The following is a 57671-nucleotide window of genomic DNA, read 5'->3' on the forward strand; positions in this document are numbered from 1 at the left end:
GTGAAGATCCTATTTTACTGGTGCTGGCAGCAGACCATCTGATTAAAGATACGCCGGCTTTCCATCTCGCCATAGAAAAGGCAGAGATCCTGGCACGCACAGGTAAGCTGGTAACCTTCGGGATTGTGCCGGACCAGCCGCATACCGGTTACGGTTATATCAAAGCCGGAGACGGAATTGATAACGGATTTGTGGTTGATGAATTTGTAGAAAAGCCGGATCTTGCTACTGCGGAAAGTTATGTGTCTTCCGGTAAGTATTTCTGGAACAGCGGCATGTTCATGTTTAAAGCAAGCCGTTATCTGGAAGAGTTAGAAAAATTCAATCCTGACATTCTGTCAGTTTGCCGTGATGCCATTGATACTGAGTCTGCTGATCTGGACTTTATCCGTGTTGACGCAGATGTATTTGCATCCTGCCCGGACGATTCGATCGATTATGCGGTGATGGAAAAAACCGACAGTGCGGCAATGGTACCACTCGACGCTGGCTGGTCTGATGTTGGCAGCTGGTCATCCTTGTGGGAAACCGCTGAGAAAGACACCCGTGGCAATGTTATTGTCGGAGATGCCATTCTTGAAGGCGTTAACAACAGTTATATTAATGCCGAGCAGCGTTTGATTTCTGTTATCGGACTGGATGATGTTGTTGTTGTTGAAACAAAAGACGCCATCATGGTTGCGCATAAAGATAAAGTGCAAAACATCAAAAATGTGGTAAACCGTCTGAAAGCAGAAAAACGCCCTGAATTCGAATTCCACCGGGAAGTATTCAGACCCTGGGGCAGCTATGATTCCATTGATAACGGTGCACGTTTCCAGGTGAAGCGTATTACGGTTAAGCCGGGTGAAAAATTATCAGTACAAATGCACCATCACAGAGCTGAGCACTGGATTGTAGTAAGCGGCACAGCCAATGTTACCATCGGAGAAAAAACGCAGCTGGTGACAGAGAATGAGTCGACCTATATTCCAATCGGTGAAGTTCATGCGCTGGAAAACCCGGGCAAGATCCCGCTGGAGCTGATTGAAGTGCAATCCGGTGGTTACCTGGGTGAAGACGATATCATCCGTTTCTCTGACCGATATGGCAGAACAGAAAAAAAGGATGGTAAAGCGTGAGTCAGCCAATTACCTGTTTTAAAGCCTATGACATCCGCGGAGAGCTGAACAAGCAGCTCTCCGAGGAAGTGGCTTATCGTATAGGCCGCGCTTTTGCTGAAGAACTGAAAGCGAAAACTGTGGTTGTCGGTGGTGATGTGCGCCTTACTTCTACACCATTAAAACTGGCTTTGTCAGCAGGCCTGATTGATGGCGGTGCAAAGGTTTATGACTTAGGTGATACCGGCACTGAAGAGATATATTTTGCCACTAAGCACCTGGGTGTTGACGGTGGTATTGAAGTAACTGCCAGCCACAACCCGATTAACTACAACGGTATGAAGCTGGTTAAAGCCGGCTCTGTTCCTATCAGTGGTGATACCGGGTTAAATGCGATTAAAGCGCTTGCTGAGACATACGGTGACGAAGCGGTTGCAAGCCGTCTGGCATTTTATTGCAATGATGCCAGCATTGATGCTGAAGCGTTCTTCAACGGCCACAGTCATATTGATATTGCGAAGCTTAAGGCTTCCGGAGCCTACGAAGAAAAAGACTGCCTCACAGATTATGCACGCCACGTTGTCTCGTATATTGATACTGCTAACCTGACGCCTCTGAAAATTGTCGCGAATGCGGGTAATGGTGCAGCCGGTAAGGCGCTGGATGCCATTGAAGCGGTATTTTCTGAAACTGGCGTGCCGGTGGAGTTCATCAAAGTTCACCATCAGCCTGACGGTACATTCCCTAACGGGATCCCCAATCCGCTGCTGCCTGAAAACCGTGCGGATACTGCAAAAGCGGTTATTGCCCATAACGCTGATTTCGGCATCGCCTGGGACGGTGATTTTGACCGCTGTTTCCTGTTTGATGCGAAAGGGGAGTTTATTGAAGGCTATTACATTGTAGGTTTGCTTGCTCAGGCGTTCATCGACAAGGAAGATAATGCCAAAATTATCTACGATCCCCGCGTATTTTGGAACACCGAAGACATTGTGAAAACATCCGGTGGGACGCCGGTTAAATCCAAAACCGGTCATGCGTTCATCAAAGAGCGTATGCGTAAAGAAGACGCTGTGTATGGCGGCGAAATGAGTGCTCATCACTATTTTCGCGACTTTGCTTATTGCGATTCAGGTATGATCCCCTGGTTGCTGGTGGCAGAGCTGCTCTGCACAAAGCAAACATCGCTGGCTGATATGGTGGCAGCACGGATTGAAGCATTTCCGTCCTCAGGGGAAATTAACAGCGTGCTGAAAGATGCTGATGCCGCGCTGGCGCGGGTTAAAGCAAAATATGAAGCAGACGCTGAAGTTATCGACGATACTGACGGCATCGGTTATGAATTTGCTGAGTGGCGCTTTAATTTGCGTAAATCGAATACGGAGCCGGTAATCCGCCTGAACGTTGAGTCCCGCGGTAACATTCCGTTGATGGAAGAAAAAACACAAGAATTAATTACGCTTATTCGATCTGAATAATAGTCATTCCTTAAATGTCTAAAGCCTCGTTTTAACGAGGCTTTTTCGTTTGTATAACATGATTCAGAACAGGAAAATCAACCAGGCATGTGACAACACAACCACTGTTGTTAAAGCCATCCGCAAGGTGATATAGCTGACAATCGCTGATTTATCTAATGCGAGTACCTGCTTGTCATAAAATAATACTGCCAGATAAGCCACCGACAGCACACCCAGCGTAGACAGGTTGCCTGCAAATACAAGACATAACCAGCCAGTAATCGTGGGCAGCATGGCAATCACAAGTTGCGGACCATACGCTTTTTTATTCAGGGCATCCCACCAGTAAATACCACCAAAAAATGAAAGCAGGACGGCAGAATACTGGGTGAAATAACGGGCACTTTCATGCAACGGCAGCAGGTTAAGGACCACTGCAAGAGGCAAAAATAAAAAAGGGATCAGTCCGGCAACCCCTAATAGCACAACCTGATAGGGCATATTCACTCCTTAAAACAAAAATAGCGCCATAAGGCGCTATTTTAACTCATCGGGAAAAAATTACTTTTCCAGCGGTGAGAATTTACGTTGGTTGTAACCGGTATACATCTGACGTGGACGACCGATTTTTTGCTTCGGATCGCTCATCATTTCATGCCAGTGTGAAATCCAGCCAACTGTACGGGACAGAGCAAAGATACACGTGAACATGTTGGTAGGAATACCAATCGCTTTTAAGATAATACCTGAGTAGAAGTCAACGTTCGGGAACAGTTTCTTCTCAGCGAAGTACGGGTCGTTAAGGGCGATTTTTTCCAGTTCCATTGCTACATCGAGTAATGGATCCTGTACATTCAGCTCTTTCAGTACTTCGTGACAGCTTTCACGCATTACTGTGGCGCGCGGGTCGTGGTTTTTGTAAACACGGTGACCGAAGCCCATCAGACGGAAAGGATCGCTCTTATCTTTCGCGCGTGCGATAAACTCAGGAATACGGTCCACGCTGCCGATTTCTTCCAGCATTGTCAGACATGCTTCGTTTGCACCACCGTGCGCAGGGCCCCACAGAGATGCAACACCGGCAGCGATACACGCATAAGGGTTAGCACCTGAAGAACCTGCCAGACGGACAGTAGACGTAGAAGCGTTTTGTTCGTGGTCAGCGTGAAGCGTGAAGATACGGTCCATAGCCAGTTCAACGGCAGGACTGATTTTGTATTCTTCAGCAGGGACTGAGAACATCATATTCAGGAAGTTTGCAGCGTAGCTTAAGTCGTTACGCGGGTAAACAAACGGCTGACCGATGTTGTACTTGTAACACATAGCTACCAGCGTAGGCATTTTCGCGATTAAGCGGTGTGCACTGCGCATACGCTCTTCAGGGTTAGAAACGTCCAGGTCACTGTGGTAGAAAGAAGACATCGCACCTACAGTGCCGCAAAGCATGGCCATCGGGTGGGCATCATTGCGGAAACCGTGGAAGAACATGTTGATTTGTTCATGAACCATTGTGTGACGGGTAATTGTCGCACGGAAATCATCATATTCTTCTTTAGTTGGTGCTTCGCCGTTTAACAGCATGTAGCACACTTCGAGGTAGGACGCATCACGTGCCAGCTCTTCGATAGGGTAACCACGGTGCAATAATACACCAGCCGCGCCATCGATATACGTAATTGCAGACTCGCAAGAGCCTGTCGCCATGAAACCGGGGTCAAACGTGAAATATCCGTGTGCACCCAGTGAACGTACATCAATTACATCTTGACCCTCGGTGCCGGACAAAATCGGTAGTTCGATCTCTTTATCACCGGCTTTCAGAATGGCCTTCTGATCTGCCATAAATGCTCTCCTCAGAATGGTTCTTTGGCAACGTTCTCGCTTAAAAACTAAACGAGTTAGTTGGAAAAAGTGGCGTAGTTTTACTTTATTATGCAGCTAAAAGTCAATTTAATTGCAAAATTGTATAATAAATATTCCAAGTTATTAAAAGTTATATCGAAACTGTATTACAACTTATGTTTATTTTATTTACGCACTAAAAAATAAGTTGTAATTGAAGTGAAAAGAAATGGTTTCTTCATGACAGATTAACAATCATGTGAAATTTCCATGGATTACATCTGTTTCATCTAAATGCATAGAATTTCAGGTGTGTTATATTAATACGCGACGCCATAGGTGTTGAGTGTAGATTGCCTGCTGCACTTGCGCTTGCTTCGATAAGCAAAAGTAACGCTCTCATCATACACCCCGCCATCCGGTGTTCAGAAGTTATACGACTAAAGTCCTAATAGGGTACAAAAAATTGTAATTGTACAATGCGCTGGATATACTCAGGCGTGCTTGAAACGAGGCACTACTGCCTTGTTAATAAAGCAATAAATACTTCACAAATTGTTAACAACTCATTGGACGAGACTATTAACAGGTAAACAACCGAATTACTCTGTCAGGACATAAAAACAGCGGGTAATTCATATCCCTACGGATTAAACAGGCATAAATTGTGAAAAAGCAAAGACCAGTAAATTTAGACCTCAAGACAATTAAATTTCCTCCCTCTGCTGTTTCTTCAATTCTCCACCGCGTCACCGGCGTAGCCATGTTTTTCGCACTTTTATTTGTTATCTGGGCATGGGCAGTTTCTGTTTCATCACCAGACGGCTTTGCTAACGTGCAAACAATCATGGACGGAGTAATTGGAAAACTGATTGCTATCGGTACAGCTTCCGCACTTACGTATCACATTCTTGGCGGTATCCGTCACGTTATTATGGATATGGGTCACTGGGAAGAATTAGAGTCAGGTAATAACAGCGCCCGTGCAATCATCGCACTGTGGGTTGTTCTTACTGTCGTTTTGGGAGTCGCACTATGGTAACTAACCAGGCAAGCATTAAGCGCGACGGTGTACAAGATTACGTTACACTGCGCACAACCGCCGCAATCATCACCGCATTTTCATTTTTCATGGTGTGGTTCTTCATCACCACCGATGAACTCAGCTATGAAATCTGGCGTGGTCTGTTTACTGGCTTAGGCATGAAGGTCTTCACATTTGCAACACTGGTTGCTGTTATGTTTCACGTTCGTGTTGGTCTGTGGCAAGTTCTTACCGATTACGTTAAAGCGCCCGGCCTGCGTGCTGTTATCCAGTTCGTATTGAACCTGATTGCGTTTGTATACGTTCTTGTTGGCCTGTTTGTTTTGTGGAGTATCTGATATGAATCTACCAGTACATGAATTTGACGCCGTTGTAATCGGCGCAGGCGGTGCGGGTATGCGTGCCGCATTGCAAATTTCTCAGTCAGGTAAATCCTGCGCCTTATTATCTAAGGTTTTTCCTACCCGTTCTCACACCGTATCTGCGCAGGGTGGTATCACCGTAGCGCTGGGTAACTCCCATGAAGATAACTGGGAATGGCACATGTATGACACGGTAAAAGGTTCCGATTATATCGGTGACCAGGACGCCATTGAATATATGTGTAAAACCGGTCCTGAAGCCATTATTGAAATGGAAAACATGGGTCTGCCTTTCTCACGTTTCGAGAATGGTAAAATTTATCAGCGTCCTTTCGGTGGTCAGTCGAAAAACTTCGGTGGCGAGCAGGGCGCACGTACAGCGGCTGCTGCCGACCGTACTGGTCACGCGCTGCTTCACCTTCTGTATCAACAGAACGTGAAAAACAAAACGAAAGTATTTTCTGAGTGGTACGCACTGGATCTGGTTAAGAACCAGGACGGCGATGTAGTAGGTTGTACTGCTATCGACATTGAAACCGGTGAAGTGGTTTACTTTAAGTCACGTGCTGTTGTACTGGCTACCGGTGGTGCTGGTCGTATTTACGCTTCTACTACTAATGCTCACATCAATACCGGTGACGGTGTTGGTATGGCACTGCGTGCCGGTGTTTCCGTACAGGATATGGAAATGTGGCAGTTCCACCCGACAGGTATTGCCGGTGCCGGTACGCTGGTAACCGAAGGTTGTCGTGGTGAAGGTGGTTACCTGCTTAATAAAGACGGCGAACGTTTCATGGAACGTTATGCTCCTAACGCGAAGGACCTTGCCGGTCGTGACGTTGTTGCCCGTTCAATGATGACGGAAATCCGTGAAGGTCGTGGTTGCGAAGGCCCCTGGGGTACTCACATTAAATTGAAGCTGGACCACCTGGGTAAAGACGTACTTGAGTCACGTCTGCCTGGTATCCTTGAGCTGTCACGTACATTTGCTCACGTTGACCCGGTTAAAGAACCTATTCCGGTAATCCCGACTTGTCACTATATGATGGGTGGTATTCCAACCAACGTTCATGGTCAGTGTCTGACTGTTGATGAAAACGGTAACGACTCCGTAGTAAATGGTTTATTCGCCTGTGGTGAGATTGCTTGTGTATCTGTACACGGTGCAAACCGCCTCGGTGGTAACTCACTGCTTGATCTCGTGGTGTTCGGTCGTGCGACCGGTCTGCACCTGGGTGAAAAATTGTCTGAAATCGCGCCTGCCCGCGATGCTTCTCAATCTGACCTTGATGCGGCTATGGCCCGCTTCAATCGATGGGAGTCCTCTGAAAAAGGCAAGGGTGAAGATCCGGTTCAAATTAAAAAGGACCTGCAGCAATGTATGCAACTTAACTTCTCGGTATTCCGTGAAGGTGATGCAATGGCTGAAGGTTTACAACAACTTAAAGAAATCAGAGAACGCCTGCAACACGCCCGTCTTGATGATAAGAGTTCAGACTTTAATACCCAGCGTATTGAGTGTCTTGAGCTTGATAACCTCATGGAGACAGCATACAGCACTGCAGTGGCTGCGAACTTCCGTACGGAAAGTCGTGGTGCACACAGCCGTTTCGACTTCCCGGACCGTGACGATGAGAACTGGTTATGCCACAGCATCTATCGCCCGCAAACCGAGTCTATGTTGAAACGTGACGTCAATATGGCGCCAAAGTTACGGGAAGCATTCCCGCCTAAAGTGCGTTCATATTAAGAGAGGCAAGTACCATGCAATTACATTTTTCAGTTTATCGCTACAACCCTGACGTAGACGACGCACCTAAGATGCAAGACTACAAAATGGAAGTGGAAGAAGGCCAGGATATGATGGTGCTTGATGCACTGCTGCTTCTTAAAGAACAGGATCCAACGCTGTCTTTCCGTCGCTCATGCCGTGAAGGTGTATGTGGTTCAGATGGTATGAACATGAATGGCAAGAATGGCCTGGCATGTATCACACCATTATCTGCTCTGGGTAAAGGTAAAATTGTTATCCGCCCACTGCCAGGTTTGCCGGTAGTGCGTGACCTGGTTGTTGACATGACGCAGTTCTACAACCAGTACGAGAAAATTAAACCGTTCCTGATTAACGACAGTAAGCAGCCGCCTGCACGTGAACATCTGCAGTCGCCTGAAGACCGCGCAAAACTGGATGGCCTGTACGAGTGTATTCTATGTGCTTGTTGTTCAACGTCTTGTCCGTCGTTCTGGTGGAACCCTGACAAGTTCATCGGCCCTGCTGGTCTGCTTCATGCTTATCGTTTCTTAATCGATAGCCGTGACACCGCTACCGAAGAGCGACTCAACGACCTGGATGATGCATTCAGCGTCTTCCGCTGCCACGGTATCATGAACTGTGTCAGTGTATGTCCGAAAGGATTGAACCCGACAAAAGCTATCGGTCAGATTAAGTCGATGCTTTTACAACGGGCTGTTTAGTACAAATTTCTGTCACTTTTTTAGTTTCAGATTGTAATTAGCTAAATGGCCATCCATCGAGGATGGCTATTTTTTTATATATACGGCATAAACGGTTGGTTTTTATTCACAATATGATCATAACTATTGGTTCTTATGAAAATAACCGTCATAATATAACACCGTGTTAAAGAATATTTCCTAAACGTAGCAAGGCACAATAATGCAAGAAAGCGTGATGAAAGCGTGGTGGGATTCCTCGCATATGGCGGGCGCCAATGCTGCCTATGTGGAAGAGCTGTACGAAATGTACATCGACAATCCACAAAGCGTTTCAGATACATGGCGTCAAGTGTTCGATACCCTACCGAAAGTTGACGGCGTAGAACTGGAAAGCAACCATACGTCAATTCGTAATCAATTCAGGCAGCTCGCTGCCCTTGGACCAACAGCCAGGATGTCTTCATCTGCCAGTCAGGAAGGCTCCGCTCCTTCAGATGACCGTCAGGTTAAAGTTCTTCAGCTGATTAACGCGTATCGTTTTCGTGGTCACCAGAATGCAAATCTCGACCCGCTTGGACTTTGGAAACAAACTAAAGCCCGCGATTTGGATCTCTCTCATCACTCTCTGACAGATGCAGACCTCGACGTTAACTTTAATGTCGGTTCGTATGCTATCGGTCAGGACAGCATGTCGCTACGTGACCTGTTTAAATCTCTTAACCGCACTTACTGCGAATCTATCGGTGCAGAATACATGCACATTACCGATACTGAGCAGAAGCGCTGGTTACAACAACGCATTGAATCTGTAGAAGCCAGCCCGCAAATCTCTAAAGAAGAGAAGCTTGCTATCCTTAAAGGGCTGACAGCTGCTGATGGTATGGAAAAATACCTGGGTGCAAAATTCCCGGGTGCCAAGCGCTTCTCACTGGAAGGTGGTGATGCACTGGTTCCTATGCTTAAAGGCCTTATTACTGAAGCCGGAACCGTTGGCACTAAAGAAGTGGTAATCGGTATGGCTCACCGTGGCCGTCTGAACGTACTTATTAATGTGCTGGGTAAAAACCCGTCTGTATTGTTCGACGAGTTCTCCGGAAAACATGACAACACGTTGGGTTCCGGTGACGTTAAGTATCACGCAGGTTTCTCTTCAGACTTCGCAACGCCCGGCGGTAATGTTCACCTGGCGCTGGCGTTTAACCCGTCTCACCTTGAAATTGTTAACCCGGTAGTGATGGGCTCTGTACGTGCACGTATTGACCGCCGCAATGACGATTTCAATAAAGTGCTGCCAATTACCATTCACGGTGACTCTGCGATTGCCGGTCAGGGTGTTGTGCAGGAAACCTTTAACATGTCTCAGACACGTGGTTTCGCCGTTGGCGGTACAGTGCGTATCGTAATCAACAACCAGGTTGGTTTCACAACGTCCAAGACTGAAGATACCCGTTCGACTCAGTATTGTACTGACATTGCGAAGATGGTTCAGGCGCCTATTTTCCACGTGAATTCTGACGATCCTGAAGCGGTGATGTTTGTGACTAAACTGGCCCTTGAGTATCGTAATAAATTCAAAAAAGACGTGGTTATCGATCTGGTTTGTTACCGTCGTCATGGTCACAATGAGTCTGATGAGCCGAACGCGACTCAGCCATTGATGTATCAAAAAATTAAAAAGCATCCTGTTCCCCGTCAGATCTATGCTGACCAATTAATTGCTGAGGGTACAATTGAAAGTCGTGATGCTGAACGTTTCATTGAAGAATACCGTGCAGCATTAGATCATGGTGCCTGTGTGGTAGAAGAATGGCGTCCGATGACAGAGCATTCTGTAGACTGGACTCCGTATATTGGTCACGATTGGGATGCACCTTACGATGGCAGTTTGTCTATCGAAAAACTGAAGTCTCTTGCTGAAAGCATCAGTAGTTATCCGGAAGACTTCAAACTGCATTCACGTGTAAATAAGGTCTATCAGGACCGTAAGGCCATGGCATCCGGTGAGAAACCTCTTGACTGGGGTATGGCTGAAAACCTGGCGTACGCATCGATTGTTGACGATGGAAGCAGCATCCGTATGACCGGTCAGGACTCAGGTCGTGGTACCTTCTTCCACCGTCATGCCGTACTGCACAACCAAACTGACGCTTCAACCTTTATGCCTTTACAGAATATCCGTGAAGGTCAGGGTGAAATCGAAATCTTCGATTCTGTATTATCAGAAGAAGCTGTTATGGCGTTCGAATACGGCTTTGCTACCGCGGAGCCCGGTACGTTGACTATCTGGGAAGCGCAGTTCGGTGACTTTGCTAACGGCGCTCAGGTTGTCTTTGACCAGTTCTTAAGTTCAGGTGAAGCGAAGTGGGGCCGTCTGTGTGGTCTGACTGTGTTACTTCCACACGGTTACGAAGGGCAGGGCCCGGAACACAGTTCTGCACGTCTCGAACGTTTCCTGCAATTATGTGCTGACCACAACTGGCAGGTATGTATCCCTTCTACGCCGGCTCAGGTGTTCAATATGATTCGTCGTCAGGTTGTACGTCCAATGCGTAAGCCTCTGATTGTCATGTCACCTAAGTCATTACTGCGTCACCCGCTGGCTATCTCTTCTTTAGAAGAATTGTCTGAAGGCGTGTTCAAGAACGTTATCGGTGAGATTGATGATATCGATCCGGCTGGCGTGAAACGCGTGGTGATGTGTTCAGGTAAAGTGTACTACGATCTGCTTGACCAGCGTCGTAAGAATGAACAGACCGATGTGGCTATCATCCGTCTCGAACAGTTGTATCCGTTCCCTCAGGAAGAAGCAGCAAAAATTGTTGCCGAATACAGCCATGTTAAAGATTGGGTATGGTGTCAGGAAGAGCCTCAAAATCAGGGCGCCTGGTACAGCAGCCAGCATCACTTCTGGCAAGCCATCCCTGATGGTGCAAAATTATCATATGCGGGACGTGAAGCATCGGCTTCTCCTGCCGTAGGCTATCTATCCGTTCACAACCAGCAACAGAAAGCCCTGGTTGAAGACGCACTCACGATTAAATAAAGGAACAGTGATGACAATTGAGATAAAAGTTCCGGTTCTGCCTGAATCAGTTGCCGATGCGACCATTGCAACTTGGCATGTTAAAGCCGGTGATGCAGTTAAGCGCGATCAAAACCTGGTTGATATTGAGACCGATAAAGTGGTTCTGGAAGTAGTAGCACCTGCTGACGGTGTTATCGGAGAAATCCTGAACGAAGAAGGCGCGACTGTATTAGGTGAGCAAGTGATTGCGAAGCTGAGCGAAGGCGGTGAAGCACCGGCTAAATCAGAAAGCAAATCTTCTGAAGCTAAAGCTGAATCTAAAGAAGCAGCACCGGCAGCTTCCGGCAAAACCAGCGATGTAAAAGTACCAGTACTGCCTGAGTCAGTTGCTGATGCAACCATTGCTACATGGCATGTTGCTGTGGGTGAGGCAGTAAGTCGCGACCAGAACCTGGTTGATATTGAAACAGATAAAGTGGTTCTGGAAGTGGTTGCGCCGGCAGATGGTTCTCTGGCAGAAATTCTGGCAGAAGAAGGTGCTACAGTAACGGCTGAAGAAGTGATTGCTAAGTTTGTTGAAGGTGCGGCTTCCGGTAAAGCGGCTCCTGCAGCGGCTGAAGAAGCTGACGACAGCGATGATGGCGATGCGTTAAGCCCGTCTGTACGTCGTTTACTTGCTGAAAAAGGCGTTGATGCGTCTAAAGTAAAAGGTACCGGCAAAAACGGTCGTATCACCAAAGAAGACGTTGAACAGTATCTGAAAGGCGGTAGTGCAGCACCTAAAGCTGCAGCTACAGCGGCTGAACCGGCAGCTAACCTGCCTGTTGGTGACCGCAGCGAAAAACGTGTTCCTATGACACGTCTTCGTAAAACAATCGCTACCCGTCTGCTGGAAGCGAAAAACTCGACTGCGATGCTGACAACCTTCAATGAAGTGAATATGAAGCCAATCATGGATCTGCGTAAGCAGTATCAGGATAGCTTCGAGAAGCGTCACGGCATTCGTCTTGGTTTCATGTCTTTCTACGTGAAAGCAGTCACTGAAGCGTTGAAACGTTTCCCTGAAGTAAATGCATCTCTTGACGGTGATGACATTTGCTACCACAACTATTTTGATATCTCTATCGCGGTTTCTACCCCGCGTGGTCTGGTAACGCCAGTGCTGAAAGACACTGACAATCTGGGCATGGCAGGTATTGAAAAAGGCATCAAAGATCTGGCTCTGAAAGGTCGTGACGGTAAACTGTCAATGGCTGATCTGCAGGGCGGTAACTTCACCATTACTAACGGTGGTGTGTTCGGTTCTCTGTTGTCTACGCCAATCATTAACCCGCCACAAAGCGCGATTCTGGGTATGCACAAGATCCAGGAACGTCCAATGGCAGTGAATGGCAAAGTAGAAATTCTTCCTATGATGTACCTGGCCCTGTCTTATGACCACCGTATTATCGATGGCAAAGAGTCAGTTGGCTTCCTGGTTACTGTGAAGGAAATGCTTGAAGATCCAACACGTCTGTTACTGGACGTATAAGTTTTCAGGTAGTCATTGTGTGCAGGCAGCAACCCGTTGCTGCCTGTCACAGCGCTGGTTTCGAAGAATGAGGCCGGTCATACTAATCAAGTCGCATAAGCGACTTTTGTCTTACTAAAAATCGGATAGAAACACCATGAATTTGCATGAATACCAAGGTAAGCAGCTATTCAAAGAATACGGTTTACCTGTTTCTGAAGGATACGCATCAGACACACCAGAAGGTGCTGTAGAAGCGGCCGACCGCATCGGCGGTGACGAGTGGGTTGTGAAATGTCAGGTACATGCCGGTGGTCGCGGTAAAGCGGGCGGCGTTAAACTTGTAAAAGATAAAGAAGACATTCGCGCATTTGCAGAGAAGTGGCTTGGCAAGAACCTGGTAACTTTCCAAACTGATGAGAAAGGTCAGCCAGTAAGCAAAATCTTAGTTGAATCTTGCACTGATATCGCAAACGAATTGTACTTAGGTGCGGTTGTTGACCGTGGTACACGTCGCGTTGTTTTCATGGCATCTACTGAAGGCGGTGTTGAAATCGAGACCGTTGCAGAAGAAACGCCTGAAAAAATCCTGAAAGCTGAAATCGACCCAATCGTTGGTCCTCAGCCTTATCAGGCACGTGAAATGGCATTCAAACTGGGTCTGGAAGGCGTACAGGTAAAACAATTTACGCAAATCTTCCTGGGTCTGGCGAAAATGTTCGAAGACCTTGACCTGGCGCTGATCGAAATCAACCCGCTGGTAATCAAGACTGACGGTAACCTGCACTGCCTTGACGCCAAATTGGGTGTAGACGGTAACGCACTGTATCGTCAGAAGAAAGTGAAAGAAATGCACGATCCTTCACAGGAAGATGCCCGTGAAGCACATGCTGCCTCTTTCGAGCTGAACTACGTTGCACTTGACGGTAACGTTGGCTGTATGGTTAACGGTGCAGGTCTGGCCATGGGTACCATGGACATCGTAAACCTGCATGGCGGTAAGCCTGCAAACTTCCTGGATGTTGGTGGCGGCGCGACTAAAGAGCGTGTAGCTGAAGCATTCAAAATCATTCTGTCTGACAGCAATGTTAAAGCAGTACTGGTAAACATCTTCGGTGGTATCGTGCGTTGTGACATGATCGCTGAAGGTATCATCGGCGCAGTAAAAGAAGTAGGCGTTGAAGTACCGGTTGTTGTACGTCTTGAAGGTACAAATGCTGATCTTGGCCGTGAAGTTCTTGCTAACTCAGGTCTGGATATCATCGCTGCTGAATCGCTGACTGATGCAGCAGAAAAAGTTGTTGCTGCAGCGGAGGGCAAATAATGTCAGTTTTAATTAATAAAGACACCAAAGTAATCTGTCAGGGTTTCACTGGTGGTCAGGGTACTTTCCACTCTGAACAGGCTATTGCTTACGGTACGCAAATGGTTGGCGGTGTAACGCCGGGCAAAGGCGGTACTGAGCACTTAGGTCTGCCAGTATTCAACACTGTACGTGACGCAGTAGAAGCGACGGGTGCGACTGCATCTGTTATCTACGTACCGGCTCCTTTCTGTAAAGATTCAATCGTTGAAGCGGCTGATGCTGGCATCGAGCTGATCGTTTGTATCACTGAAGGTATTCCTACGCTGGACATGCTTTACGTTAAAGAATACGTAAATGCGAAAGGCGTTCGCATGATCGGTCCTAACTGTCCGGGTGTTATCACTCCGGGTGAGTGTAAGATTGGTATCATGCCTGGTCACATCCACAAGCCTGGTAAAGTAGGTATTGTTTCCCGCTCTGGTACGCTGACGTACGAAGCGGTTAAACAAACTACTGACGAAGGTTTCGGCCAGTCTACCTGTGTTGGTATCGGTGGTGACCCAATCCCGGGTTCTAACTTCATCGACATTTTGAAAATGTTCCAGGATGATCCACAGACTGAAGCGATTGTTATGATCGGTGAAATCGGTGGTACTGCTGAAGAAGAAGCGGCTGCGTTTATCAAAGAAAACGTAACTAAGCCGGTTGTTTCTTACATCGCAGGTGTTACTGCTCCTCCGGGTAAGCGCATGGGCCACGCCGGTGCAATTATCGCAGGTGGTAAAGGTACTGCAGACGACAAATTCGCAGCCCTTGAAGCAGCAGGCGTTAAGACTGTTCGCTCACTGGCTGACATCGGTAAAGCACTGCGTGAGCAGACCGGCTGGTAAGCCCCGCTTTTTGATGATTATAAAGCCCGCTGATAGCGGGCTTTTTTAATATAAATCAATGGTTACTCTTTCTGATCCTGTATCGTGAACTATAGTTATTGCTATATCCAGCCTGTTCATGATGAATTGAAGGATGCCTATGTTTTTTGGAAAAAAGAAAACCACTACTACTCAGGTTACATCGTCAGTAGTGACACGTTCTAAAAGTCTGCAAAGTAATCAAATTTCTGAATCATTTCTCAGAGAGCTGGTATTCGATGAAGGCACGGCGCTGATCATTGCTTTTGTCTCTCCTCACCTTGATTTTGCATCTGTAAGCAGACAGATAACCCAATCTGCCAACTTCTGTAAACATGTCATCACAATCATGACTTCAGGTGAGTTAGGTGGTGGCACGACACTTTATCATCCGGCTCCGGAGCGATGGGACAACATTGTTATACATAGTTTTTCTTCTGCGCTGATTAGCCAAATCAGTATTCACGGCGTGCCTCTATACAGTGATGATATTAAAAAGGGTAAGCCGGTAATGCCTCCTGCTGAGCGGGTTAAACGCATCGCTTCAGAGTTAGCCAAAGTAAATGTACCTTTTGATATAGGTAGCAGGGACACCTTTGCCTTGACCTATTTTGACGGCATAACAGCCAGTGAGGATTTTTTCACTCAGGCATTGTACAAAGTGAAACGGTTCCCCTGCTTCTTCATAGGTGGCAGTGCAGGGGGAAAGCTTGATTTTAAACAGGCTGACATTGCCCTTAACGGAGAAATAAAATCAAATCAGGTTTTACTCGCATTCTGTAAGTTATCCCGAAACTACCGTTACGGGATCATGAAAAGCCATAACTTTGTAACCACGGGTACGGGTTTTACTGTAGCTAAATTTGACCCGCTAACCCGAACCCTGCATTCAGTACTTGATAAAGATATGTCGCTGCGCACACCAGTTGATGCATTAGCACGGCATTTTAAATGTACTGCCGGAGAACTGGACAGCAAACTGACCAGTCACTCATTCGGTATTGATATCGACAAGAGTATTTATATTCGCTCAGTAGCTTCAATCAACGATGATGGCAGCATCCGTTTCTTCAGCGACATGGGGTTTGGCGAATACTTACAACTGGTTAAGGCCACAGATTTTAAACAATCTTTGCAGCGGGACTTTGATAATTTTCTGAGAGGAAAAAACGGAAAACCTGTGGCGCTGATTGCCAATGACTGTATTTTAAGGCGGTTAAACAATCCGGATAATTTAAGCGGGATTGGTACTTTTGATCAGGTGGTTGTGTCAGGTTTTTCCACATTTGGTGAATATCTGGGCTTACACCAGAATCAGACTGTAACCGCCATCGGTTTCTTCAAACATGATGAGCAACAGTCCTATTTTGATGAATATGTTACCAATTTCCCGTTTCACCTGGCCGCATTTTCAAATTATCACATGCAGGCAAAACTTATCAGTATGAGCAATATCAATATGTTGCAGAGCAAGTTAATTGAGCAGACTGAGAAATTTCATCCCTTACTCAAAGAATCAACCGGACAGTTAAAGTTTGTTGCATCTCAGGCCAGTGATTCAGCTAACCGTCAGTTAGATCTTGGAAAACAATTTGATTTCTTCATGCAACAAATTGCCCGTCAGGAGCATGAACGAACTGAATTATCTGGTGGTATGGACAGGCTTCGTGAAAGTGCAGAGAAGATTGTAAACATTATTCAGTCTATCAGCGGTATTGCTGAACAAACTAACTTGCTGGCGTTAAATGCTGCGATTGAGGCTGCACGTGCAGGTGAAGCAGGGCGTGGTTTTGCCGTTGTGGCTGACGAAGTCAGAGCGCTTAGTCAGCGTACCCAGTCGAGTCTCAAAGAAACCGGCGATACGATCAACGAAGTCTCTGCGTCTATAGACGGGATATCCTCTGCTATCGACAGTATTAACGGATTGCTTCAGGAAATTGAGTCTGGATCGGTAAGTTTAAGCAGCGAATTAGCGGCCTTATCGGAGTCTTCTTCCGGTGCAAGTCAACGTGCTGAAGAAGGTATTAAGCGGGCAGATGCGGCATACAGTCAGATGCAGGAAATTGAAGCCGAAACTCAATTGATAGATAAACTAAATCAGCTTGCTAAATCCCAATAGAATAAATGGCCGGTAAATCGATTTTGCCGGCTGTTCCTCTTACAGGCATACCGTTTTTACATCTGTTAAAACAAGTCCTCTCAGATATCACATTCGCGTCAATAAACTTAATCGATACAGTCCATGCATTTAAAAGGTTTAAAGAGACAGCCGGTCATCCGGTTGCCTCTCCAACGGCATTACTACAATGTTAAGTTATTGTTTTAATTGTTTTATGAATACGTATGCAGATGATTGAGCAATTTTTATCTACCCGATAGGATGCACGCGACACAGAGAATTGTCATTTAACGGTAATAAAAATAACTAATGGCGTTCTCAGGAACTGTTTCGCGGCGGGCCCCAACCAGCGTACCGGCAGCCCATTCTGGCGGTATGTTACCGCCGCGATTACAGATTGCCCGCATAACCTTAGGGAAAGATTGATGACACAATTTAAACCAAATTTAATTCAAATGGCGATGATCGCCACCGGATTATCCCTTACCTCTGTACCCGTATTCGCACAATCTGACGACACACAGGCGGAAGATAATGTAGAAGTTATCCAGGTTTCAGGGATCCGCGGAAGCCTTCAGCGTGCTCAGGCTATCAAGATGGACAGCACCTCTATCGTTGAAGCGTTGTCAGCAGAAGATATCGGTAAACTGCCTGACACCAGTATTGCAGAATCATTGTCCCGTTTGCCCGGTCTTGCGGGTGAACGTCGTAACGGACGTACCAGCGGTATTTCAGTCCGGGGTTTTAACGAGAACTATGTAGGTACATCTCTTAACGGTCGTGAACTGTTAGGTATGGGTGACAACCGTGGTGTTGAATTCGACCTTTATCCTACCGAAATCATTTCTAACATTCTGGTGTATAAAACACCTGAAGCCGGCATGACTACGCAAAACATTGGCGGTTCTATTGATTTGCAAACCGTTAAGCCGCTATCTGCAGAAAGTACTGTTACCCTCAACGGTACATTAGAAAAGAACAAAGAAGATGCTGCGAACCCTGATTTTGATAATCAGGGACACCGTTTGTCCTTTAACTTCGTTGATCAATTTCTTGATAATACGTTAGGTGTGGCGCTTACGGTTGCGACCATGGAGTCACCACGTCAGGAACAACAGTTCCGTGGCTGGGGTTATGCTGATGCGAATCCGGATAAAGCGGCCAGCGGTGTTGATGTGCCGGAAGGAACACTGGTTCTGGGCGGTCATGACTCCTTTGCCCGATCTGCCATGATGAACCGTGATTCTGTCGCTGCAGTTATCCAATGGGCCCCGCAGGATCAATTAAATATTCAGTTCGACGCCCTGTATATCGATTTCCTCGAAGATGATGCCCGTCGCGGTGTTGAAGAAGGTGGTGCAGAGTGGGGAACCGGTGACTACACGATTACCGGCGTTGAAGATGGCCTGGTCACTTCGGGCTATTACGATGGCTTCTACAGTGTGGTACGCAATGACGTACGCCGGCAGGAAGCTGAGCTGAAAACCTTTGGTTTGAATGTTGAGTACATGCTCAATAATGACTGGAGTATCAAAGCAGATATTTCAACCGGCAGCGTCGATAAAACTATTACTGACGTAGAAAGTTACTCCGGTGTGGGCCGTACCGGTACTGACGGACGTCCCATGACAGCACGTTCGTGGGAAATGACATCCACCGGCGTGATGTATTCAGATCATCCTGAAATTGCGCCGGTTGATTTAACCGACGCCAGCCTGATCACACTGGCAGGACCGCAAACATGGGGTGCTCCCATTGTTGGTGGTGACGCCCAGGATGGCTTTGTTAACCAGCCTGTATTTGAAGAGAGCCTGGATTCCTTCCGTCTTTCTACGGAAGGTTTTGTGGAATGGGGAATTTTCTCCGGTCTGGAAGTCGGCATGGTGTATTCTGACCGTGAAAAATCTAAGGTAAATAACGGCGCTTATCTGACTGCTCCGTCTTATCCTGGTGACGCAGCTATTCCTGAAGTACTTGGTGTTGTCTCCCTTGATTTCATAGGCATCAATGGTGTGCTGGCGTACGATTCTATTGGCTTGTATGACAGCGGATATTATATTGCTACAGACGCAAAACTGGTTGATGCCGGTCGTCTGGGTGATACATACACCGTGAATGAAAAACTCACCACATTGTACGGTAAACTGGATATTGATACCTCTGTAGACGATATCTACATCCGCGGTAATGTGGGTGTTCAGGTTGTGCGTGCCGATCAAAGTTCTCAGGGCTTCAGTACTTCTGTTAATCAGGATGGTCTGGTGGAAGCTGTGCCTGTTACGGGCGGAACCGATTACACAGATGTATTGCCGACTCTGAACCTCAGCGCAGAATTTGCCGAAGGCCAGTTTCTGAGAATGGGATTAAGTAAAGTACTGACCCGTCCGCGTATGGATGATATGCGTCCGAATACTCAGGTGACTTTCTCTTATAACAACACCAATATTCTTTCCAATAATGTTGAGAACGGTCCATGGGGTGGCAGCTCCGGAAACCCTGAGTTGCGTCCTTACGAAGCAAATCAGTTCGACTTGTCCTACGAGAATTATTTTGCTGATACTGGTTACGTAGCCTTGTCTTATTTCTTTAAAGACATTAAGAACTGGCATCGCGAGAACGGATTATTGTCTGACTTTACTCAGGACTACATTCCGGAAATTCACCATACCCAGGATGAAGCCGCATTAGCTCCGGTGTTGTTCGAAGGTTATAAAACCAAGCCTCAGGACGGCTTTGAAGGTCTGGTCCGCGGTTATGAGATCCAGATGAGTCTGCCGGGCGATCTTATTGCTGATGCACTGTCCGGATTTGGTGTGTTTGCCAGTGTCACATTCATGGACGGTCATGCTGACGCCGCCGGTGAGGGTGGTGAAACACGGATCCCGGGATTATCCGATGAAAACTACAGCCTGACTGTTTTCTATGAAAACAGCGGTTTCGAAGTGCGGGTAGCCGGTACCAAACGTTCTGATTATCTTACAGAAGCCCGTGGTCTGAGTCTGGCCTTGTCTGATACCACCAACCAGGGTGGTACTTTCATCGACGCACAGATTGGCTATGACTTCAGTGAGTCTGGTATTGAATCACTGGAAGGCCTGCGTGTCACTTTACAGGCTCAAAACCTGACCGACGAAGACGATATTCAGACATCGGGAACTGACAGCCGTCAGGTCCTGCTGTATCAGGCTTATGGCGCTAACTACCTGTTAGGTTTCAACTACACCTTCTGATCGCTTTTTAGCCGATAACCGGTGAATAAGCCGTCTGTACGTCAGTGCAGACGGTTTTTTTAATTACAGCCATCGATTTTTCCCGTCTGCAAAATTTACCCTGCCCGGATAATATTTCCCTGTTGTCGGGGAGACATCACATACTGGTGCACATCCTGCCAGCGTTTTAATCTGCAGTTTTCCTGTTAAGCTTCTGTTTTAGTTATTCATTTCATTAGTCATGGATCAGCTGCACGATTGGTACAATATATGCTGGTCTTACCAGATAGAGAGTGAAAGACAGGAAGACTAAAATGAGCGGGATTAAATCAGCACTGGTAGTTGAAGGCGGGGCAATGCGGGGGATCTTTGCCGCGGGTGTGCTCGACAAATTCATGGAAGAAAAACACTACGGATTTGATTTCGCCATCGGTGTTTCTGCAGGTGCAACAAATCTTTCTACCTATGTGTCCGGTGCACAGGGTCTGAGTAAGACAATCATCACTGAGTTTGCAACGAAAGCCGAATTTTTCAGTCCCCTTCGTTTTATAAAGGGGGGGCACATGACAGATGTCCACTGGTTATGGCATCACGCGAAAACGGTTTTAGGTATACCTGTACCGGGTGAACAAAGTGCAATTCCTCTCTACGTAGGTGTCACAAATACACAAACCGGCAAATGTGAATATCATCTGGCCACACCGGATACTGTTGACGATTTGATGGTAGCTTCTTGTGCAATACCTACAGCATTCAGGGAACAGCCGGTGATCAATGGCGTACCTTATGTAGACGGCGGAGTAGGGGATTCAATACCGGTTAAACATGCCTACGGGATGGGAGCCAGAGACATTACCGTGGTGCTGTCACAGCCTGCGGGATTTTCCAAGCCTGAAGTGAAAAACGCCTGGCTACTGACTAAGCTGTACGGTCATCAGCCTGCTTTGCTCGAAACCATGCTTCAAAGGGCGCGCATGTATAATGAAACGCTGGCCTTTCTGAATAATCCTCCTGCCGATTGTAAAATCACCGTAATCGCACCGGATGCCGGATTTTGTGTAAAACGACTCACGATGGATAAGCGTAAACTATTACTTGGCTATGCGCAGGGAAGAAGGATGGCCAGACGGCTGTTATCCTCCCGTAAAAGGCTCGCAGCATAACAGTAAATATTTTTCTTTGCCTGCTGGTTAAGCGGATTGCTTTTTGCGATACTGCCGCGGTTTTTCCAGCGGGGTACTTAATGTCATCGTCAAAACTTTCATATATCGGTCTGGTTAACCCGAAAAGTCCGGTGAATGTGGCCTCAGTGCTCCGTGGCGCGGGTTGTTTTAATGCCAGCGCTGTGTATTACACCGGTGAACGGTATACCCGGGCCAGAGAGTTCTATGCGGACACCAAAGACATACATAAACAAATACCCGTTGAGGCTGTTTCTGATTTGCAACAGGTCATCCCCGAAGGCACAAAAGTTGTTGTAATTGAACTGGTTGAAGGAGCAATTCCGCTACCTGAATATCAGCATCCGGCTAACGCATTTTATATATTCGGGCCCGAGGACGGTTCCGTGCCTGCCAGTCTGGTTGCACGGGCCGATGATGTTGTTTATGTGCCAACGACAGGTTGTATGAATCTGGCTGCGACAGCGAATGTCGTGCTTTATGACCGGCTTGCAAAAAGCCAGTATCAGCATGGTGACGAGCTTATAAGAGCTTCGCGGGACCGTAATAATCAGTTACGGACTGAGAAATCCTGAGGTCTTGTAAAATGGTGTTTCCATATGGCAACACCCTGGTAACCATATCTTTGAAAGTGTCAGAGTTTTTTACGATCTCACGCTTAGATCCGGATGTTGTGACACGGGATCTAAAATTATCTCACCCTCAATTAAATTAATTTACGCTTATGAATTTGCCTGGGCTGAACGAAATTTCGGCAGGTTTTTCATAGGTTTAGATTTGCCGGTTACAATTAATAACAAATTAAATCATACAGTTATGAAATTAGTTTTCATTTTGCATAAAAAAACTGAGGTTTAAGTCTTACTTAAAAATATTATTAATACTCTTTGATAGTATTGCGGGTTCATAACTATTTTCGATGATCCTGATAAAGTGGTCTGAAACTTGTTTAAGAAAGTACGCAATGGGTTTATACAAAAAATACAAAAACCTATAAAAGTTGACGCTGTTAGTATGCATTTGAGTTGTGGCATTAATAATTATAATCCGTTATTCAACTGATCTCACAGGGTGACTCTCACACCTCACGGGTGTGGTTTGTTTGGTTAGTCACGGAAGCACCAAGTAAGACTCATTAATAGAATAAAAAATCCTCTTTCGAATCGTTGGGAGTCAGAGTGAAACGTCGCTTGTTAAACGCTTTTAAAAAAGTGCATCAAGTACCTGGTGTCAAACATATGGTAAAGCCTCTTGTCAGGCGCCAGATGAACAAAGCCATAGATGCAGCCGCCAATCACTTCTTTGAGCACTTTACCCTTGTTGTGGCAAATGAAGAAAAAGATCAGAGAGCCTGTTTTCGTACACGCCATCAGGTGTACTGCGAGGAAATGGGGTTTGAGGAAGTGCGTCAAACCAAAATGGAGTTTGACGAATTCGATGAATATGCGATCAGTTGTTATATACAGCACAAGGCCACCGGAGATTGCGCCGGTACTATCCGCGTGGTTATGCCTCAGCACAGCGGACAGGTACTGCCAATAGAGCAAAATTGTGCAGATGCCATCCGGATGGATGAGAACAGTCCGAGCCGCTTGCCGCGCCACTCGGTGTGTGAAATTTCCCGCCTGGCCATTCCAAAACGCTTTCGCCGTCGCGAAACCGATACAAATCTTTCTCCGGTGACGGGTAAGTCACTCGACAAAGGTTTCAAAAGAACCAAACCCGATCGAAATTTCCCTTATCTCACACTGGCACTGTATTTCTTTGCTGCAACAATTTGTGTGCTGAGGGATGTAGAAAATGTATACGTTATGATGGAGCCGAAACTGGCCAGAAGTCTGCGTATGCTTGGCATTGAGTTCAATCAGCTTGGTCAGGTTATTGAATATCATGGTAAGCGTGCAGCCTACCGCTTGTCTCCTGAAGAGTTTTTCCATCAAATCTCACCGTCGCTGCATCGTTTCTACAGAAAAATTATGAAAGAGCTGGAAGATGTACCGAACTTTGGTTCGATCCACAAACCAGTACCTTCCACATTGACAGGAAAAGGTCAAAAAACACGCGCTGCTTGATTATGAATACGTATGTTTATTGCTGAAAAAGACCGGGTCGTTATGCTCGGTTTTTTTATGCATGGAGTTTGCTTGTCGTGTCAGCCACTTTACTTTCCATCCGGCTTCCCGCCATACTGGTATGTGTTATTTTTTCCAGTTTATTTGTTGTTGCCTGTCACACAGAACCTGGGGGCCCGATGACAGCAACCCCGTCAAAGACCAACGATACAAAATCGGATACCGCTGAAAAGCTGGTAATCTATCAGGTATTCACCCGATTGTTTGGTAATACCAATACGACCAACAAACCCTGGGGAACCATCGAAGAAAACGGGTCAGGTAAATTCAGTGATTTTTCAGAAAAGGCCCTGGATGAAATCAGTGCGCTTGGCGCAAACTGGATCTGGTATACCGGTGTTCCCCATCACGCTTCAGTAACGGATTATTCTGCTTACGGCATTGCAGGGGACGATCCGGATGTAGTTAAAGGACGAGCCGGTTCGCCTTACGCAGTGCGGGATTATTACAATGTGGACCCGGATCTTGCAGATGATCCGGCGAGCCGGCTTGAGGAGTTTGAAGCACTGATCTCCCGTACTCACGCAGCCGGCCTCAAGGTCATGATTGACATTGTGCCTAACCATGTTGCCAGACAGTACTATTCAGTAGTGAGACCACAGAGCAGCTTTGGCGCCCGTGACGACACATCGGTCACCTACAGTAAAAATAATAATTTTTACTATATCCCGGGAGAACCTTTTGAGGTCCCGGATTTCACCCCGGCAACAAAACCGTTAGGTGGTGCAGCACATCCTCTAGCAGACGGTCATTTTGATGAATCACCGGCCCGCTGGACAGGTAATGGTTCCCGTTATGCTAAACCTGATGTCAATGACTGGTATGAAACCGTTAAAATTAACTACGGTGTTACGCCGTCGGGTGACCATGAATTCCCTGATGTACCGGAAGAGCTGCGTTTTGCGCCGGCTCAGGCTCACTATCAGTACTGGTCTGATAAAGTTGTACCGGATTCGTGGGTAAAGTTTAAAGATATCACACAGTACTGGCTGGATAAGGGCGTAGACGGGTTTCGCTATGATATGGCTGAAATGGTGCCGGTGGCGTTCTGGTCATATTTAAACAGTCACATTAAGCACACTTCTGCGGATGCGGTATTGCTTGCTGAAGTCTATCAGCCAGCGCTTTACCGTGACTATTTGCAGTTGGGTAAAATGGATTACCTGTATGACAAGGTGGATTTTTATGACTCACTTAAAGATGTTATGCAGGATAATGGCGATGTCGCAAAACTGACTGATATTCAGGAACAATACGGAGATATCCGTCAGCATCTTCTTCATTTTCTTGAAAACCATGATGAACAACGAATAGCCAGTCCTGAGTTTGCCGGAAATGCTGAGTCAGGCAAACCTGCTCTGGTTGTGTCTGCGCTTATCAGTGAGTCTCCGGTTTTGATTTACTTTGGTCAGGAAAATGGCGAAGACGGTAGTGAAGTCGCGGGATTCGGCCAGCCGTCCAGAACGTCTATTTTCGATTACATCGGGGTGCCGGCTCACCAGCGTTGGATGAACAACGGCAAATTTGATGGTGGACAATCAACCAAAGCAGAGCAGGCACTGCGTGATTATTATAAAACCGTACTGAATATCGCCGTTTCAACCCCGGCAGTGATATCCGGTAACTACCAGTCTTTACATCAGTCGTTAAAGGTAAACGGCCAGCTTTCTGATGCAAAGGTATTTGCTTTCGTGCGCTGGAACAATGATGACATTTTGATAAGTGTCAGTAATTTTTACAGTGAAAAAGAGGTGCTGGCAGAACTGGATTTGTCTGAATTACCCGCAGAATTTTCTGACTTGAGGGAGTTAGAGGATAAGTTGACCGGGGCCAGAGTGAAATCTGAAGTTAAAGACGGCAAACGAAGCATATCCTTTAAATTATCACCGAATCAATCGGTTATATTGACCATGTAAAGGGTTATGCGTAACCTTTTTCTGGCCGGTACTTGGCGGACTGCCTTATCAGCCGCCATGTTTTCATGCCATCCCAGCGCAAGCCGGGAAGAATGACCACAAAGGAACAAACTGGAGTGCTGCACCACCTCCGGGCACAAGTTCAGTTGTAATGTGTCTCCGCCTTTCAACAGTCTTTAGTATAGTGAGCTTTTAGCTGCCGGGGATCTACGTGCAACCTCTTTAAGATACGCAGTGTGATCGGGGAAATTTAACAGACAGCCTTTAAAGAATGCCTCAGTATCATTGTCTTTGTAGAGATCACCCTGTCCGGGCTGCTGTTTAGCCAGCGGGGGAAAAATGCCGTATCCGGCGAGCAGGCAATGCCATGATGTAATGCCAAAGTGAGACTGAATGTTCTGCCGTTGAATTTCTGCCGGAAAATCGCCTTTCCGGTACCAGACATCCAGAAGTTGCAACAGGGATTCAGATAAAGCCAAATTATTACGGTTATCCCGCCAGTATGCCGAATCGTCACGGGTATTGAGTTTGTAATGGGCGACGATGTAATCCCTCACTCTGGAAAACCTTTCAGTGACGTCTTTATTAAACTTGTCCTGTAAAGCGGGACTGAAGTTACCCTGTTCATAATCTTCCATGAAAAATTCGACGGACAGTTGCACCAGATGCAGCGCTGTGGCTTCAAGCGGTTCAATAAAACCCTGCGCCAGCCCCAGCGCCAGACAATTCTTGTGCCAGTGCTTTTCAACCTGACCAACACGCATAGACAGGAAACGCACATCACCTTCATTGTCCTGCACGGAAAGATGACGGCGAAGTTCAGCCTCTGCTTTATCGTCTGAGAGATGAGCTGAAGAAAAGACATAACCGTTTCCGGTACGGCTACTCAAAGGGATAGACCACGCCCAGCCATTGCTGAGCGCCGTGGACGTTGTTTCCACAGGCAGTTGTGCCTGCGCCGTTGTGGCCAGTACCGCAGCCCTGTCGTTAAACAGGTTTTCACTGAATGAATTAAAGCGGATATCCAGTGTCTGTTGTAACAACAAAGAACGGAAGCCCGTACAGTCGATGAAAAAGTCACCTTCAACTATCTCGCCGGAGTGTAATGTCAGCGACGTAATATGGCCCGAAAGACTGGTAATGACATCGTCAATTTTCCCTTCAATGTGATTTACACCCAGGCTGACGGCATGGCGTTTCAGATACCGGCCCAGTAAGGCAGAATCAAAATGGTAACCATATTCGATACGAAAAGGGAACGAGGGTGGCGTCACCGGGGCTTTCCCTGCTCCGGCCAGCCACCCGTTCAGCAGAAAGTTTTCCGGGGTAACGTTCACGTCCAGACCCAGCCGGCGGTTGTGGCAATTCACATGAAAGGGGCGCTCGGTGAATGCATCCGGTTGAGAAATGAACGGGTGACTGTAACTGGCAGGCCCGTTTTGGGGACTCCAGCCTTTAAACCGGATATTCACCTTATAAGTGGCGTTGCAGGCTGGCATCCAGTCACTTTCCGCAATGTTCAGATCGCTGAAGAAGCGTTTCAATGTAGGGGTTGAACCTTCTCCTACGCCCACGGTGGCAATATCAGCTGATTCCACCAGCGTAATGCTCACCGGCTTATCACGCCAGTGGTGCGCCATGAGGCAGGCAGCAATCCAGCCGGCGGTGCCGCCACCGGCGATAACAATACGATGAGGCGCTGACATTATTGAGTAAACCGTTTGAGAAATTCATCATGGGGAAGCATCTGTGTAAGAGGCTGCTGTTTTGCCTGTAATACTTTTCCCATGACATCGAGTAATTGGGGGACGGTTTGTGTATTGGCTGCAGGATGATGATCCCGTGGCATGATTCCCTGGCCTGCCATGACCTGAAGCCAGGAAGCATCACGGAAGATATCGTTCTGTTCGTTAAAAATAGTGGCTGTATCTTTAAACGCGTTGATTTTCTGCTCCAGTCTCGCAGGAATGGACATGGTTTGCATATCCCGCCAGAATTCAGAGTCATCACGTTCATTTACCACATAATGCAAAATGATAAAGTCGCGGATGGTTTCAAATTCTTCCTTCGATTCCGCGTTATACATGGTTTCCATCGACGGATTAATTTCCCTGTGCGGAAACATCTTCAGTAACCTCACCAGACCGCTTTGGATAAGATGAATGCTGGTCGATTCCAGAGGTTCAAGGAACCCGCTGGACAAACCGATCCCGATCACATTTTTTGACCATTGCTTTACGGTCCGGCCAGTGCGGAAACTGATTTTCCGGGGTTCATCCAGTGCCGGCGTATCCAGGTTTGTCATCAGCAACTCCCTGGCTTTGTCATCGTCCATATATTTTGAACTGTACACCAGTCCATTACCGTTACGATGGGTGAGGGGGATACGCCATTGCCAGCCCGTTGAACGGGCGATGCTGCGGGTGAACGGAGCGGTATGCTCATGCCTTTGTGACGGCACTGCCCATGCTCTGTCAGCACATAACCAGTGAGACCAGTCCTCGTATTCTGTACCCAGCGTCTTTTGTAAAAGCAGGCCGCGCATGCCGGTGCAATCCAGAAATAAATCGCCGGCAATCTGCTCACCATTTTTTAACTGCAGTGCTTCCACAAAGCCCGTGGTTGCATTCTGCTTCACATGTTCAATCGTGCCTGCTGTGCGTTTTACGCCGGCGTTTTCTGCCATGCGTCTTAAGAACTGACCATACAGGGTGGCATCGAAATGATAAGCATAAGGCAATTGATACACCGGATTATCAGTCTGAATTTTATTAAATTTCCCTTCCAGACAAGCCAGGTAATTCAGATCGAAATCCCACAATGACTGTGTCAGCCCGTTTTGTGCCGCCCGTAACCAGTAGTGTTGGAAGCCGACAAAGCCCAGCGTGGCGCCCGGTGCCCCGAATGTGTGGTAATAGCTGCTGCCTTCCTGCTTCCAGTTTTCAAAGCGGATAGCCAGCTTTATGCTGGCGTGCGTTTCTTTAAGAAACGCTTTTTCATCCAGACCAAGATATTGATTAAAGGTTTGAATAGGGGGAATGGTTGCTTCACCGACACCGATGATGCCAATATCTTCTGATTCAATCAGCTCTACTTCGATGTTGTCTGCGAGGACTTTCTTAAACAGAGCGGCTGCCATCCAGCCGGCGGTGCCTCCGCCGGCAATGACTAATTTGCGCACACCTGAGGTCATTCAGTAATCCGTTGATGCTATTGATATTAAATTTACTATAAACACTTTCGTAACCGTTTTTGTAGTAAAAGCTGCTACGAAAATATTTAAAAAGAAGGGCGGCAGTAAAGATGCCGCCCGGATTGATTAATAGAAGGAGTAGTTGAAGTTCAGCATATAAGAAGGTCCGAACTCCCGTCTCAGGGTGACGAAACCATTCGAATCGCGGGTCTCTTCTTTTTCATCGGTCAGGTTCGTACCCTGCAAAGATATACGCAATCCTTCAAGGTATTCAATACCACTGCCCTCGAAGTCATAGCTGATTTGCGCATCCACCTGGGTAACCGCATCCCGTGTCGCACCTTCAATTTTGTTTGAACCGCCGCGCTGATAGGTGAAGAATTCACCCCGGTCTGTCGCAGCAACACGCACTTCAAAGCCATTCATTTCGTAATAGGCAGTCAAAGACGTAACTCTTTCTGACTGACCGGGCACCGGTGAGTCATCTTCCAGAGTCGCATCAATGTAAGTATAAGAAGCGGCGATACCAAAACCGTCCAGTACGTCACTCACCATACGCAGGGGTATCTGAGCGGTAACCTCAGCACCTTTTACGCTGCCGGTCAGACCATCTTCGAAGAATGAAAATGTACCTGTATCCGGTGGAGTGATGTAAGTGCCGGGCGCATAGACCGTGCCGTCCGGACCTACCAGCCCGTCGGCACCCACGGTTCTGTCATGGAATCCGGGAATGAAGTAATCTGCGCCATCATTGGTGGGGTCGTTGGTGAAATCTATAGTCAGGTTACCGTCACGCGTCCAGTTGACCAGGTCTTTATAGAATAACGCCACAGACACATAACCTTCATCTTCAAAGTAGTTCTCGAAAGACAGGTCATAGTTATTTGCTTCCAGAGGACGAAGACGGGGGTTACCCTGGAACTTGGACCATGGTGTGCCGTACTCGTCTACTGCCGCCTGAGTATTTGGAATAGCAATCAGGTTAATGTTCTGGTCGAATTTCACAAAGCCCGATGCTTTCATTTGATCGATACGGGCACGGCTGATGGTTTTATTGGCCGCAAAGCGAACAAACTGATTCTCGCCCACTTCAACAGAAACGTTCAGGCTGGGCAGGAAGTGATTGTAATCGTCAGAAATATCCTGCTCACAATCTGCGTCGATCACGCCGTTATCATCGCCGTCACACACTTTGAAGTTTGCGCCAACGACACCGATATAGCCGGTCGAGCGCTGATCGGTCTGAACGTACTGCGCACCGAAATTACCGGTGACAGGGAAATCACCGATTTCTGTTTCAAAATCAAATTTGGCAAACAGTGTGGTGACTTCTTCATACACTTTGTAGGTGTCGCCTAAACGGTCCGGCTCGAGCAGACCGGCATCATTTAATTCATACTCGCCGTCGTTATATGGCGCAAAACCGTCGTACGCTACTACATAGCCCATGCCAGCCCAGGTCAGATCTGCCAGACCGTTGTACAGGTATGAAGACGGAATTGATTCTGAATTCGGATAGCTTGAAGCAGTAGCAAAGAAGCCTTTGTTATCTTTTGACTTATAACGGTCGCTGTATGCAACACCCACATTAATCTGGTTCACAATGCCCCAGTCAACATAACCTTCTGTTTCAAGACGAACTGTTGTCAGCTCTTCTTCAAAATCTGCATAGTTCAGGAAGCCATCCTGCGCGTTGATGAAGGTATATGGTGTGCCGTCTGCACGAAGGACGTCAGTATCGAACTGATCGGCAAGCGCCGCCATACCGCCACCCCATTGCTGCGGGCCGGTAAGTTGTAACAGGTTAGGATCAGAGAATGCATCCAGGCCGGTTGAGCCGGTAAAGTAAATCCCGTCAGGTCCCATCACAAAATCACGGGTACGCTGATCGCCGGCAGCAATTTCAGCTCCGCTACGGGCAAGACCGGCGTAAGATTCACCGCGCAGGTCACGCTTACTGGAGCTGCTGTCAGCAACATCCAGTTTCACCGACCATTCATCATTCAGTTGATAATCAATGTTCAGGCCCACCGTCGTCAGTTCACCGTCTTTCTGTGCAGGGTCAGTACGCAAAACCGGATTCGCGTTTGTCTGGGTACCGGTAGAATTTGCACCACTGCCATTTAAAGAGCTGGCATCCAATTCGAATGGTTCGATGAAACCGCGGATCACACCGGAATCAGAGTAATCGATGCTAAGTACGTCTACCACAATGTCCAGATTGTCTGTGGGGCGCCACTGGAAGATTGCAGAAACGGTATCACGTTCCAGCACGCGGCTGATTGCCTGACTGTCAAGCCCGAAGGGCAGGGAAGCACCGTTGTTATCACCGTAACCCCACACTCCGTATTTTCTCTCGTTACGGGGAGACTCTGTGGTGGCCAGCGCGACAGCAATACCGACCGTGTCATCGGCGAATTTTTCTACAAAAGACAAGGCATAGCGTTTGCCCGTATTGTCGAATTCAGGGTTATCAGAGTCATTGCCACCCATTTCATACACACCGGTGAAGGTGAGTGTTTCCTGTGCAGCCAGCGGTCTGACTGTTTGTAGGTCAACTGTACCACCTATACCCTGGACCAGAAGGGATGCATCGGTGGTTTTATAAATCGTGGCACCGGTCATAATTTCTGAAGGATACAAATCATATTCAACACCACGGTTGTCACCGATGCCGATAAGCTCACGGCCGTTTAATGATGTACCGACAAAGTCTTCTTTGAAACCACGGACTGAAATACCTGATGTACGGCCACCTACACGTTCACCGGCCATACCGGGTAATCTTGCCAGCGATTCTGCAATGGATGAATCAGGCAGCTTACCAATGTCTTCAGCAGAAATAGCTTCCACAATAGACGAGTTGTCCATTTTAATGGCCTGCGCCCGCATCAGAGACCCGCGAATACCTTTTACCGCGATAACCTCAAAATCCTTAGCTTCTTCATTATCTGTTTGTTGTGCCAGGATGACACCGGGGAAAAGTGCAGAGCTGACTGCCAGGGTCAGTAGTGCAGGTTTAAATAACTGTTTTTTGGTCATTTTTGTGTGCCCTTTCTCATTAACATGAATGTGCGCTTATGCAACATTAAATTAACAATAGTTTGGTTTTTACAGAACATCAAGTGAAAAACACAAAATTACTTAATCAATTAAGATTGGTGAGGATTAACAAATTTCTGTAATCCGGTCCGGAATGTAAAACCCGCTTAATTGATTCAGCGACGCGCCGGATGCTGAAATCTCAACCATGTCGCCGCCTGCAACGACAATGCAGCGTTCTGATATTCTAGAAGTTCACCGCGCTTTCAAAAGCATAGACGCTTTTAGTGAAATGCGCTGAATACGTATGCAGAACATTGGCGCAGTCCGGGCATCCGGTTACTATCCCAAAAAGTTTAACGAAACATTAACAGCGCTTGTTAAAAAGCCGGAAGTATTACAATGAAAAAAGCAGCAACGGTGTGCGGAGCCGTACTGGCAGCAAACTTACTCTGTATACCTGCTTACGGTGTATCAGTGTCACCACCGGACTGGTGGGTGAACATGGCCGACTCCCGTTTACAACTGATGATCCGGGATAAAGATCTGGGCAAAGCAAATGTAAAAACCCGTTACCCGGGCGTTCACGTTGATAGTGTCCACCGGCCTTCAAATGCAGATTATATTTTTGTCGATCTCACGTTGTCAGACAACGTAAAACCGGGCGTCATTCCGTTTGAAATCACCAAAGAAAACGGCGGACGGGTGTCTTTCTCATATGTGTTGCATGAGCGTAAAAAGGGTTCAGCACAACGACAGGGCTATTCCGGAAAAGACACGATCTATCTGCTCACTCCAGACCGGTTCGCTAACGGCGACGAATCCAATGATTCTCTTGAAAACTACACAGATAAACTAAACCGTGAAGAAGCCGGAGGCAGGCACGGTGGAGATATTCAGGGGATTATTGATCACCTGGACTATCTGTCAGACATGGGGTTTACGCAGATATGGAGTATGCCATTGCTGGAAAATGCCATGGACAGTTATTCTTATCATGGCTATGCCATCACTGACTACTATCAGATTGACCCGCGATACGGTTCAAATGACCTTTATAAGACGCTGAGCGAGCGTGCAGCAGAGCAGGGGATCGGTGTGATCATGGATATGGTGTTGAATCATATCGGCAGCGGACACCCCTGGACAACCTCGCCCCCTGATAAAGATTGGATCCACCACGACGGCAATTTTTCTGCCACCACGCATATCCGTGAAACTCTGCATGATCCTCACGGTGCAAAAGCCGACAGACTGGCATTCAGTGACGGCTGGTTCGTTCCGTCAATGCCGGACTTAAATCAGCATAATCCCTATCTCGCTAAATATCTGATTCAAAATGCTGTCTGGTGGGTGGAGTATGCCGGTTTAAGCGGTATTCGCGTGGACACTTATTCCTATTCCGATAAGGACTTCCTGTCTGCCTGGACAGCCAGGCTGATGAAGGAATATCCGTCGCTGAATATTGTCGGGGAAGAATGGTCGGTGAATCCGGTAATTACCTCTTACTGGCAGTCCGGCACCCTCAGACAGGACGGTTATGAATCTTCGCTACCGTCAGTGATGGATTTTCCTCTTCAACACACCCTTGTCTCTGCCCTGAAAGAAGAAGAATCGTGGGGAAGCGGGCTGAAAAAATTGTACGAGTTACTCGCCGGGGATTTTATCTACGGTGATGCCGGTAACCTGGTGGTATTTGCAGATAACCATGATATGAGCCGGATCTACACACAACTGGATCAGGATATGGCGCTGTGGAAAATGGCCATGACAGTGGTGCTGACAACGCGGGGTATTCCGCAGGTATTCTACGGCACTGAAATTCTGATGGATAATGCGGGCACCGAAGATCATGGCATTATTCGCAGTGATTTCCCGGGCGGCTGGCCGGGAGATGAGTCACCGGCATTTTCTTATGAAAGCGACAATGCCCGCTCTGTGGAAGCACAGCAATTTATCCGTCAGCTTTTACACATCAGAAAGCAGTATCCGTTACTTTTCGAAGGACAGCTCACGCAGTACGTACCGGAAGACGGCACTTACGTTTATTTCCGGCATAACAGGAAAACGGATACGCAAATTATGGTGGTAATTAACAAAAACGATAAAAAGGACGTAAACTTACAGCGTTTCAGTGAGCGCATTGCTGGTGTAAAAACGTTACAGCAGGCCGGTGACGATGAAATAATGGCAGCCGGAAACTCCTTGTCAGTGCCTGAGCACAGCGCAACGGTGTGGATCCTGAATCAATAATAATAACGGACAGAATATGAATAACAAACAGCCTGTATTACCGTTCTGGCAAGTCTGGAATGTCAGTTTTGGCTTTCTCGGCGTACAGTTTGGTTTCGCTCTGCAAAATGCCAACGTCAGCCGCATTTTATCTGATCTCGGTGCAGACCTTCATTCGCTGGCATTGTTCTGGCTGGTGGCGCCAGTGATGGGGTTGATCATACAGCCCGTGGTCGGCAGTGCGTCTGACCGCACATGGAATCGCCTTGGCCGACGCCGTCCATACATTCTCGCCGGTGCCTTTGCCGCCGGCCTGGGTATGATCCTGATGCCGAATGCTCCCTTATTTGTCACCATCATGGCGCCTATGTTATTCGGTGCATTGATGCTGGCATTGATGGACGCCTCCTTCAATGTTTGCTTTCAGCCATTCCGTTCTCTGGTATCGGATATGGTGCCAGCCAGCCAGCGCAACCTGGGTTACTCGGTGCAGTCATTACTGATCAACATTGGCGCAGTTATCGGCTCAATTCTTCCATTCCTTCTGACTAATGTGGCGGGTCTTAATAATACCGCGTCGCCCGGACAGGTGGCTCCGTCGGTGATTTGGGCATTCTATATTGGCGCTACCGTATTGCTTGGCTCAGTACTCTGGACGGTGTTTCGCACTAAAGAATACGCGCCGTCAGATTACGCCCGCTATAAAGGATTGCAGACAGATTCTGAAGACAAAACGGAGAAAACCGGATTCTTCAAACTTGTGGCCACCATGCCCGCCACGATGAAACAACTTGCAGTGGTGCAGTTTTTCTCCTGGTTTGCGTTGTACATCATGTGGGTTTACACCATGCCGGCTATCACCCAGCATATCTGGGGAGTGGATAAACAGTGGTTTGATCCAGCATTTATTGCTGCTGCGGGTACTGTGCCTGCTGATGTCATTGCTGCGAAAGGTGCGGCCGGTGACTGGGTAGGTATTCTTTTTGCCGCATACAGTGTGTTTGCCGCCGTATTTTCCGTGTTTCTTGCCCGCCTTGCAGATACATTTGGCCGCAAAACCGTTTATGCCTCTTCACTGGTTTTAGGGGGACTGGGTTATATCAGTTTCCTGATATCCGGAGACATCAGTCCGGTACACGTGAATTTACTTATTACAGACGTCACGGTACCACAGGGCGCAGTCAACCTGGTGTTTCCCATGATCGGAGTAGGAATTGCCTGGGCTGCTATTCTGGCTATGCCTTATGCCATGCTGGCCGGCGCACTTCCTGCAGATAAAACCGGTGTGTATATGGGCATATTTAACTTCACAGTAGCCATTCCGCAGATCGTTGCAGGACTCACAGCAGGCTGGATACTGAGCAGGGTATTTGAAAACACCGCCATCAATATCATTGTGGTGGCCGGTGTTTCCATGCTTTGCGCAGCAGTGGCGGTATTTTTTGTTAAAGAAAAAGAAATCCATGCCGTCGCCTCACAGAATACGGCAGGAGAATTACAATGAGAATAAGCCACACAATGTATGCGATTGCCAGCGTATTAACCCTCAGCGGGTGTGAAAATACGCCAGATTCTTCCCTGTCAGATGGGATGCCGGAAAGTACAAACACACCCTTTATAAGGGGTACTGCAGAGCCGTTCAGTGCTGAAGCCGTTTACTTCATTATGACTGACCGTTTTGTCGACGGTGATAAACAAAACAATTATGAAACTCAGGGCGGTGATCACCCCAGCTGGAATTTGCCTCTTAATGGTCCTGACGGTGCAACAGCTAACGTAGGCTACATGGGCGGTGACTTGCAGGGTGTGGTCAACAATATTGATTTCATCAAAGATATGGGTTTTACCGCTGTGTGGTTAACACCTGTAGTCGATAACCCGGATCAGGCATTTACCGGCAGTGAACCTATTACGTTCGGTGGCCAGTTTAAAGATGGGGGTAAAACCGGTTACCACGGCTATTGGGCCACCAATTTCTATCAGCCCGATGAACATCTGATCAGTGCCAGCTTGTCGGTCAAAGACTATACCACTGCCATGCATGATGCCGGCCTCAAAACCGTGTTTGATATTGTCGCCAATCACGGCTCTCCCAGTTTTTCAATGCCGCAGGATCAACCGGGATTTGGTGAAATTTATGATGCACAGGGAAAGCTGGTGGCCAATCATATTAATACGCTGCCATCTGAACTGGATACCACTCAGCCTTTGCAGGCATTTTTCCACGACTACCCGGATCTGGTAGAGCTGTCTAATCTCGATGAGTCAAATCCGGACGTCCAGGATTACCTGATTAATTCTTATCTTTACTGGATAGAGCAGGGCGCTGATGCATTCCGGATTGATACTATCCGGCATGTGCCTCATCATTTCTGGCGTACGATGTCTGACCGTATACGTGCAGAACATCCCGGTTTCTTTATGTTCGGGGAGAGTTTTCAGTATGATGCGAACTTCATTGCCCAGCATACGTTGCCTAAAAACGGCAATATCAGCGTGTTGGATTTCCCTATGCAAAAAGCCATGGTCAGTGTGTTCGGGACTGAAAATGCAGGATTCGAAACGTTAAGCGGCGCACTGCATCTAACCCACGGGCCTTATCATAATCCCTATGATCTGACGACTTTTTACGATAATCACGATATGCCGCGGATGAATGCTTCGGATGACGGCTTTATTGATGCCCATAACTGGCTGTTTACTTCACGGGGTATACCGGTGGTTTATCAGGGCTCAGAGACCGGCTTTATGCGCGGCACAGCAGAGCACAGCGGAAACCGTAACTATTACGGACAAGACAATGTGGATAAGGCGCCGCAGCACCGTATCTATCAGTCTCTGTCTGCTATTGCTCATGTTCGTAAAGCCACACCGGCATTACAGCGTGGCTTACAAACCATGCTCGAACTGAATGGTGAAAAGGCCGCCTTCTACCGTGTTGTACAGGATGACAGCGCAAAACAGACAGCCCTTGTACTGTTGAATAAAGGTGATACACCAGTTTCTTTTGAGATAGCAGAGTACATGCAAAACGGACGCTGGAGTGAACAACTAAGTGGCAGTGAAAAGGAAGTGAACAACCGCGTTTTAACCAGCGAAGTCAGAGCCCACAGTGTACAGGTCTGGTTGCGGGATGGTCCGCTCAGTGATGACAATTTTATTCAGCATCTGTATGAGCAGATAGCGAATCAGTGATGACACAGGGGGTTGCAAAGGCAACCCCCTTTTCTTTTAGATTTTCAGTATTTTTTTCCGCCACAGGACTCGCGGATGATGAGCTCTGCAGACATCAGAAAATCACTGACGATTTGTTTATTAATCGCCTTAAGCAGGCTGGTAACCAGCAATTCGCCGGCTAGCCGGGTATCCTGTTGCACGGTGGTCAGGGCCGGCGTAGTAAAAGCGGAGATACTGATGTTGTCGTAGCCGGTGACGGCGATGTCCTGCGGTACCCTGTATGGCGTTTCTTTCAGCGCCTGTAACACACCGGTAGCAATCAGATCTGATGCACACACCACGGCGTCAGGCTTTTGTTCAGAATGAAGAATTTTACGGATAGCCTGCGCACCGGCTTCTTCAGTAGAGTTTGCATCAATACGGATAAAGTCACCGGCATCAATGCCGGCGTCTTTTAATGCCTGTGTGTAACCCTTATAGCGGGCCAGGAATTCCGGCGCATGTCCGCCTGCATCACCGATAAACGCAAACCGGCGGTGTCCATTTTTCACCAGGTGGGTGGTGAGATCATATCCGCCCTGAAAGTTATCACAGCCGATGCTGATACCGGGATGATCTGCATCTTTAGCCCCCCAGCGCACAAAATGGGTGCCCTGATTTTCCAGCTGGGCCAGTTTGTCCCGCCAGGCGGTGTAATCTCCGTAACCGAGCAGAATGATACCGTCAGCTTTTTTCGAGTCTTCAAACTCAGCGTGCCAGTCATCGTCCAGATTCTGAAAAGACACCAGCAAATCGTAACCGGCGGCAGAACTCGCCCTTGTTATGCTTCCCAGCATGTTCAGGAAAAACGGGTTTATCATTGAGTCGTCAGACGTAGGATCTTCAAACAGCAGTAAAGCAATTGTATTGCTTTTCTGTTTACGCAGGTTGCTAGCGTTTTTGTCTACTTTGTAGTTCAGTTCTTTGGCAATACGCTGCACCCGCTCGCGGGTTTCTTTATTTACAAGCGGGCTGTTACTGAGCGCCCTTGAGACCGTGGACTGGGATACGCCGGCCAGGTGAGCAATATCAAAAGACGTGGCTTTTTCTTTCATGCCTGTTACTGAAAGGGTTTAAAGTGGTTATGTTACCATACTTAACGCTGATAAGTGTCTGAGTTAATTGCCCGGACAGCGGTTTTCGTTGTAAATTTAGCCGTTCGGGCAGGGCGATTTCAATTAATCATAGTGACCGGCCGGGCAACCGGTTATACTCGGCGATTATTATGTCAGAACAGATTTTCATTTAAGGGGAAAGGGCGAATGGCGGAAACGGAACATCATCCGACCAATTTTATCCGGCAGATTATTGAAAAAGATCTTGCTGCAGGTCTTCATGATTCTATAAAAACACGTTTCCCACCGGAACCGAACGGTTTTTTACACATTGGACATGCGAAGTCTATTTGTCTGAATTTTGGTGTAGCCAGTGATTACAACGGTACGTGTAATCTGCGCTTTGATGACACCAACCCTGCCAAAGAAGATATCGCTTACGTCAATTCCATCAAGGAAGACGTAAACTGGTTGGGTTTCCAGTGGAATGGTGATGCCCGTTATTCATCGGATTACTTCGATTTGCTGCATGGTTATGCGATGGAGCTTATTGATAAAGGTCTGGCTTATGTGGATTTCTCCAGCCAGGAAACCATGCGTGAACTGCGCGGGACACTGACAGAACCCGGTAAAAACAGTCCTTACCGTGATACCGATCCTGCGACCAACCGTGCAGAATTTGAGAAAATGACTGCCGGTGAGTATGCGGAAGGCCAGTGTTCACTGCGTGCAAAAATTGACATGACATCCCCGTTCATGTGTATGCGGGATCCGGTGATTTACCGGGTGAAATTCGCACACCATCACCAGACCGGTGAGAAATGGTGCGTTTATCCCATGTACGATTTCACCCACTGTATCTCAGACGCCATCGAGGGGATCACCCACTCTCTGTGTACACTGGAATTCCAGGATAACCGCAGACTCTATGACTGGGTGATTGAGAATATTTCAATCGAATGCACACCCCGTCAGTATGAATTCTCCCGGCTGAATCTGGAATACACGGTGTTGAGTAAACGTCGTCTTATTCAACTGGTAGAAGAAAATCACGTGAGCGGCTGGGATGATCCCAGAATGCCTACCATAGCCGGTTTGCGCCGCAGAGGCTATACGCCTGCGTCTGTGCGTGAATTTTGTAAGCGTATCGGTGTAACCAAAATGGATAACATGGTGGAAATGGGCATGCTGGAAGCCTGTATCCGCGATGATCTGAACGTCAACGCTCCCCGTGCAATGGCCGTTCTTGACCCGGTTAAACTGGTTATTGAAAATTACCCTGAAGGTGAGTCTGAATCATTGCAGGCACCTAATCATCCGAATGATGAATCTATGGGCAGCCGCACAATTCCTTTCAGCCGCGAAGCGTGGATTGAAGCGGAAGACTTCCGTGAAGAAGCGAATAAAAAGTTTAAGCGTCTGGTACTCGGCAAAGAAGTGCGTTTACGTAATGCTTATGTGGTAAAAGCTGAACGGGTCGAAAAAGATGCGGATGGTAATATCACTACCATTTTCTGCACTTATGACGATGAAACCCTGGGTAAAGATCCTGCTGATGGCCGCAAGGTTAAAGGTGTGATCCACTGGGTTGATGCCAATGCCGGTGTCAAAGCCGAATTCCGCTTGTACGACCGTCTGTTTAACGTACCGAATCCGGCAGCGGAAGAGAATTTTACAGATGCCATTAATCCTGCTTCTCTTGAAGTGAAATCCGGTTTCGTTGAACCGGGATTAACGGAAAATCCGGTAGCCGGAGGCTGGCAGTTTGAGCGCACCGGTTACTTCTGTCTGGATAAAGATTCATCTGATACCCTCAGTGTGTTTAACCGCACAGTAGGACTTCGGGATTCCTGGGCTAAGATTGCTGATTAGTCCTGATAAAGTTTCTTATATAAAACCGCAGTTTATCTGCGGTTTTTTTTATGCATATTTCTCATTGATGCTGACCATAGTGTTGCGTAATCTGTAAAAAACAGTTCATAACAGGGAACATCATGAAACGGGGAATTCTGGCACTCACTTCACTTTTGTCTTTCTCAGCTATGCCGGCAACCTTTCCGGTGTACTTTCTCGGCGGACAATCCAATATGCAGGGATACGGCGTCAGTAAAGATCTTGAACCTCTCTACAGTAAACCTGCTGACAATATTTATATGTTTGCCGGCAATGCGGTTTCAGATGATGACCTTTCAGGCGGTAAAGGTGTCTGGGCACCGCTGCAGCCCGGTACGGGTAAGGGTTTTAAATCTAATGGCCGCGTGAGCCTGTACAGTGACAAGTTCGGTCCGGAAGTTTCATTTGGTCATCAACTCTATTCACTGAACAATAACCAGCCCTTTGCCATTATAAAGTACGCCAAAGGAGGTTCGGCGATTGCTGAAGGGATTGGCCACGGCAGCTGGTATCCTTTCTATAAGAAGAACACCGGCGTTAACCAGTTCGACCACTTCCTCACGACTATCCGCAATGCATTTTCTCCTGTTGATATCGATCTTGACGGTGAAGTTGATAACCTGGTGCCGGCTGGTATTGTGTGGATGCAGGGTGAGTCTGATGCGGCAGAAACGAAAGAGATTGCAGCGGCGTATCAGGCTAATTTAAAAGAGCTGATGGCACTGATAAGAGCGGCCTTACGGGATGATGATTTACCTGTCGTGATTGGAAAAATTACCGATTCGGGTATGGATGAAGCAGACGGCATGAGGATGAATTATCATAAAATTGTTCAGCAGGGACAGAAGGCTTTTGTGGAAAATGATGTGTGTGCGGCGTATGTGACAACTCTGGAAAAAGAAACGCATCTGGATGACGGTTGGCACTATCAAAGTGAAGGATATGTGCATCTGGGTGAGGAATTCGCAGCTGCCATGCTTAAATTGCAGCAAACCTGTGGTCAACGTTAAACGATGGATGGCGCATGGAAAACGGGGAGCCTAACGCTCCCCGTTTTATATTTACAGGCAATAAACCTTACTTCGGCTGACAGTCAATTGACTGGCCATTCACATTCAGACTGTCATCACCCATCAGATACAGATATGCCGGCATCAAATCAGCCGGTGTTTTTAATGTGTCAGGATTTTCTGCGGGGTAAGCACTGGCGCGCATGGCGGTGCGGGTAGCGCCCGGGTTAATGCAATTAAATCGCAGGCCACGGTTTTCAAATTCGGATGCCAGCACCTGCATCATACCTTCGGTGGCAAATTTAGAGACGGCATAGGTGCCCCAGAACGCACGGCCTTTTTTCCCGACGCCTGAGCTGGTAAAAATAACCGAAGCAGAAGGCGCTTTACGCAGTACGGGGATCAGCGCCTGCGTCATCAGCGCAGCACTGTTTACGTTAACCTGCATAACATCCATCCATTCCTGCTCAGGAATATCGCCGAAGGCACTTAAGTGGCCAAGCATTGATGCATTGTGCAGTACACCATCAAGTTTTCCGAACTGGTCAGTAATGGTTTGCGCCATGTCCTGATAGTTTTTCAGTGTTGCACCCTTCAAATCAAGAGGGACAATGGCGGGCTGTGGTCCGCCTTTTTCTACTATACGGTCGTAGACCTGTTCCAGCTTTGAGACGGTTTTACCTAATAAAATACAGGTAGCCCCGTAAGCTGCAAACGTCGTGGCAGCTTCTGCACCAATTCCGGCGCCGGCACCGGTGATGAGTATGGTTTTTTCTTCGAGAAGTCCGGCAGGTGCCTGGTAGAGATTCGGCATAGGGTCTAACCTTGATCTGTTAACTATGGGCAAAGTGAGGCTTGATGATACTCAGCTCCCGGTGGTTGTAAATATCTAGCCCTATAATTCTCAACAGATTTTAGTGGCGTAAAATTAATTTACGAAAAGTTAACAAACCTTTGCAAAATTCGGGTAATGACCATAATATTAAGCTACAACCAACTGGTCATACTTGTTTGAAATGTGTGTTTCCACTTGTCATCAGGTGGATTGAAACAAGCATTTACATTGCCTTGACTGTAAAACAGACAATAACAACAAAGCCTTTTATTAGGGAGAAAAAATGAGAAAACTCTTTATCAGTACCAGTGTTGCTCTGGCACTGGGTTTAACGGGTTGCGGTGGCTCCAACGAAACGCTGGAGGACATTGAGTCCGGAACGCCCGTTCAGAAGCCTTTCTCTCGTGTCGTTTTTGATCCGTCTAACGGCGTGCTTAACATACCTAACGATCTGCTCATGCTGCCGGGTGATGACGGCTTCTTCGACTATACACTGAACATTCCGGTAGATGACCCGACAGATTTTACTGATCCGCAAAACGCACTCAACGTGCTGGACGGCTGGTCAACCCAACATCCTTTTGTTATCGACGTGACAACACCGTCAGGGGTAACACTGGATGAGTCAACATTATCTGCTGGTGTCATGCTGTACGAAGCAACGCTGGGGCTTGACCAGAGTGATCCTGATTGTGCGGGGGCCGCAATACCGTCCTCCGGTTGTAAAGTCGGTAACCAGTTACAGTACGGCACTGATTTTGTGCTTTCGCTGGTGGACGGCGATACTATTTCCGTTGTTCCCCTGAAGCCATTGAAACCGGCACACGGCTATATGCTGGTGATGACAACAGATTTGAAAGACAGTGAGGGGAACGGCGTAATGGGTTCCACATCATGGGAACTGGCTCGTCAGGACATCAATACATTACCGCTTTCTTCCGACGCTCAGTTGCAGTTGCAAACGCTGGTCAACTCGCTGGTCGATCCCCTGATTGAAATGGGCTATGACCGTGAAGACATTTCCTATGTCTCTGCTTTCACAACCCAGAGCACAGACATCGCCCTGCAATCATTGAAAAAAGTGATGGTGGCTGAATTTGCTGCCCGTTTTGCCGCAGGTGACCCTACAGCGGCTACCGCGCTGCCGGTTATTACTGTAAACGACCCCGAAGGTGCCACCAATGCGATGGAAGCTTTGGATCTGGTCGATGATGCAACCCTTGCCGGTGCGGTTCAACTGGGCATCAATGCCTTACCGGAGTCCGCCGCAGCATTCATTCCAACTATTGAAGCCACACTGGATGCCGGAGGTTTCGCACCGTTACAAACCTGCGCCGGATTGCTGGGTACTGTGTCAGGTCAGCTGTCCGCTACCTGGGGCGGATTAAATGATTTCGCCGTGGGTGTCTCTACCGGCATTCTTGCTCAGGCAGGCCCGTTCTGCGCTGCGTCTCATTATGAAGGTTCTGTGTCATTGCCGTATTATCTGCCTGTACCTTCGGCCGAAAACCCGCTGGCACCGACTACCGGTTTCTGGGAAGCGGCCTGTGACAGCGGTATTGTACTGGCGGGTGCACCTGATGAGGTATTTGCTTCGGCTACGCCCGGTCCGAACTTTACATTGTGTGATCAGCTAGGCCTTGCTGATTTACGCATCGGTGAAGCGATGCTGGACTCAGCCCGCAATATCACAAAATTCAACCCTGTACCGCAAACTCAGGCCGTTCCTTCACTGGATGTGCAGGTAACCGTGCCCAATGCTACCGTAGCCGGAGCGTTAGGTTTCCCCATCGCTCAGCCTGAAGCCGGCTGGCCTGTGGCTATTTTGATGCACGGTATCACCAGTAAAAAAGAAGATATGCTGGCGATTACCGGGGCGCTGTCACTAGCGGGAATAGCCACCGTCGCCATTGACCACCCGCTTCATGGTAGTCGTGGTTTTGACGTGAATGGTGACGGTACCGACGACATCAATGCGACTACGGTCAGCGCGACTCATTACATGAATCTGCAATCACTGCCAACTGCACGGGATAACGTCCGTCAGAGTGTTTCTGATATGCTGGGATTACGTCTTGGTCTGAACGCAGTGAACGATCAGACAACCGGCGGCGCAGCATCGTTTGACTTAAGCCGTGTTTACTTCATGGGCGTGTCTTTAGGTGCGATTACCGGGGCTGAATTTGCCGCAGTAACTAACAGCACAATGGGTGACGAACTGGCAGCGCTGGACGGCATGTATAGCGTGCAGGCAGCATCTCTGGAGTCTCCGGGAGGCGGTCTGGCTCAGTTCCTGATTGAGTCGCCAACCTTTGGTCCTCTGATCCAGGGGCTGTTGTTATCTCAGTCTTCCGAAGAGTTTCAGGCGTTGTTAGTGCAATTGTACGAAACAACTGATGTCACTCAGGCGCAGCTTGTTGCCGCGGTGGAAGTGTTCCTTGCGAACCTCACTGATGCACAGATGGCGGAAGTGCAGTCTGTACTGAATCAATTCGCGTTCGCCGCGCAGACGGTTCTGGATGCAGGTGATGCAAACAACTATGCCGCTACACTGGCGTCAAACACGCCGGTACATATGATGACTGTGGTGGGTGACGGTGCGGATAATTTACCGGATCAGGTGATTCCGGTATCTACAGCGCTGCCACTGGCTGGTCAGCTGCCATTTTCAGCCTTAGCCGGACTGGAGCAGGTCAGCAGCACTGCCACCGGCGATCCGGTAAGCGGTATTGTACTGTTCACAGAAGGTGCTCATGCATCCAGCCTGAGCCCGGAAGCCAGTGCTGCGGCTACCACTGAAATGCAAAAAGAAGTGGCGGGTTACATGTCTACGGGTGCAACAGTACTGCCCGTTACCGATACTTCAGTGGTGCAAAACTAACTTCACAGCGACGTAATCGTCGGCTGTCAGCAAAGACCCCCTGCGGAAGAAGTTTTCTCAGGGGGTCTTTTTATATAGTTTTATCTTAGTTAACTGGTTTGATTAAGAACAAGGCTATGAGAGATGCGCAGACGATAATTCCTTTAAGTGCCAATGGTATTGGCAATAACCCTGAAATCGCTGCAATGGCCCCGACGGCGCAAACCTGGAAAAAGGATCTATGCGTTTTCATGTAATATTTTCTATTTTTTTCTTAGCTCCAGGGTTCTTTGCTCATAAAGACAGATTAACCAGTATCAGAACGAAATGAAGCTGATCTGAAGACGGTAAATAATGCTAAATTCGGGCCGTTACAGATATAGCATATCGATATTTTTAAACGGTTTAATCAGCACAAATGCATTAATTTCCGTATCGCACGGGCCAGATGAATCCAGCTGTCGTCAGCGTGCGTAAACGCTGCTACACTATGCCGCTGTTTAAAGGGCATTTTTTAATCATATGTCCTGGTCTGGCATGACGATACTTGCCGCACAGAATAATAATCAGGAGAACATGTTGGAGTTTTTGTACGAATACGGATTATTTCTGGCTAAAGCCGTGACGCTGGTAGTAGCCATAGTGGTAGTACTTATTGCTATCGTCGCCAGTGCCAGCCGGCAGAAGCCCGGAAAAGGGCACCTTGAAATCGTGTCTCTGACAGAGCAACTGAACGATATTAAACATTACGCCCGTTCTGTTCTGCTGGATAAAGCCGCTATGAAAAAGCTGGCGAAAGAACAGAAAAAAGAAAGTAAGCAGAGTAAATCTGAGAAAGATAAAAAAGAGGGAGAAGAGGCTTCACGTCTTTTTGTTATCGATTTTACCGGTTCCATGGATGCCCACGAAGTTGAGCGTCTTCGTGAGGAAGTGACTGCTGTACTGTGTGTGGCACAAAAGCATGATGAAGTGCTGGTCAGGCTGGAAAGTGGCGGTGGCGTTGTTCATGGCTATGGTCTGGCAGCGTCACAATTGCAGCGTATTAAAGAGAAAGGCATTAAGCTGACGGTAGCAGTCGATAAAGTAGCGGCCAGCGGTGGCTACATGATGGCCTGTGTGGCAGATACGTTACTCTCAGCCCGGTTCGCTTATATCGGATCAATTGGCGTGCTGGCGCAAATCCCTAATGTGAACAAACTGCTCAAAAAACATGATATTGAATTCGAGCAGCACACTGCCGGTGATTACAAACGTACGTTAACGGTGTTTGGCGAAAACACTGAAGAAGGCCGTGAGAAATTCAGAAAAGATCTGGAAAACATCCATGTTCAGTTTAAAGACTGGGTGAAGTCTCAGCGTGAAACACTGGATATTGAAAAAGTGGCTACCGGTGAAGTATGGCTGGGCAGTGAAGCGAAAGAGATGGGACTGGTGGATGACATCATGACGTCTGATGACTATATTCTTTCTCACCATCCGGCCCGTGAAATCTTTGCAGTGAAATATGCGACAAAGAAAAGCATGGCAGAGAAATTAGGGATCTCGGTATCTGCTGCGGCGGAAAGCACTGTGATGCGCCTGTTGTCCAAATCCCGCCACTGGTTCTGATCTGCTGATTTCACATGGCGAAAGACACTAAAAAACGTATTCTGGATGCAGCTGAAACCCTGTTTGCAGAACAGGGTTATGCACAAACTTCCATGCGTGCAATTACCGCCCGCGCAGATGTGAATCTGGCGTCGGTAAATTATCATTTTGGCAGTAAAAAAAATCTGATTCAGGCAGTGCTGAAGCGCTACTTTGATGTATTGATGCCACAAATTGATGATGTTCTTAACAGCACCGGCACAGAGACCGGTGCGGACGGTGTGGAAAGTCTTTTGCTTTCCCTGGTTCCACCCATGATGACCTTGTCGGACATCCGCCCTGAAGGTACTGCACTGTTTGTCCAGCTTCTGGGCAGGGGCTACAACGAAACTCAGGGACATCTTCGCCGTTTCATCATGCATGACTACGGCAGTACGGTAGCTAAACTGATGATGGCCTTACATGCCTGTTTACCCCACGTAGAAGATGATGAACTATTCTGGCGTTTGCATTTCGCCATCGGCAGCTTTGTTTTTTCCATGGCATCCAGCCGGGCACTGACAGAAATCGCGGAAGCAGATTTTAACCAGAAAGTGGATATTAAAGCCGTGATCCTTCATCTTGTTCCCTTCGTTTCACAAGGTATCGCCGGCCGTCAGGCCTGAGTTACACCGCTTATTTCAGGAGAATGATATGGCAATCAGCAGACATGAGCTGGTCTGTGCGCTGGACACGTTATTACGTCCTCAGGATGTTCAGGACTATTGTCCTAACGGCTTGCAGGTAGAGGGTTCTGACCGGATCCGTAAAGTCATTACCGGTGTAACTGCCTCACAGGCACTGATTGATGAAGCTGTCCGGCGGGAAGCAGACGCTATTCTTGTGCATCACGGTTATTTCTGGAAAGGGGAAGACCCCGTAATCACCGGCATGAAGGGAAAGCGTATCCGTACATTGCTCGCCAACAACATCAATCTTATCGCCTATCATCTGCCGGTAGATATTCACGCCAGTTACGGCAATAACGCACAACTTGGCAGTGTAATGGAACTCAGCAATCTGGCTCCTGCGAAAGGCGTGAAGCCTGAGGGGATCATTTATACCGGTGAAAGCAGCGAACCTGTTCTGGCTTCAGAATTTAAAGGCCGTCTTGAAAATAAACTCGGCAGATCTGTACTGCATGAAGGAGACGCCGGTGACCGGCTGGAAACCTTCGCATGGTGTACGGGCGGTGGTCAGGGATACATCGAAAAGGCGGTTGCAATGGGCGCAGATGCGTTTATTACCGGTGAGGTCTCTGAACAGACCATACATGTTGCCCGTGAACTCGGCATTCACTTTTTTGCTGCCGGTCATCATGCTACAGAGCGCTACGGTATTAAAGCGGTGGGAGAGTGGTTGTCTTCCTCTTTCGACATCACTGTTGATTTCATCGATATTGACAACCCTGCCTGATCCCCGGCGCAAAGAAACGACTTATGAAATCCACCGACCAGTATTTTGATGGTATCGCAGATAAATTTGCGAGTAACATTTACGGCACGACCAAGGGCCGTCTGCGGCATCTTTTGTTACTTGATATCCTTAAACCTCTCCTCGAGAAGATGCCGGTCAGCAAGGTAATTGATCTGGGCGGCGGGACGGGCATCATGACCCGTGAAGTTGCACAGATGGGTCATGATGTCACGTTGGTGGATGCGTCTGCAGATGTACTTGTGCTGGCTCAGGAATATCTGGCCAGTGTGGAAAATGTGACGTTCAGAAAAGGCACTATTCAGTCTGAAACCGATCTTCAGCACTATGATGTTGTTATCTGTCACGCTGTTCTTGAATGGCTAGCCAGTCCGCTAGAAACCCTTTCGGAAATCTGTCTTAACATGCGCCCGGGGGCGCTGCTGAGTCTGACCTTTTTTAACCGCGATGCGGCGTTATTTGGTAATGCTGTATATGGAAATTTTGATTACATTGCCAAAGGCATGAAAGTCAAAAATCAGGTCAGACTGAATCCGCAGAATCCGCTTGTCCCTGCAGACGTAATCCGCTGTGTTGAAGAAGCCGGCATGGAAGTAAAGTCGTTAAGCGGCATCCGCTGTTTTCATGACTACATGAGAGAGAGACATCTCAGCGACAGTCAGTTTGAAGAGCTTGTTGCACTGGAAAGACAATATATGAATACCGAGCCGTTTTGCCGGCTCGGCAAGTACATGCATTTGATGATCAGCAAGCCGGCTTAACCAGAAAGGTTGTGGTATCCATGGTGCCGTTTGCACAGTCTGCCACATTGCTCAGCGTGGTTTGTGCAATCTGTCCCAGTGCTTCCTGAGTAAAAAAGCCCTGATGGCCGGTGATCAGAACGTTATGAAACGTGGATAAACGCTCAAATACATCGTCCTGGATGATTTCGCAGGAATGATCTTTGAAGAACAGCTCAGATTCCATTTCATAGACATCAAGTCCCAGATAACCAATCTTATGCGATTTTAACCCGTTAATTAACGCCTGCGTATCGGCCAGACCACCCCTTGAGGTGTTGATCAGCATCACACCATCACGCATTTTACTGATGCTTTCTTCATTGATCATATGATAACTGTGCTGGTTCAGAGGACAATGCAAACTGATGATATGAGCGCGGGACAAGAGTTCATCCAGGGAGACAAATCGTGCCCCGGCATCCTGTAACTGACGGTCAGGAGCGGGGTCGTAGCACAATACTTCACAGCCGAAACCCAATAAGATTCGTGCAGTAGCACGGCCTATATGACCGGTGCCGATAATGCCTGTGGTTTTTCCGGCCATGTTGAAGCCCAGCAACCCGTTTAAGTCAAAATTACCTTCTTTGACCCGGTTGTACGCTTTGTGCATGCGCCGGTTTAATGTCAGCATCAGCGCTACTGAATGTTCAGCAACCGCTTCAGGCGCGTAAGCCGGCACGTGCGACACCGCGAGCCCTAAACGTTTTGCCGCCTCCAAATCCACATTGTTATATCCCGCACAGCGCAGAGCAATATGACTCACGCCTGACGCTTTTAATTTCTCCAATACAACGGCATTTACCGTGTCATTCACAAATACGCAAACAGCGTCGAGACCGTCGCACAGCGGCACGGTGTTCTCATTCAGACGGGCAGGGAAACAGTGCAGATGGACATCCCCGCCGGCCTGTTTGCTGATTGATGCTTCATCGTAGGGCTGGCAACTGAATATACCCATTTGTATGGTCATGAATATTATGCTCCATCTATTCCCGTATGATCGGGTCAATAATTTTTTGCAGTTCGTCGGGTTTGGTTACCGGCGCATAGCGTCCACGAACCTTACCGTCACGATCAACAACAAACTTGGTAAAATTCCATTTAATTGCCTTTGAGCCAAGCACACCCCTGGCTTCATTTTTCAGATAAGTAAACAAAGGATCTTCGTCCGGTCCGTTCACGTCTATCTTCGCCGAGATGGGAAAGGATACACCGTAGTTGAGTTCGCAAAACTGTTTAATATCGTCATCACTGCCGGGTTCCTGGCTACCGAACTGATTACAGGGAAAACCGATAATCATTAAATCGTGAGGTTCATACCTGAGAAAGAGCTTTTCGAGACCTTCATACTGAGGCGTAAATCCGCACCGGCTTGCCGTGTTAACAAAGACAATGACAAACCCTTTCAATTTACTGAGCGCCAGCGTTTCGCCGGTGTTTAATGTGACGGTATAATCATAAATTGAAGACATAGAGTTAATCCTTTACGGCAAGTGAAACGCGGTCAAAAGCTACTTTTAGCATGAAATTTGTTATTATTCAGCCGGTTTCGGTACAGTCGGTTTCTTTAACCGGCTTGTTATCACTTTTGCAGCCACACGGAGAATAGGTAACCGGTGAAAAAATTAACGTTTCTTGGACTTGGTGTCATGGGCTACCCCATGGCAGGGCATCTGCAAAAAGCAGGATTTGACGTAACAGTTTACAACCGCACTACTGCTAAGGCAGAGGCCTGGGTGAAAGAGTATGGCGGGTCTTTTGAGCCTGCTGTAGCGGCTGCAGTTCGTGGTGCTGAAATCGTATTTATGTGCGTCGGTAATGACAATGACGTTATGGACGTGGCCGGTCAGGCAACAGAGGCGATGGATGCCGGTGCCATTCTGGTAGACCATACAACGGCGTCAGCAGATGTGGCGCGCACCTTGTGGGAAACCTGCAAAGCGAAACAACTGGGTTTTCTTGATGCCCCGGTATCCGGTGGTCAGGCCGGCGCTGAAAACGGCCAGCTTACTATTATGACCGGCGGCGATGAAGCTGTGTTTGATGTGGTAAAGCCTGTCATGGATAACTACGCAAGACACAGCCAGTTACTGGGAAAGGCTGGTAGCGGACAGCTGGCCAAAATGATGAATCAGATTTGTATTGCCGGCATTGTTCAGGGGCTGGCTGAGGCGCTGCACTTTGGTCAGCAGGCAGGGCTCGATTGTGCAGCCGTGGTTGACGTTATTTCAAAAGGTGCAGCACAGTCATGGCAAATGGAAAATCGTGCAGCGACCATGCTGGATGGCAAATATGACTATGGTTTCGCCGTAGACTGGATGCGTAAAGATCTCGCCATTGCACTGGATGAGGCGCGCAGGAACGGTTCTACGCTGGCACTGACTGCGCTGGTCGATCAATATTACGCTGATGTACAAAAATCCGGTGGTGGTCGCTGGGATACTTCCAGCCTGCTGACCCGTTTAGCCGCTAAATAACGGCTAGCCGGCAGAGGCTTGTGTGTCGTCTGCCGGTGTTACCGGTGTCGCTGTCAGAAAGTAAGCTGCGTCAGCTTCGGCAACTTTTCTCAACCTGAGCAAGCGTTGTCTGTTGGCATTATTCAGCGCACCGGTATCAATTTTGTCCAGTAATGTGGCGACGGTGTAATTACGGTAACTGTGGTGACGGGATTCCAGCATACATTGCAGCAGGTTGAGTCCGAATGCCTGCGTTGAAGGCATCATCTGAAAGGCCTGATAGAAGTAATACATTGCACGGACATAATCTTTACCAATAAACATCCGCATGCCCGTTTCATTCAGCTCCAGCGCTCTTTCACTGGCCAGCCCCATACTTTTTTCAGCCCGGGTCAGTACGCTTTCGTTTAATGTCTGCGCAGATAAATCATCGTCCAGATGATTTCTCTCATGTGCCATAGCCAGTAAGTCTTTGGCCTTCTCTGTATTGCCTAGCGCATTATTGATTTTGGCGGCCACGATGAGGGTGGCGGGATCAGTGCGTACAAACATGTCCATGTGTTCGTGGGTCAGGTATTGCTGCGCTTTTTCCGGGTCATTTTCAAGCACTGCAGCGAAGGCAAGAAGATAGTCTTTCTTCTGAAGTTGTTGCTGGTCGTTCTGATTACGTCCTGCAATCCCTACCAGCCGGCGGGCCTGAGTCAGGCTTTCGTCCCGGTTAGATTTTGGCTGCTCTTCCGCGATAGAAAGATAAAATTCAGCCAGTTCAAAGGTAAATTCGTTAAACCTGTCCCGGGTACTGCGGTTGTAATCACGTTTCTTCTGCAGCAGTTCGATCCCTTCCAGTACTTTGTCCTGCTTTTGATAAGTTAACGACTTCAATCGTGTTGCCGGCACACTTAAGTCACTGGTTTTGATGTGGTTTAGATAGAACTCTGCCTGAGACCAGGCCTCCTGTTCAAAACACAGACAGGCGAGCCACTCAAATGCCTTATCCCGTGCCAGTGAATTGGTCATCAGATCGGACAATTCTTCTTTACAGTCTGCCCAGTTACCCGCCAGGTACTCGCATTTTATTTTTCCCCACTGGGCCCAGAGCACACGTTCTGAGCGCGCCAGCACAGACTCGTACAGCGCTTTAGCCGCCAGTAACTGACCATTCTGAAACAGGATCCTGGCATGAAGTTTCAGCACATCGTTTTTGAGCTTTGCCGGTGTTTTCTGATTATTCAGTTTTGCCACAATTTGCAGCGCGCCGGCGGGATCGTTATTGTCCAGTGCATTAAGTGCCTGTTTGACATAATTCCGGTAACTGAGGTAGTGACTGAGACCACGTGAAAGGGTGGCAATATTGTAGGGCTTGATGATCAGTAAATCCGGCTGTGCATCGATGATCTGGCCCACCGTTTGTGGCAGCCGGTCTGCTGTAATAAACACGATGCCGGTACTGGGCCGGATAAACTGGCTTTGCCGGAGCTGATGTACCCATTCCACACCGTTTTTACCTTGCCCGAGGTGAAAGTCCATCAGAATAATTTCAAAGTGTTGCCGGCGCAGGGCTGACTTGAGCTCTGCGCCGTTACTGAAACTGCTGATTTCGAATTCGCCCACAGGCAAAAGGTGGCTTCTTATTGCTGAACGCGCAGTGGCATTGTCTTCGATAATCGCCAGACGGTAAGGCATGAAGGGCACCAGTAATGTAATGAAAGTACGAACTTTGTCATACCGGAATTTAATAAATATATCAGCGCTTTGACGGTTCGTCATCTATACGAAAAGATAAAAGTCCCGGGAGCAGGCATATTTGCCGGTATACCGGTAGTCTGGTTTGTCGTCCCGAACACTCTCGATGTCACAATATATTTACAAAATAGTTTTATTTGTTTTACGTTAACGTTTACGTAAACCTGTGTGATTGTTTAAGGTAACAGGGTATTCACTAACAAGAGAACCCTATGCAACAGGTGCCGATGCTGATAAACGGGGAATGGGTTAACGGACAGTCAGAAGACAGGATTGTCGTTACCAACCCCGCCACCAATGAACCCATTGCACAAATTTGCAGTGCATCACAAACCGACATGGATGCAGCCGTTGCCAGTGCTGCAAAGGCTTTTGAAAGCTGGCGTGATGTGCCGGTGACCGAACGGGCCCGCGTGATGATGCGTTACCAGGCGTTACTGAAAGCGCACCATGACGAACTGGCGACATTGCTTGCCAGCGAGACCGGCAAGACCTTCGACGATGCCAAAGGTGATGTGTGGCGCGGTATTGAAGTGGTTGAACAGGCGATGAATGTGCCGTCCTTAATGATGGGCGAAACGGTGGAAAACGTTGCCCGTAACATAGATACCGCCAGCTTTATTCAGCCACTGGGTGTATGCGCCGGCATCACTCCGTTTAATTTTCCGGCCATGATCCCGCTGTGGATGTTTCCGCTGGCCATTGCCTGCGGCAATACCTTTGTACTGAAGCCCTCTGAGCAGGATCCGCTGACGCCTAACCGCCTGGCAGAGTTGTTTATGCAAGCCGGAGCGCCGGCAGGCGTGCTGAACGTGGTGCACGGCGGTAAAGAGCAGGTTGATGTTCTGCTTCATCATGAAGACATTAAGGCCGTGTCATTTGTGGGGTCTGTTCCCGTTGGTCAGTACATTTACAAAACTGCCACCGCCAACCTCAAACGTGCCCAGTGCTTCGCAGGCGCGAAGAACCATACGGTGATCATGCCCGATGCTAACAAAGAACATGTTCTGAATAACCTGGTGGGTGCATCGGTCGGGGCAGCCGGGCAGCGTTGTATGGCAATTTCTGCTGCGGTGTTTGTGGGTGAGTCTGAAAAGTGGATCCCGGAGCTGGCAAAACGTATCAGTGAAATTAAACCGGGCCTGTGGAATGACCCCGAAGCCGGTTTTGGTCCGCTGATTTCTGCAGCTGCAAAACAACGCGTGTTATCGCTGATAAAAGCCGGTAAAGAAGAGGGCGCAGAATGTCTGGCTGACGGATCTGACTTTACTGTCCCGGGATGTGAAAAGGGTAACTGGGTAGGCCCGGTGGTGTTTGACCGGGTAACGCCGGACATGACTATCTATAAAGAAGAGATTTTCGGCCCCGTCTTGTCCTGCATGCGGGCAGAGTCTCTGGAAGATGCACTGAAGCTGGTAAACAATAATCCTTACGGCAACGGTACCAGCATATTCACTAACAGCGGAGCAGCGGCCAGAAAGTACCAGCGTGAAGTCACTGTAGGCCAGGTGGGAATTAATGTGCCGATCCCTGTGCCGCTGCCATTCTTTTCGTTTACCGGCTGGAAAAATTCGTTTTACGGCGATTTACATGCTTACGGTAAACAGGCAATCCGCTTTTATACCGAAACCAAAACGGTAACCAGTCGCTGGCTGGATGAGGATATTCCGGGTGGTCCGAACCTGACTATTTCGATGGATTAGAGGAGACGACGATGGATTTTTCATTAAATGAAGAGCAACTGGCATTCACGGACACTGCACGTCAGTTTGCCAGGCAGGAATTTGCACCGTTTGCCGCACAGTGGGACAGAGAGCATCACTTTCCGGTTGAGGCCATTAAAAAGGCCGGCGAACTCGGCTTCTGCGGGTTATACACCCCCGAAGACGCTGGCGGTCTGGGCTTATCCAGGCTGGATTCGTCGTTGATTTTTGAGCAACTGGCCATGGGATGCACCACCACTACGGCCATGCTGACAATCCACAATATGGCGACATGGATGATTGCATCCTATGGCACAGAGGAGATAAAAAGCCGCTGGTGCGACTCACTGGTGAGCGGAGAAAAACTGGCGTCGTATTGCCTTACCGAACCGGGCGCCGGTTCTGATGCGGCTTCACTTAAAACCAAAGCGGAACGCACCCCTGACGGGTATCGCCTGAACGGCGCAAAGGTATTTATTTCCGGCGCGGGCGCAACAGATGTGCTGGTGGTCATGGCCCGCACAGGCGGACCGGGTCCGTCGGGTATATCGGCCTTCGTGGTTCCGGCGAACGCTGAAGGAGTGGTATACGGCAAAGCCGAAGAAAAAATGGGCTGGAATGCACAGCCCACCCGCATGATCACATTCGATAATGTGATGGTGGATGAAAGCAGTTTACTGGGCGCAGAAGGTGAAGGGTTTCGTCTGGCGATGCAGGGGCTGGATGGCGGCCGGGTAAACATTGCGACCTGTTCTGTGGGCACGGCGCAGCAGGCACTGGAAACCGCGGCAACCTATATTCAGGAGCGTGAGCAGTTCGGTAAGCCGGTGGGGGCGTTTCAGGCTATTCAGTTCAAAATGGCCGATATGGCCACAGAGCTGGTGGCAGCCAGGCAACTGGTGAGGCTGGCGGCCTGGAAGCTTGACTGTAACGACAAAGACAAAACCACTTATTGCGCCATGGCCAAACGTTTTGCCACAGACACCGGGTTTATGGTGTGTAACGAAGCGCTGCAGGTACACGGCGGATATGGCTATATTAAAGAATATCCGCTGGAGCGGCACGTAAGAGATGTGAGAGTGCATCAGATCCTGGAAGGCACCAATGAAATCATGCGTGTGATCATTGGCCGCCGTCTGATGGGTGAAATGAATGACATTCTCTGACACAGTAACTGGCGTCATCAGCACTTTTAAAGGACAGGTCATGTCTGCAGAACAACGCATTATTATTAATGAACACCGCACCGGTTGTGGCCGGATAGCAGGGCACATTACATTAAATAAGCCGGCGTCGCTGAATGCGCTGGATCTTGATATGGCATCAGCCATGCAGAACCAGCTGAATGTATGGGCGCAGCAGGAAGATGTACTGTTTATCATTATTGACGGTGCCGGTGAGAAGGCCTTTTGTGCCGGTGGCGATATTGTTTCCATGTATCATGCGATGAAATCCGCGCCCGGCACGATCCCGCCGTTTATCCGTGATTTCTTTACCGTGGAATACGAACTCGATTACACCCTGCATACATACCCCAAACCTGTTGTGGTGTGGGGAGATGGTATTGTGATGGGTGGCGGTATGGGCTTGTTACAGGGGGCTTCTCACCGGGTGGTAACGGATAAAAGCCGCCTTGCCATGCCCGAAGTGACGATTGGCTTATTTCCTGATGTGGGAGGCAGCTACTTTCTTCCCCGCTTAACCGGACAACTCGGCCTGTTCCTCGGCCTGACCGCAGCGCAGGTAAATGGTGCTGAAGCGGTAAAGTATGGTCTGGCCGATCATCTGCGTGCCCGCAGTGATCTGGCTGATCTCATTACACGATGGAAAAGCACTGAGTGGAAATCAGGCAGCCGTGAGGACGTTGCCGGTATGCTGGCAAAGAGCCTGAATGCCGGTACAGCAGATGCGTCACCTGAAAACAGTCAGCCCGATGACCGGATTGCGCCATGGCTTGAACGTATCAATGCAGCCTGCTCATTTCCGTCAGTTCAGGAAGTTGTTGCTGCCATTACAGCTATCGATGCAGGTGGTGACAAATGGATGTTAAAAGCTCAACAGGCGCTGGCATCCGGCTCATCACTCACGGCTGCGCTGTTTTACCGCCAGTTTCAGAAAGGTAAAACACAGTCTCTGGCAGACAGCTTCAGGATGGAACTGAATATGGCCTGCCATTGTGCACAATACGGTGAATTGCAGGAAGGGATCCGGGCGTTGCTGATAGATAAAGACGGCAAGCCGGGCTGGCGGTTTAACTCCGTGGCCGGGATCCCTGATTCGGACATTGATCCGTTCTTCTCATCCCCCTGGCAGTCAGGTCACCCGCTGGCCGGACTGGGAGAATCAATATGAAAAACATTACTTTTATAGGTCTCGGCAATATGGGCTCGCCCATGGCGGCGAACCTGATTAAAGCCGGATATAACGTGACGGTTTTTGATTTGGTAGAAAGTGCCATGGATGCGCTGTGTGACAAAGGAGCCCGTAAAGCGGCAAGTGTGTCTGATGCCGTGTCGCAAGCTGAAGCGGTGATTACCATGTTGCCGGCTGCGGCTCATGTACGCAGCTTATATTGCGGTGAAGCAGGCATACTGGCTTCACTGAACACATCCTGTTTGCTTATCGACAGCAGTACCATTGATGCAGACACTGCCAGAGAAACCGGCCATGCAGCGGAGCAAGCGGGTCACCGCTTTATCGATGCGCCGGTTTCCGGCGGCGTTGCCGGCGCCACAGCCGGTACCCTGACTTTCATTGCGGGAGGCAAAGCAGAAGTGGTGGAGCAGGCATCGCCTCTGCTGAATGTCATGGGGCAAAACCTGTTTCATGCAGGGGATACCGGTGCCGGTCAGGTTGCCAAAATTTGCAATAATATGTTGCTGGCTGTACTGATGGCCGGCACTTCAGAAGCACTGCAACTTGCCATCGATAACGGGCTGGATCCAAAAGTCATGTCTGCCATTATGTTACAGAGCTCCGGTTGCAACTGGACCCTGCAGAAATACAATCCGTGTCCCGG

41 protein-coding genes (2 of these 41 cut by a window edge) are annotated in these 57671 nt (G+C 48.2%); 31 read left to right on the forward strand and 10 right to left on the reverse strand.

Translation table 11 applies throughout. The features are described 5' to 3' along the window. Positions 1 to 1121, forward strand: the 3' portion of a protein-coding gene (locus tag ACXAH4_RS17765; RefSeq protein ID WP_349586044.1) for a mannose-1-phosphate guanylyltransferase/mannose-6-phosphate isomerase. It extends 301 nt beyond the left edge of the window; the window shows 1121 of its 1422 coding nt (coding positions 302–1422); the start codon falls outside the window, past its left edge; it ends in the stop codon at positions 1119 to 1121. Next, the gene (locus ACXAH4_RS17770; protein ID WP_474882842.1) at positions 1118 to 2578 is read left to right on the forward strand and encodes a phosphohexomutase domain-containing protein; all 1461 of its coding nucleotides are present in this window, start codon (positions 1118 to 1120) and stop codon (positions 2576 to 2578) included. The genes ACXAH4_RS17765 and ACXAH4_RS17770 overlap by 4 nt, the downstream gene beginning before the upstream one ends. 63 nt (positions 2579 to 2641) lie before the next feature. Here ACXAH4_RS17770 and ACXAH4_RS17775 read toward each other — a convergent pair whose 3' ends face one another. Together ACXAH4_RS17775 and ACXAH4_RS17780 are read right to left on the reverse strand one after the other, a co-directional pair. Further along, positions 2642 to 3061, reverse strand: a complete 420-nt coding sequence (locus tag ACXAH4_RS17775; RefSeq protein ID WP_474845845.1) for a DUF3429 domain-containing protein — start codon at positions 3059 to 3061, stop codon at positions 2642 to 2644. Positions 3062 to 3121: 60 nt separating this feature from the next. Next, positions 3122 to 4402: a citrate synthase gene (locus ACXAH4_RS17780; RefSeq protein ID WP_474882844.1), complete on the reverse strand. Its 1281-nt coding sequence runs from the start codon at positions 4400 to 4402 to the stop codon at positions 3122 to 3124. A gap of 667 nt (positions 4403 to 5069) precedes the next feature. On the opposite strand from ACXAH4_RS17780, the gene sdhC reads away from it, so the two are divergent. The 14 genes from sdhC to ACXAH4_RS17850 all read left to right on the forward strand — a co-directional run bounded on the left by sdhC (position 5070) and on the right by ACXAH4_RS17850 (position 25572). Further along, on the forward strand, positions 5070 to 5444 hold the full coding sequence (sdhC, locus tag ACXAH4_RS17785) for a succinate dehydrogenase, cytochrome b556 subunit (RefSeq protein ID WP_119501253.1): 375 nt from the start codon (positions 5070 to 5072) through the stop codon (positions 5442 to 5444). Then, positions 5438 to 5785 carry a succinate dehydrogenase, hydrophobic membrane anchor protein gene (sdhD, locus tag ACXAH4_RS17790; protein ID WP_119501254.1) on the forward strand — a complete coding sequence of 116 codons (348 nt, stop codon included), beginning with the start codon at positions 5438 to 5440 and terminating at the stop codon, positions 5783 to 5785. The genes sdhC and sdhD overlap by 7 nt, the downstream gene beginning before the upstream one ends. Before the next feature lies 1 nt (position 5786). Next, on the forward strand, positions 5787 to 7559 hold the full coding sequence (gene sdhA, locus ACXAH4_RS17795; RefSeq protein ID WP_303574205.1) for a succinate dehydrogenase flavoprotein subunit: 1773 nt from the start codon (positions 5787 to 5789) through the stop codon (positions 7557 to 7559). 14 nt (positions 7560 to 7573) lie between these two features. Then, positions 7574 to 8284: a succinate dehydrogenase iron-sulfur subunit gene (locus ACXAH4_RS17800; protein ID WP_119501256.1), complete on the forward strand. Its 711-nt coding sequence runs from the start codon at positions 7574 to 7576 to the stop codon at positions 8282 to 8284. Positions 8285 to 8486: 202 nt separating this feature from the next. Further along, positions 8487 to 11309, forward strand: a complete 2823-nt coding sequence (locus ACXAH4_RS17805) for a 2-oxoglutarate dehydrogenase E1 component (protein ID WP_474845850.1) — start codon at positions 8487 to 8489, stop codon at positions 11307 to 11309. A gap of 10 nt (positions 11310 to 11319) precedes the next feature. Then, positions 11320 to 12822 (forward strand): 2-oxoglutarate dehydrogenase complex dihydrolipoyllysine-residue succinyltransferase, encoded by a 1503-nt coding sequence (odhB, locus tag ACXAH4_RS17810; protein WP_474845852.1) that lies wholly within the window; start codon positions 11320 to 11322, stop codon positions 12820 to 12822. A gap of 136 nt (positions 12823 to 12958) precedes the next feature. Continuing rightward, positions 12959 to 14125, forward strand: coding sequence for an ADP-forming succinate--CoA ligase subunit beta (gene sucC, locus ACXAH4_RS17815; RefSeq protein ID WP_119501259.1), 1167 nt, complete (start codon positions 12959 to 12961; stop codon positions 14123 to 14125). Then, complete coding sequence (sucD, locus tag ACXAH4_RS17820; protein WP_070124076.1) at positions 14125 to 14997, forward strand: succinate--CoA ligase subunit alpha; 873 nt, start codon at positions 14125 to 14127, stop codon at positions 14995 to 14997. The genes sucC and sucD overlap by 1 nt, the downstream gene beginning before the upstream one ends. Before the next feature lie 139 nt (positions 14998 to 15136). Then, the gene (locus ACXAH4_RS17825; protein WP_474882845.1) at positions 15137 to 17134 is read left to right on the forward strand and encodes a methyl-accepting chemotaxis protein; all 1998 of its coding nucleotides are present in this window, start codon (positions 15137 to 15139) and stop codon (positions 17132 to 17134) included. A gap of 425 nt (positions 17135 to 17559) precedes the next feature. Next, positions 17560 to 20364, forward strand: coding sequence for a TonB-dependent receptor (locus ACXAH4_RS17830; RefSeq protein ID WP_474882847.1), 2805 nt, complete (start codon positions 17560 to 17562; stop codon positions 20362 to 20364). 302 nt (positions 20365 to 20666) lie between these two features. Beyond that, positions 20667 to 21506: a patatin-like phospholipase family protein gene (locus tag ACXAH4_RS17835; protein WP_474852159.1), complete on the forward strand. Its 840-nt coding sequence runs from the start codon at positions 20667 to 20669 to the stop codon at positions 21504 to 21506. Positions 21507 to 21586: 80 nt separating this feature from the next. Then, on the forward strand, positions 21587 to 22099 hold the full coding sequence (locus ACXAH4_RS17840; protein ID WP_474845858.1) for an RNA methyltransferase: 513 nt from the start codon (positions 21587 to 21589) through the stop codon (positions 22097 to 22099). Positions 22100 to 22789: 690 nt separating this feature from the next. Next, a complete protein-coding gene (locus ACXAH4_RS17845; protein ID WP_474845860.1) occupies positions 22790 to 23596 on the forward strand; it encodes a PEP-CTERM/exosortase system-associated acyltransferase in 807 nt (268 codons plus the stop codon). 179 nt (positions 23597 to 23775) lie between these two features. Beyond that, a complete protein-coding gene (locus tag ACXAH4_RS17850; RefSeq protein ID WP_474882849.1) occupies positions 23776 to 25572 on the forward strand; it encodes an alpha-amylase family protein in 1797 nt (598 codons plus the stop codon). A 176-nt stretch (positions 25573 to 25748) separates the two neighbouring features. Here the strand turns inward: ACXAH4_RS17850 and ACXAH4_RS17855 are convergent, their stop codons facing one another. The 3 genes from ACXAH4_RS17855 to ACXAH4_RS17865 all read right to left on the reverse strand — a co-directional run bounded on the left by ACXAH4_RS17855 (position 25749) and on the right by ACXAH4_RS17865 (position 31807). Then, a complete protein-coding gene (locus tag ACXAH4_RS17855) occupies positions 25749 to 27278 on the reverse strand; it encodes a tryptophan halogenase family protein (protein WP_474882850.1) in 1530 nt (509 codons plus the stop codon). Next, positions 27278 to 28765 carry a tryptophan halogenase family protein gene (locus tag ACXAH4_RS17860; protein ID WP_474882851.1) on the reverse strand — a complete coding sequence of 496 codons (1488 nt, stop codon included), beginning with the start codon at positions 28763 to 28765 and terminating at the stop codon, positions 27278 to 27280. The genes ACXAH4_RS17855 and ACXAH4_RS17860 overlap by 1 nt, the downstream gene beginning before the upstream one ends. 126 nt (positions 28766 to 28891) lie before the next feature. Continuing rightward, positions 28892 to 31807, reverse strand: a complete 2916-nt coding sequence (locus ACXAH4_RS17865) for a TonB-dependent receptor (protein ID WP_474845868.1) — start codon at positions 31805 to 31807, stop codon at positions 28892 to 28894. A gap of 402 nt (positions 31808 to 32209) precedes the next feature. Here ACXAH4_RS17865 and ACXAH4_RS17870 point away from each other — a divergent pair, with 402 nt between their 5' ends. The 3 genes from ACXAH4_RS17870 to ACXAH4_RS17880 are packed head-to-tail and all read left to right on the forward strand — an operon-like array spanning position 32210 to position 37234. Then, positions 32210 to 34060, forward strand: a complete 1851-nt coding sequence (locus ACXAH4_RS17870; RefSeq protein WP_474882852.1) for a glycoside hydrolase family 13 protein — start codon at positions 32210 to 32212, stop codon at positions 34058 to 34060. Positions 34061 to 34076: 16 nt separating this feature from the next. Beyond that, positions 34077 to 35543: an MFS transporter gene (locus ACXAH4_RS17875; protein WP_474845872.1), complete on the forward strand. Its 1467-nt coding sequence runs from the start codon at positions 34077 to 34079 to the stop codon at positions 35541 to 35543. Continuing rightward, complete coding sequence (locus ACXAH4_RS17880) at positions 35540 to 37234, forward strand: alpha-amylase family glycosyl hydrolase (protein WP_474882854.1); 1695 nt, start codon at positions 35540 to 35542, stop codon at positions 37232 to 37234. Before ACXAH4_RS17875 ends, ACXAH4_RS17880 begins: the two co-directional genes overlap by 4 nt. A gap of 44 nt (positions 37235 to 37278) precedes the next feature. Here ACXAH4_RS17880 and ACXAH4_RS17885 read toward each other — a convergent pair whose 3' ends face one another. Then, positions 37279 to 38310 (reverse strand): LacI family DNA-binding transcriptional regulator, encoded by a 1032-nt coding sequence (locus ACXAH4_RS17885; RefSeq protein ID WP_474882856.1) that lies wholly within the window; start codon positions 38308 to 38310, stop codon positions 37279 to 37281. Between the two features lie 207 nt (positions 38311 to 38517). On the opposite strand from ACXAH4_RS17885, the gene glnS reads away from it, so the two are divergent. Beyond that, entirely contained in the window at positions 38518 to 40182 is a 1665-nt protein-coding gene (glnS, locus tag ACXAH4_RS17890) for a glutamine--tRNA ligase (RefSeq protein ID WP_474882858.1), read from the forward strand. Positions 40183 to 40304: 122 nt separating this feature from the next. Further along, positions 40305 to 41213, forward strand: a complete 909-nt coding sequence (locus ACXAH4_RS17895) for a sialate O-acetylesterase (protein ID WP_474882859.1) — start codon at positions 40305 to 40307, stop codon at positions 41211 to 41213. A 67-nt stretch (positions 41214 to 41280) separates the two neighbouring features. On the opposite strand, the gene ACXAH4_RS17900 is transcribed toward ACXAH4_RS17895, so the two are convergent. After that, positions 41281 to 42027, reverse strand: coding sequence for a YciK family oxidoreductase (locus ACXAH4_RS17900; protein WP_474845882.1), 747 nt, complete (start codon positions 42025 to 42027; stop codon positions 41281 to 41283). A 304-nt stretch (positions 42028 to 42331) separates the two neighbouring features. Between ACXAH4_RS17900 and ACXAH4_RS17905 the strand changes: the two genes are divergently transcribed. From ACXAH4_RS17905 to ACXAH4_RS17925, 5 genes are all read left to right on the forward strand, one after another. Beyond that, the gene (locus ACXAH4_RS17905) at positions 42332 to 44929 is read left to right on the forward strand and encodes a VolA/Pla-1 family phospholipase (protein ID WP_474882861.1); all 2598 of its coding nucleotides are present in this window, start codon (positions 42332 to 42334) and stop codon (positions 44927 to 44929) included. 558 nt (positions 44930 to 45487) lie between these two features. Continuing rightward, positions 45488 to 46516: a protease SohB gene (sohB, locus tag ACXAH4_RS17910; protein WP_474845983.1), complete on the forward strand. Its 1029-nt coding sequence runs from the start codon at positions 45488 to 45490 to the stop codon at positions 46514 to 46516. A gap of 14 nt (positions 46517 to 46530) precedes the next feature. Next, entirely contained in the window at positions 46531 to 47160 is a 630-nt protein-coding gene (locus ACXAH4_RS17915; protein ID WP_474867708.1) for a TetR/AcrR family transcriptional regulator, read from the forward strand. Positions 47161 to 47188: 28 nt separating this feature from the next. After that, entirely contained in the window at positions 47189 to 47950 is a 762-nt protein-coding gene (locus tag ACXAH4_RS17920) for a Nif3-like dinuclear metal center hexameric protein (RefSeq protein WP_474845888.1), read from the forward strand. Positions 47951 to 47973: 23 nt separating this feature from the next. Next, positions 47974 to 48729 (forward strand): methyltransferase domain-containing protein, encoded by a 756-nt coding sequence (locus ACXAH4_RS17925; RefSeq protein ID WP_474882863.1) that lies wholly within the window; start codon positions 47974 to 47976, stop codon positions 48727 to 48729. Here ACXAH4_RS17925 and ACXAH4_RS17930 read toward each other — a convergent pair. Further along, a complete protein-coding gene (locus tag ACXAH4_RS17930) occupies positions 48713 to 49720 on the reverse strand; it encodes a 2-hydroxyacid dehydrogenase (protein ID WP_474882865.1) in 1008 nt (335 codons plus the stop codon). The two genes, ACXAH4_RS17925 and ACXAH4_RS17930, sit on opposite strands and share 17 nt — an antisense overlap. A gap of 16 nt (positions 49721 to 49736) precedes the next feature. Continuing rightward, positions 49737 to 50222, reverse strand: a complete 486-nt coding sequence (locus ACXAH4_RS17935) for a glutathione peroxidase (protein ID WP_474845894.1) — start codon at positions 50220 to 50222, stop codon at positions 49737 to 49739. 144 nt (positions 50223 to 50366) lie between these two features. On the opposite strand from ACXAH4_RS17935, the gene ACXAH4_RS17940 reads away from it, so the two are divergent. Continuing rightward, positions 50367 to 51227, forward strand: coding sequence for an NAD(P)-dependent oxidoreductase (locus ACXAH4_RS17940; RefSeq protein ID WP_474845896.1), 861 nt, complete (start codon positions 50367 to 50369; stop codon positions 51225 to 51227). A 3-nt stretch (positions 51228 to 51230) separates the two neighbouring features. On the opposite strand, the gene ACXAH4_RS17945 is transcribed toward ACXAH4_RS17940, so the two are convergent. Then, entirely contained in the window at positions 51231 to 52889 is a 1659-nt protein-coding gene (locus tag ACXAH4_RS17945; protein WP_474845898.1) for a response regulator, read from the reverse strand. 272 nt (positions 52890 to 53161) lie between these two features. Between ACXAH4_RS17945 and ACXAH4_RS17950 the strand changes: the two genes are divergently transcribed. The 4 genes in view from ACXAH4_RS17950 to mmsB are tightly spaced (at most 40 nt apart) and all read left to right on the forward strand, a layout consistent with a single transcriptional unit that may run on beyond the window. Further along, complete coding sequence (locus ACXAH4_RS17950; RefSeq protein ID WP_474882866.1) at positions 53162 to 54652, forward strand: CoA-acylating methylmalonate-semialdehyde dehydrogenase; 1491 nt, start codon at positions 53162 to 53164, stop codon at positions 54650 to 54652. A gap of 11 nt (positions 54653 to 54663) precedes the next feature. After that, the gene (locus ACXAH4_RS17955) at positions 54664 to 55818 is read left to right on the forward strand and encodes an acyl-CoA dehydrogenase family protein (RefSeq protein ID WP_474882868.1); all 1155 of its coding nucleotides are present in this window, start codon (positions 54664 to 54666) and stop codon (positions 55816 to 55818) included. A 40-nt stretch (positions 55819 to 55858) separates the two neighbouring features. Further along, positions 55859 to 57004, forward strand: coding sequence for an enoyl-CoA hydratase/isomerase family protein (locus ACXAH4_RS17960; RefSeq protein WP_474882870.1), 1146 nt, complete (start codon positions 55859 to 55861; stop codon positions 57002 to 57004). Next, positions 57001 to 57671 carry the 5' portion of a 3-hydroxyisobutyrate dehydrogenase gene (gene mmsB / locus ACXAH4_RS17965; protein WP_474882871.1) on the forward strand. It continues 223 nt past the right edge of the window, so only the first 671 of its 894 coding nucleotides appear in the window; the start codon lies at positions 57001 to 57003; the stop codon falls past the right edge of the window. The genes ACXAH4_RS17960 and mmsB overlap by 4 nt, the downstream gene beginning before the upstream one ends.

Source organism: Alteromonas sp. ABV2_168 (genome assembly GCF_056161165.1).

Excerpts from the sequence above, each read along its gene's own strand:
- ACXAH4_RS17775 (WP_474845845.1), bottom strand. The coding sequence starts at position 3,061 with ATGCCCTATCAGGTTGTGCTATTAGGGGTTGCCGGACTGATCCCTTTT.
- ACXAH4_RS17780 (WP_474882844.1), bottom strand. The coding sequence starts at position 4,402 with ATGGCAGATCAGAAGGCCATTCTGAAAGCCGGTGATAAAGAGATCGAA.
- sdhD (WP_119501254.1), top strand. The coding sequence starts at position 5,438 with ATGGTAACTAACCAGGCAAGCATTAAGCGCGACGGTGTACAAGATTAC.
- sdhA (WP_303574205.1), top strand. The coding sequence starts at position 5,787 with ATGAATCTACCAGTACATGAATTTGACGCCGTTGTAATCGGCGCAGGC.
- ACXAH4_RS17800 (WP_119501256.1), top strand. The coding sequence starts at position 7,574 with ATGCAATTACATTTTTCAGTTTATCGCTACAACCCTGACGTAGACGAC.
- ACXAH4_RS17805 (WP_474845850.1), top strand. The coding sequence starts at position 8,487 with ATGCAAGAAAGCGTGATGAAAGCGTGGTGGGATTCCTCGCATATGGCG.
- odhB (WP_474845852.1), top strand. The coding sequence starts at position 11,320 with ATGACAATTGAGATAAAAGTTCCGGTTCTGCCTGAATCAGTTGCCGAT.
- sucC (WP_119501259.1), top strand. The coding sequence starts at position 12,959 with ATGAATTTGCATGAATACCAAGGTAAGCAGCTATTCAAAGAATACGGT.
- sucD (WP_070124076.1), top strand. The coding sequence starts at position 14,125 with ATGTCAGTTTTAATTAATAAAGACACCAAAGTAATCTGTCAGGGTTTC.
- ACXAH4_RS17825 (WP_474882845.1), top strand. The coding sequence starts at position 15,137 with ATGTTTTTTGGAAAAAAGAAAACCACTACTACTCAGGTTACATCGTCA.
- ACXAH4_RS17830 (WP_474882847.1), top strand. The coding sequence starts at position 17,560 with ATGACACAATTTAAACCAAATTTAATTCAAATGGCGATGATCGCCACC.
- ACXAH4_RS17840 (WP_474845858.1), top strand. The coding sequence starts at position 21,587 with ATGTCATCGTCAAAACTTTCATATATCGGTCTGGTTAACCCGAAAAGT.
- ACXAH4_RS17845 (WP_474845860.1), top strand. The coding sequence starts at position 22,790 with ATGAACAAAGCCATAGATGCAGCCGCCAATCACTTCTTTGAGCACTTT.
- ACXAH4_RS17850 (WP_474882849.1), top strand. The coding sequence starts at position 23,776 with ATGACAGCAACCCCGTCAAAGACCAACGATACAAAATCGGATACCGCT.
- ACXAH4_RS17855 (WP_474882850.1), bottom strand. The coding sequence starts at position 27,278 with ATGTCAGCGCCTCATCGTATTGTTATCGCCGGTGGCGGCACCGCCGGC.
- ACXAH4_RS17860 (WP_474882851.1), bottom strand. The coding sequence starts at position 28,765 with ATGACCTCAGGTGTGCGCAAATTAGTCATTGCCGGCGGAGGCACCGCC.
- ACXAH4_RS17865 (WP_474845868.1), bottom strand. The coding sequence starts at position 31,807 with ATGACCAAAAAACAGTTATTTAAACCTGCACTACTGACCCTGGCAGTC.
- ACXAH4_RS17870 (WP_474882852.1), top strand. The coding sequence starts at position 32,210 with ATGAAAAAAGCAGCAACGGTGTGCGGAGCCGTACTGGCAGCAAACTTA.
- ACXAH4_RS17875 (WP_474845872.1), top strand. The coding sequence starts at position 34,077 with ATGAATAACAAACAGCCTGTATTACCGTTCTGGCAAGTCTGGAATGTC.
- ACXAH4_RS17880 (WP_474882854.1), top strand. The coding sequence starts at position 35,540 with ATGAGAATAAGCCACACAATGTATGCGATTGCCAGCGTATTAACCCTC.
- ACXAH4_RS17885 (WP_474882856.1), bottom strand. The coding sequence starts at position 38,310 with ATGAAAGAAAAAGCCACGTCTTTTGATATTGCTCACCTGGCCGGCGTA.
- glnS (WP_474882858.1), top strand. The coding sequence starts at position 38,518 with ATGGCGGAAACGGAACATCATCCGACCAATTTTATCCGGCAGATTATT.
- ACXAH4_RS17895 (WP_474882859.1), top strand. The coding sequence starts at position 40,305 with ATGAAACGGGGAATTCTGGCACTCACTTCACTTTTGTCTTTCTCAGCT.
- ACXAH4_RS17900 (WP_474845882.1), bottom strand. The coding sequence starts at position 42,027 with ATGCCGAATCTCTACCAGGCACCTGCCGGACTTCTCGAAGAAAAAACC.
- ACXAH4_RS17905 (WP_474882861.1), top strand. The coding sequence starts at position 42,332 with ATGAGAAAACTCTTTATCAGTACCAGTGTTGCTCTGGCACTGGGTTTA.
- ACXAH4_RS17915 (WP_474867708.1), top strand. The coding sequence starts at position 46,531 with ATGGCGAAAGACACTAAAAAACGTATTCTGGATGCAGCTGAAACCCTG.
- ACXAH4_RS17920 (WP_474845888.1), top strand. The coding sequence starts at position 47,189 with ATGGCAATCAGCAGACATGAGCTGGTCTGTGCGCTGGACACGTTATTA.
- ACXAH4_RS17925 (WP_474882863.1), top strand. The coding sequence starts at position 47,974 with ATGAAATCCACCGACCAGTATTTTGATGGTATCGCAGATAAATTTGCG.
- ACXAH4_RS17930 (WP_474882865.1), bottom strand. The coding sequence starts at position 49,720 with ATGACCATACAAATGGGTATATTCAGTTGCCAGCCCTACGATGAAGCA.
- ACXAH4_RS17935 (WP_474845894.1), bottom strand. The coding sequence starts at position 50,222 with ATGTCTTCAATTTATGATTATACCGTCACATTAAACACCGGCGAAACG.
- ACXAH4_RS17945 (WP_474845898.1), bottom strand. The coding sequence starts at position 52,889 with ATGCCTTACCGTCTGGCGATTATCGAAGACAATGCCACTGCGCGTTCA.
- ACXAH4_RS17950 (WP_474882866.1), top strand. The coding sequence starts at position 53,162 with ATGCAACAGGTGCCGATGCTGATAAACGGGGAATGGGTTAACGGACAG.
- ACXAH4_RS17955 (WP_474882868.1), top strand. The coding sequence starts at position 54,664 with ATGGATTTTTCATTAAATGAAGAGCAACTGGCATTCACGGACACTGCA.
- ACXAH4_RS17960 (WP_474882870.1), top strand. The coding sequence starts at position 55,859 with ATGTCTGCAGAACAACGCATTATTATTAATGAACACCGCACCGGTTGT.